Source organism: Nesterenkonia flava (genome assembly GCF_031432335.1).
Lineage (GTDB): Bacteria > Actinomycetota > Actinomycetes > Actinomycetales > Micrococcaceae > Nesterenkonia > Nesterenkonia flava.
In genome coordinates this window covers 54,810-109,701 of the sequence record NZ_JAVKGT010000006.1, presented here as the reverse complement: position 1 = coordinate 109,701, position 54,892 = coordinate 54,810, and the positions used below count along the sequence as shown (strand labels likewise).

At 67.5% G+C, this 54,892-nt stretch carries 42 protein-coding genes, 4 tRNA genes and 2 riboswitches (1 of these 48 running past the window's edge); of the genes, 18 read left to right on the top strand and 28 right to left on the bottom strand.

Annotated features, from left to right (window positions below; all coding sequences use genetic code 11):
• The first annotated feature begins 131 nt into the window (after positions 1 to 131).
• The 3 genes from RH857_RS03725 to RH857_RS03715 all read left to right on the top strand — a co-directional run bounded on the left by RH857_RS03725 (position 132) and on the right by RH857_RS03715 (position 2,941).
• Positions 132 to 503 carry a TM2 domain-containing protein gene (locus tag RH857_RS03725; RefSeq protein WP_310536631.1) on the top strand — a complete coding sequence of 124 codons (372 nt, stop codon included), beginning with the start codon at positions 132 to 134 and terminating at the stop codon, positions 501 to 503.
• 375 nt (positions 504 to 878) lie between these two features.
• Positions 879 to 2,768, top strand: coding sequence for a DEAD/DEAH box helicase (locus RH857_RS03720; protein WP_310536630.1), 1,890 nt, complete (start codon positions 879 to 881; stop codon positions 2,766 to 2,768).
• A 101-nt stretch (positions 2,769 to 2,869) separates the two neighbouring features.
• Positions 2,870 to 2,941, top strand: a tRNA-Thr gene (locus RH857_RS03715).
• 142 nt (positions 2,942 to 3,083) lie between these two features.
• Here the strand turns inward: RH857_RS03715 and selB are convergent.
• The 3 genes from selB to RH857_RS03700 form a co-directional block, all read right to left on the bottom strand.
• Positions 3,084 to 4,871, bottom strand: a complete 1,788-nt coding sequence (gene selB / locus RH857_RS03710; RefSeq protein WP_310536633.1) for a selenocysteine-specific translation elongation factor — start codon at positions 4,869 to 4,871, stop codon at positions 3,084 to 3,086.
• 2 nt (positions 4,872 to 4,873) lie between these two features.
• Positions 4,874 to 6,199: an L-seryl-tRNA(Sec) selenium transferase gene (gene selA / locus RH857_RS03705; RefSeq protein ID WP_310536629.1), complete on the bottom strand. Its 1,326-nt coding sequence runs from the start codon at positions 6,197 to 6,199 to the stop codon at positions 4,874 to 4,876.
• Positions 6,200 to 6,262: 63 nt separating this feature from the next.
• Positions 6,263 to 6,357, bottom strand: a tRNA-Sec gene (locus RH857_RS03700).
• A gap of 69 nt (positions 6,358 to 6,426) precedes the next feature.
• Here RH857_RS03700 and selD point away from each other — a divergent pair.
• Positions 6,427 to 7,449, top strand: coding sequence for a selenide, water dikinase SelD (selD, locus tag RH857_RS03695; protein WP_310536628.1), 1,023 nt, complete (start codon positions 6,427 to 6,429; stop codon positions 7,447 to 7,449).
• 11 nt (positions 7,450 to 7,460) lie between these two features.
• Here selD and nrfD read toward each other — a convergent pair whose 3' ends face one another.
• The 4 genes from nrfD to RH857_RS03675 all read right to left on the bottom strand — a co-directional run bounded on the left by nrfD (position 7,461) and on the right by RH857_RS03675 (position 14,435).
• Entirely contained in the window at positions 7,461 to 8,522 is a 1,062-nt protein-coding gene (nrfD, locus tag RH857_RS03690; protein WP_310536627.1) for an NrfD/PsrC family molybdoenzyme membrane anchor subunit, read from the bottom strand.
• The gene (locus RH857_RS03685; protein WP_310536626.1) at positions 8,519 to 9,523 is read right to left on the bottom strand and encodes a 4Fe-4S dicluster domain-containing protein; all 1,005 of its coding nucleotides are present in this window, start codon (positions 9,521 to 9,523) and stop codon (positions 8,519 to 8,521) included. The genes nrfD and RH857_RS03685 overlap by 4 nt, the downstream gene beginning before the upstream one ends.
• Positions 9,520 to 12,822: a formate dehydrogenase gene (fdh, locus tag RH857_RS03680; protein ID WP_310536625.1), complete on the bottom strand. Its 3,303-nt coding sequence runs from the start codon at positions 12,820 to 12,822 to the stop codon at positions 9,520 to 9,522. Before fdh ends, RH857_RS03685 begins: the two co-directional genes overlap by 4 nt.
• Before the next feature lie 62 nt (positions 12,823 to 12,884).
• Complete coding sequence (locus RH857_RS03675; RefSeq protein WP_310536624.1) at positions 12,885 to 14,435, bottom strand: OFA family MFS transporter; 1,551 nt, start codon at positions 14,433 to 14,435, stop codon at positions 12,885 to 12,887.
• 254 nt (positions 14,436 to 14,689) lie between these two features.
• Here RH857_RS03675 and RH857_RS03670 point away from each other — a divergent pair.
• A tRNA-Met gene (locus tag RH857_RS03670) sits at positions 14,690 to 14,763 on the top strand.
• A 16-nt stretch (positions 14,764 to 14,779) separates the two neighbouring features.
• Here the strand turns inward: RH857_RS03670 and RH857_RS03665 are convergent.
• The 8 genes from RH857_RS03665 to RH857_RS03630 form a co-directional block, all read right to left on the bottom strand.
• On the bottom strand, positions 14,780 to 15,589 hold the full coding sequence (locus tag RH857_RS03665; protein WP_310536623.1) for a YwaF family protein: 810 nt from the start codon (positions 15,587 to 15,589) through the stop codon (positions 14,780 to 14,782).
• Complete coding sequence (locus tag RH857_RS03660; protein ID WP_310536622.1) at positions 15,589 to 17,913, bottom strand: FdhF/YdeP family oxidoreductase; 2,325 nt, start codon at positions 17,911 to 17,913, stop codon at positions 15,589 to 15,591. The genes RH857_RS03665 and RH857_RS03660 overlap by 1 nt, the downstream gene beginning before the upstream one ends.
• A gap of 66 nt (positions 17,914 to 17,979) precedes the next feature.
• Positions 17,980 to 18,822 carry a formate dehydrogenase accessory sulfurtransferase FdhD gene (gene fdhD / locus RH857_RS03655; protein WP_310536621.1) on the bottom strand — a complete coding sequence of 281 codons (843 nt, stop codon included), beginning with the start codon at positions 18,820 to 18,822 and terminating at the stop codon, positions 17,980 to 17,982.
• Positions 18,810 to 20,093, bottom strand: a complete 1,284-nt coding sequence (locus tag RH857_RS03650; RefSeq protein WP_310536620.1) for a molybdopterin molybdotransferase MoeA — start codon at positions 20,091 to 20,093, stop codon at positions 18,810 to 18,812. The genes fdhD and RH857_RS03650 overlap by 13 nt, the downstream gene beginning before the upstream one ends.
• Positions 20,094 to 20,115: 22 nt before the next feature.
• Complete coding sequence (locus tag RH857_RS03645) at positions 20,116 to 20,442, bottom strand: DUF6457 domain-containing protein (protein ID WP_310536619.1); 327 nt, start codon at positions 20,440 to 20,442, stop codon at positions 20,116 to 20,118.
• Between the two features lie 54 nt (positions 20,443 to 20,496).
• Complete coding sequence (locus RH857_RS03640; RefSeq protein ID WP_310536618.1) at positions 20,497 to 21,210, bottom strand: NTP transferase domain-containing protein; 714 nt, start codon at positions 21,208 to 21,210, stop codon at positions 20,497 to 20,499.
• A 14-nt stretch (positions 21,211 to 21,224) separates the two neighbouring features.
• Entirely contained in the window at positions 21,225 to 22,403 is a 1,179-nt protein-coding gene (locus RH857_RS03635; protein WP_310536617.1) for a cystathionine gamma-synthase, read from the bottom strand.
• Positions 22,396 to 23,940, bottom strand: a complete 1,545-nt coding sequence (locus RH857_RS03630) for a pyridoxal-phosphate dependent enzyme (RefSeq protein ID WP_310536616.1) — start codon at positions 23,938 to 23,940, stop codon at positions 22,396 to 22,398. Before RH857_RS03630 ends, RH857_RS03635 begins: the two co-directional genes overlap by 8 nt.
• A gap of 389 nt (positions 23,941 to 24,329) precedes the next feature.
• Here RH857_RS03630 and RH857_RS03625 point away from each other — a divergent pair, with 389 nt between their 5' ends.
• Together RH857_RS03625 and RH857_RS03620 are read left to right on the top strand one after the other, a co-directional pair.
• Positions 24,330 to 25,292 carry a putative endonuclease domain-containing protein gene (locus RH857_RS03625; protein ID WP_310536615.1) on the top strand — a complete coding sequence of 321 codons (963 nt, stop codon included), beginning with the start codon at positions 24,330 to 24,332 and terminating at the stop codon, positions 25,290 to 25,292.
• 213 nt (positions 25,293 to 25,505) lie between these two features.
• Positions 25,506 to 26,564: a DNA-3-methyladenine glycosylase family protein gene (locus RH857_RS03620; protein WP_310536614.1), complete on the top strand. Its 1,059-nt coding sequence runs from the start codon at positions 25,506 to 25,508 to the stop codon at positions 26,562 to 26,564.
• A 13-nt stretch (positions 26,565 to 26,577) separates the two neighbouring features.
• Here RH857_RS03620 and RH857_RS03615 read toward each other — a convergent pair whose 3' ends face one another.
• Together RH857_RS03615 and RH857_RS03610 are read right to left on the bottom strand one after the other, a co-directional pair.
• Positions 26,578 to 26,958: a thioredoxin family protein gene (locus RH857_RS03615; RefSeq protein ID WP_310536613.1), complete on the bottom strand. Its 381-nt coding sequence runs from the start codon at positions 26,956 to 26,958 to the stop codon at positions 26,578 to 26,580.
• A gap of 127 nt (positions 26,959 to 27,085) precedes the next feature.
• Positions 27,086 to 27,167: transfer RNA gene (locus RH857_RS03610), tRNA-Tyr, on the bottom strand.
• A 155-nt stretch (positions 27,168 to 27,322) separates the two neighbouring features.
• On the opposite strand from RH857_RS03610, the gene RH857_RS03605 reads away from it, so the two are divergent.
• Entirely contained in the window at positions 27,323 to 28,681 is a 1,359-nt protein-coding gene (locus RH857_RS03605; RefSeq protein ID WP_310536612.1) for an aminotransferase-like domain-containing protein, read from the top strand.
• Between the two features lie 4 nt (positions 28,682 to 28,685).
• Here RH857_RS03605 and RH857_RS03600 read toward each other — a convergent pair whose 3' ends face one another.
• The 6 genes from RH857_RS03600 to RH857_RS03575 all read right to left on the bottom strand — a co-directional run bounded on the left by RH857_RS03600 (position 28,686) and on the right by RH857_RS03575 (position 35,841).
• Positions 28,686 to 29,672, bottom strand: coding sequence for a nucleoside hydrolase (locus RH857_RS03600; protein ID WP_310536611.1), 987 nt, complete (start codon positions 29,670 to 29,672; stop codon positions 28,686 to 28,688).
• Positions 29,673 to 29,807: 135 nt separating this feature from the next.
• Positions 29,808 to 30,812, bottom strand: coding sequence for a sugar phosphate isomerase/epimerase family protein (locus RH857_RS03595; protein ID WP_310536610.1), 1,005 nt, complete (start codon positions 30,810 to 30,812; stop codon positions 29,808 to 29,810).
• A gap of 5 nt (positions 30,813 to 30,817) precedes the next feature.
• Positions 30,818 to 32,146 (bottom strand): Gfo/Idh/MocA family protein, encoded by a 1,329-nt coding sequence (locus RH857_RS03590; protein ID WP_310536609.1) that lies wholly within the window; start codon positions 32,144 to 32,146, stop codon positions 30,818 to 30,820.
• A gap of 11 nt (positions 32,147 to 32,157) precedes the next feature.
• Entirely contained in the window at positions 32,158 to 33,210 is a 1,053-nt protein-coding gene (locus tag RH857_RS03585; protein WP_310536608.1) for a substrate-binding domain-containing protein, read from the bottom strand.
• Positions 33,211 to 33,277: 67 nt separating this feature from the next.
• Complete coding sequence (locus RH857_RS03580) at positions 33,278 to 34,324, bottom strand: ABC transporter permease (protein ID WP_310536607.1); 1,047 nt, start codon at positions 34,322 to 34,324, stop codon at positions 33,278 to 33,280.
• Positions 34,321 to 35,841, bottom strand: a complete 1,521-nt coding sequence (locus RH857_RS03575; RefSeq protein ID WP_310536606.1) for a sugar ABC transporter ATP-binding protein — start codon at positions 35,839 to 35,841, stop codon at positions 34,321 to 34,323. Before RH857_RS03575 ends, RH857_RS03580 begins: the two co-directional genes overlap by 4 nt.
• Before the next feature lie 107 nt (positions 35,842 to 35,948).
• Between RH857_RS03575 and RH857_RS03570 the strand changes: the two genes are divergently transcribed.
• The 9 genes from RH857_RS03570 to RH857_RS03530 all read left to right on the top strand — a co-directional run bounded on the left by RH857_RS03570 (position 35,949) and on the right by RH857_RS03530 (position 47,744).
• Entirely contained in the window at positions 35,949 to 37,157 is a 1,209-nt protein-coding gene (locus RH857_RS03570) for an ROK family protein (RefSeq protein ID WP_310536605.1), read from the top strand.
• Between the two features lie 45 nt (positions 37,158 to 37,202).
• Entirely contained in the window at positions 37,203 to 38,414 is a 1,212-nt protein-coding gene (locus tag RH857_RS03565) for an LLM class flavin-dependent oxidoreductase (RefSeq protein WP_310536604.1), read from the top strand.
• A gap of 47 nt (positions 38,415 to 38,461) precedes the next feature.
• Positions 38,462 to 38,572: riboswitch (SAM riboswitch) on the top strand.
• Between the two features lie 14 nt (positions 38,573 to 38,586).
• Complete coding sequence (locus RH857_RS03560; protein WP_310536603.1) at positions 38,587 to 39,777, top strand: LLM class flavin-dependent oxidoreductase; 1,191 nt, start codon at positions 38,587 to 38,589, stop codon at positions 39,775 to 39,777.
• Positions 39,774 to 41,156, top strand: coding sequence for an NtaA/DmoA family FMN-dependent monooxygenase (locus RH857_RS03555; protein ID WP_310536602.1), 1,383 nt, complete (start codon positions 39,774 to 39,776; stop codon positions 41,154 to 41,156). The genes RH857_RS03560 and RH857_RS03555 overlap by 4 nt, the downstream gene beginning before the upstream one ends.
• Before the next feature lie 152 nt (positions 41,157 to 41,308).
• Complete coding sequence (locus RH857_RS03550; RefSeq protein ID WP_310536601.1) at positions 41,309 to 42,976, top strand: ABC transporter substrate-binding protein; 1,668 nt, start codon at positions 41,309 to 41,311, stop codon at positions 42,974 to 42,976.
• Entirely contained in the window at positions 42,973 to 43,920 is a 948-nt protein-coding gene (locus tag RH857_RS03545) for an ABC transporter permease (protein WP_310536600.1), read from the top strand. The genes RH857_RS03550 and RH857_RS03545 overlap by 4 nt, the downstream gene beginning before the upstream one ends.
• A 23-nt stretch (positions 43,921 to 43,943) precedes the next feature.
• The gene (locus RH857_RS03540; RefSeq protein ID WP_044493747.1) at positions 43,944 to 44,909 is read left to right on the top strand and encodes an ABC transporter permease; all 966 of its coding nucleotides are present in this window, start codon (positions 43,944 to 43,946) and stop codon (positions 44,907 to 44,909) included.
• Between the two features lies 1 nt (position 44,910).
• Positions 44,911 to 46,575 carry a dipeptide ABC transporter ATP-binding protein gene (locus tag RH857_RS03535; RefSeq protein ID WP_310536599.1) on the top strand — a complete coding sequence of 555 codons (1,665 nt, stop codon included), beginning with the start codon at positions 44,911 to 44,913 and terminating at the stop codon, positions 46,573 to 46,575.
• 122 nt (positions 46,576 to 46,697) lie between these two features.
• Positions 46,698 to 47,744 (top strand): LLM class flavin-dependent oxidoreductase, encoded by a 1,047-nt coding sequence (locus RH857_RS03530; RefSeq protein ID WP_310536598.1) that lies wholly within the window; start codon positions 46,698 to 46,700, stop codon positions 47,742 to 47,744.
• A 70-nt stretch (positions 47,745 to 47,814) separates the two neighbouring features.
• Here the strand turns inward: RH857_RS03530 and RH857_RS03525 are convergent, their stop codons facing one another.
• Positions 47,815 to 49,041, bottom strand: coding sequence for a cystathionine gamma-synthase (locus RH857_RS03525; protein WP_310536597.1), 1,227 nt, complete (start codon positions 49,039 to 49,041; stop codon positions 47,815 to 47,817).
• On the bottom strand, positions 49,041 to 50,504 hold the full coding sequence (locus RH857_RS03520; protein ID WP_310536596.1) for an O-acetylhomoserine aminocarboxypropyltransferase/cysteine synthase family protein: 1,464 nt from the start codon (positions 50,502 to 50,504) through the stop codon (positions 49,041 to 49,043). Before RH857_RS03520 ends, RH857_RS03525 begins: the two co-directional genes overlap by 1 nt.
• 15 nt (positions 50,505 to 50,519) lie before the next feature.
• Positions 50,520 to 50,639, bottom strand: a riboswitch (SAM riboswitch).
• Positions 50,640 to 50,828: 189 nt separating this feature from the next.
• Here RH857_RS03520 and RH857_RS03515 point away from each other — a divergent pair.
• Positions 50,829 to 52,148 (top strand): bifunctional o-acetylhomoserine/o-acetylserine sulfhydrylase, encoded by a 1,320-nt coding sequence (locus RH857_RS03515; protein ID WP_310536595.1) that lies wholly within the window; start codon positions 50,829 to 50,831, stop codon positions 52,146 to 52,148.
• A 12-nt stretch (positions 52,149 to 52,160) separates the two neighbouring features.
• On the opposite strand, the gene RH857_RS03510 is transcribed toward RH857_RS03515, so the two are convergent.
• The 3 genes from RH857_RS03510 to RH857_RS03500 form a co-directional block, all read right to left on the bottom strand.
• The gene (locus RH857_RS03510) at positions 52,161 to 53,693 is read right to left on the bottom strand and encodes a tripartite tricarboxylate transporter permease (RefSeq protein ID WP_310536594.1); all 1,533 of its coding nucleotides are present in this window, start codon (positions 53,691 to 53,693) and stop codon (positions 52,161 to 52,163) included.
• Complete coding sequence (locus tag RH857_RS03505) at positions 53,690 to 54,061, bottom strand: tripartite tricarboxylate transporter TctB family protein (RefSeq protein WP_310536632.1); 372 nt, start codon at positions 54,059 to 54,061, stop codon at positions 53,690 to 53,692. The genes RH857_RS03510 and RH857_RS03505 overlap by 4 nt, the downstream gene beginning before the upstream one ends.
• A gap of 91 nt (positions 54,062 to 54,152) precedes the next feature.
• Positions 54,153 to 54,892 carry the 3' portion of a Bug family tripartite tricarboxylate transporter substrate binding protein gene (locus tag RH857_RS03500; protein WP_310536593.1) on the bottom strand. It continues 232 nt past the right edge of the window, so 740 of the gene's 972 nt are visible here — the last part of the coding sequence; the start codon falls outside the window, past its right edge — the gene reads right to left on this strand; its stop codon occupies positions 54,153 to 54,155.

Genomic DNA, 54,892 nt, shown 5'->3' with positions numbered 1-54,892 from the left:
CTTTTCTATGAGGCACGGCCCCTGGCTACGCGGGGACTTTCTCTGAGTCTCGTCGCGCTCCTGACGCAGGCGCAGCGGCAACGGTACGATTCCCAGTGTCAGCACGTCACCTTGGAACGGAATGAGTGAACATGACTGAGCAGACCCCCTACCCCGGCCAGAACCCCGGCGCCGGTCCGCAGCCTCCGCAGCAGATGCCTCCGCAGGCACAGCAGCAGCCCTATGGCCAGGCCGCCTACGGCGAGCCCCCGCAGGGCTACGCGCAGCAGCCCTACCCCGGCCAGGGCTATCACCCCGGCCCGCCGAAGAGCCACGCCGTGGCCATCATCCTGTCCTTCTTCCTGGGGACCCTGGGCATCGACCGGTTCTACCTGGGCCATGTGGGTCTGGGTATTGCCAAGCTGCTGCTGAGCTGGGCGACCTTCGGCATCTGGCAGCTGATCGATTTCATCATCATCGTCTGCAAGGGCACCCGGGCGCTCAAGCAGATCAACTGGCAGTAGCCTCACACCGGTCTCGCCGCAGCCGCCTCGGTGGTCGGCTGCGGCGGATTAGTGTTCCTGTGATCCATCGCGTAGACTGGATCAGCATTCTCCGGAACATTCCCGTCTTTGTGTGCTGACTCCCAGCGCAGCTGATCTTTTCAGCTGGTAGGCCTGGTTGAGGTTTGTGAAGTTGTCACGGGTTGACTCCGGAGCCGAAATAGCGGCCCATGTCCCCGTGAACGATCATCCCCAGCGATATCACCTGATGCACCCTGCTGTGCCCATGCACCGCGCGGCCCCACCGTGCGGTTCGAGCATCTGCGGTTGACGCATCCTGCGCCTGAGGTGTGCCCGTCACGGGTCTGCGGCCGCCCGACGTGACAAGGAGTCACCATGACCGAGACCGCCGTGGACACCACCACCGCCGAGAACACCGCCGCTGAGACTGCCCCCGAAGGCCCCCGCTTCGCTGAGCTGGGCCTGGATGACCGCGTCCTGGCAGCCATTGAGGCCATGGGCTACGAAACCCCCTCCCCCATCCAGGCCCAGACCATCCCGCTGCTGACCTCCGGTCGCGACGTGGTCGGTCTCGCGCAGACCGGAACCGGCAAGACCGCGGCCTTCGCCCTGCCGGCGCTGACTCATATGGCCCAGGCCTACGACGACGGCGACCTGGGCTCCGTGCCCAACACCCTGGTGCTGGCTCCCACCCGTGAGCTGGCCATCCAGGTCGCCGAGGCCTTCACCACCTACGCAGCCAAGGTCCCCGGGATCTCCGTGCTGCCGATCTACGGCGGAGCGCCCTACGGCCCCCAGCTGCAGGGCCTTCGCCGTGGCGCCAACGTCGTCGTCGGCACCCCCGGACGCGTCATCGACCACATGTCCAAGGGCTCCCTGGACCTCTCCGAGATCAAGCACCTGATCCTGGATGAGGCCGACGAGATGCTGCGCATGGGCTTCGCTGAGGAAGTCGACAAGATCCTCGCCCAGACCCCCGACGACAAGCAGGTGGCCCTCTTCTCGGCGACCATGCCCAAGGCCATCCGCCGGATCTCCGCCGAATACCTCAACGATCCGGTGGAGGTCTCGGTCAAGACGAAGACCACCACCAGCGACAACATTCGCCAGCGCTTCGTCTTCATCAAGCACCACGCCAAGCCCGAGGCGCTGGTGCGCATCATGGAGACCGAGCCGCACGACGCCGCCATCGTGTTCGTGCGCACCCGCTCCGCCACCGAAGAGGTCGCCTCCAAGCTCAACGCCCGAGGATTCCGTGCCTCCGCCATCAACGGTGACATTCCGCAGAACCTGCGCGAGAAGACCGTGGAACAGCTCAAGGACGGTCGCATCGACGTCCTGGTGGCCACCGACGTGGCGGCCCGCGGACTGGACGTGGAGCGCATCAGTCATGTCTTCAACTACGACATCCCGCTGGACACCGAGTCCTACGTGCACCGCATCGGCCGCACCGGCCGCGCCGGTCGTTCCGGTGAGGCCGTGCTGTTCGTGACCCCGCGCGAGCGCCGGATGCTGCGGTCCATCGAGAAGGCCACCCGGCAGACCGTGGAGCAGATGAGCCTGCCCACCATCTCCGATGTGAACGCCTCCCGCCTGGAGCGCTTCTCCGAGCGCATCACCGAGACTCTTTCCAGCCACGACCTCGAGGAGTACCGCGGCCTGGTCTCCTCCTACGTCTCTGAGCACAACACCCCGGCCGAGGACGTCGCCGCCGCCCTGGTGGCTATGGTCCACGACGGGCGTCCGCTGCTCCTGGACGAGAACGGCGAGGACGAGCTCCTGCGCGAGTCCAGCCGTGACTTCTCCGAGGACCGCGGGCGTGACCGGGGAGACCGCCCCGAGCGCTCTCCGCGTGGAGGTCGTGAGCGTGGACCCGCCACCGCCGGTCCCGGCAACGCGATGTACAAGATCTCCGTGGGACGTCGGGACGGTGTGGCCCCCGGTCACATCGTGGGTGCCATTGCCAACGAGGCGGGCCTGAGCGCCCGTGAGATCGGCAGCATCGACATCCGGCCGACCCACTCCCTGGTGGAGCTTCCTGAGAAGCTCTCCTCCGAGCAGTGGGCGGCGCTGGCCAAGACCCGCATCGGTGGTGAGCTCATCAAGATTGAGCGCGACTCCGGTGCACCCTCCGGCGGCGGCTTCCGCCGTCACGACGATGAGGGTGCCCGCGGCGGATTCCGCGGTAAGGGCGGTCCGCGCAAGGGCGGCTTCTCCAAGGGCGACGGCGGCTTCAAGAAGAAGGATCGCAAGCCCCGCTGGTAGACTCATCGAGGCCTGAAAAGGCCGCGAAACGACAGGGCACCAGCCGGTTCTGCACTCGATTTGAGCAAGCAGGAAAACTGGTGATAAAGTGTTCTGTCGTTGCCCCAATAGCTCAGTGGTAGAGCGCAGTCTTGGTAAGACTGAGGTCCCGGGATCGATTCCCGGTTGGGGCTCAGTGAAGGAAGTCGGTTCGGCTCAGGCCGAACCTCCGACCTAAAGACGTAGAAAGTCGGTCTGTTGAGCCGGCCTTCTCGTCCGGAAAGAAAAGCGCAGGAACCTTATGGTTTCTGCGCTTTTCTCGTTTCTTCTCCAGTATTACCGGGCGACCTCACGCAGGGAGGCGTCCACCCGTCGGGTCCAGCCTCGGGAGTCCAGCTCCTCCAGTAGCGGGATCACTACGCGGCGGCTCGTCCCTAAAGCCTTGCGCGCGGCGCTGGCGGTGAAGGGCTGCTCCAGCTGGGCCAGGATGCGCATGGCCTGGGCCGGGGAGCTCGGCAGCAGCACAAGCCCCTCCCCCAGCCGAAGCAGGCGCCCCTGACGCTCCGCCGCCGCTAGTTCGCGTTCCCCCAGACCTCGTGCGGTCAGCTCATCCGCCTCAGGTGCCTGGAATGGCTGGCTGGTTAGCGCCTCCTCCAGATGGGCCACCGCCTCTTCAGCGTCGCCCAGACCTGTGGGGGCCTGTGCACTGCTCAGGTAGCCGCCCTCCCGATCCAGTCCAGCCTCCTCGATGAGCACCGTGAGGAATCCGCGGTCGGGAAGCTCCAGCTGATCGGCCGCGGCCCCTTCGGAGAGCCCCGCCGAGAGCGGGTCGCGCTCCTGGTGCTGCTGTGTCAGGTTCTGCAGCTGCTCAGCCCACTGCCGCAGCTGCTCAGCGTCCACCAGCCACGCACCCAGTCGCCGCAGGGGAGCATTCACCGTGGCCGGCACCCGCAGGCCCATGCGTCGCAGCGCAGCCTCCCGGACGGCGCCCCGGCGCTGCACCTCGTGAATCAGATCACCGGTGACTGGCAGAGCAGCCAGTGTCTGAGCTCGGCGTCGTCCGTCTCCGCGCCGCCCCATGGGAGGCGGATCCACGTCAAGAACATGAACCCCGGCCCGGACGGCCCGGCTGCTGGAGCCCTTCAGCAGGAGCCTTTCCCCGATCCGCAGGGGCAGCGACCGTGCCAAGGTCAGGCGCGCGTGGGCGTCGTCGAACCGGCGGCAGCGAGCCGGCACCGCCGCGGTGCCCACATGGACGGTGAGGCTCTGGGGACCGTCGGCGAAATCCTCCCCCGAGACGTGCCGTACGTCGATCACCCGAGTCAGGTGCCAGGCCTCGGGGGTGAGCAACGCGTCGCCGCGAGCCAGCTGTTCAGTCTGCACCCCACGGAGGTTGACGGCAACGCGGTTCACTCCTTTAAGGGTCTCCACGTCGCGGTGGTGAGACTGGAGTCCACGCACCGTTACGGCGGCACTGACGTGCTCGCCGACCAGCTGCAGCTGCTGGGCCCGCTGCAGCCGGCCTGCCGCGAGGGTGCCGGTCACGACGGTCCCGGCCCCGCGCAGGCTGAAGGCCCGGTCCACCCACAGTCGCACCGGGTCCTCGGCGGCGGGGGCGGGCGAGTCAGCGAGGACAGCATCAAGGGTCTCGCGCAGCTGCACCATTCCCGTGCCCTCCACTGCGGAGACGACAACCGCCGGAGCGTGCGCGAGGCCGGTCCCGGCGAGCTCACTCCTGGCCTGCTGGAGGACCTCGGCCACACGGTCCGGAGCGCGGTCCGCACGGGTGATGACCAGCACCCCGCCCTGGGTGCCAAGCGCCGCCACCGCATCCCGGTGGTCACTGGACTGCGCCTGCCACCCCTGGTCTGCTGCGACAACGAAGCACACCAGGGGCGCCGGCCCGAGTCCGGAGAGCATGTTGCCCAGGAACCGTTCGTGTCCCGGGACGTCCACGAAGGACAGAACCCGTCCCGATGGCAGGGTCATGGAGGCAAATCCGAGGTCGATGGTCAGCCCGCGCCGGCGCTCCTCCTCCCACCGATCGGTCTCCGTGCCGGTGAGTGCACGCACCAGCGTGGACTTGCCGTGATCCACGTGTCCGGCCGTTGCCATCACGTGCATGGTCACGGGCGTCCTCCCTCCTCAGCCGGCAGGGAGGCGAGCACACTGCGGATGGTCTCGGCGACGACGTCGTCCTGCTCCTGAGGGACGCACCGCAGATCCACCAGACAGACCGATCCGGTGGTGCGGGTGAGAATGGCGGGGTCCGCGGCACGCAGCGCAGCCGCCGCAGAATCGGGCAGCTGAACCGCCCACCCCGGAAGGGGCACCTCGGCTCCACCGCCGCCGCCTACTCGCCCCTCATGGGCGACCACCTGGCCCCCCACCTTGGTGGCCAGATCCGCGCTCCGGCTCCTGAGGGCCTCGGGATCAGCGTGCAGCGCCGCCTGCACGGGAGTTTGACCGCCACGCAGCGTGGCCTCCAGGGCGGCGAGGGTCAGTTTGTCCACGCGCATGGCCCGCGCCAGGGGATGTTTCTCCAGGGCCGCAATCATCGACGCGCTGCCCAGCAGGAGACCAGCCTGGGGGCCGCCCAGCAGCTTGTCTCCGCTGGCGATCACCAGGTCCGCCCCGTCGGCCAGCGCGCCTGAGAGGTCCGGCTCATCGGGGAGAAGGGGATCCGGGACCAGCAGCCCGCTGCCGACGTCGACGATGAGCGGGAGCCCGTGCTCCCGGCACAGCGCCGCCAGGTCTGCCACAGGCACGGAGGAGGTGAACCCCCGGATCAGATAGTTGCTGGGATGCACCTTCAGTACGGCGGCAGCCTCTCCTGCCACAGCGCTGTAGTCCGCCAGGTGCGTGCGGTTGGTCGCTCCGACTTCCCGCAGGCGGGCCCCGGTGGCGGCCAGAAGGTCCGGCAGGCGGAACCCCGCGCCGATCTCCACCAGTTCTCCGCGGCTGATCACCACCTCGCCGGTGCCGGCCAGAGCGGCGGTCGCCAGGGCGAGCGCCGCGGCTCCGTTGTTGACCACGAGGGCGTCCTCCGCGTGGGGACAGGCCTCGATGAGTGCCCGTCGGGCCTCTGCCCCTCGCCGGGAGCGCCGTCCCGTGCTCAGATCCATCTCCACGTCCACATACCCGGCGGCCTCCGCCACCGCCTCGCGTGCTGAGTGTGACAGCGGCGCGCGTCCCAGGTTGGTGTGGACGATGACCCCGGTGGCGTTGATGACCGGCTGCAGCGAACTCGCACGGAGGGAGCCCAGCTGCGCGAGCACCTCGGACTGCACCTCCTCGGGTGCTAGCTCCCCGCGCCGGGCACGCTGCTGCGCGCTCCGGATGAGTCCTTTGACCACATGGGGGCTGAGGCGTTGGGCCGCCTGCTGGATGCGCGGGTGGCTCAGTAGGGTGTCGGTCCCCGGGATGAGGCGGCGGGAATCCTTCTCAACCACGTGCGGCCTCCTCAGACATGCTGGCGGTGCCGCACGGTCGCTACCCTGCGGCACCGCTGAAAGTGGCGGAGGTGGACGGGAATCGAACCCGCCAGACCGAGATACTCGGTCTCAACGGTTTTGAAGACCGCGGAGCCCACCAGGACTCAGACACCTCCTCGGCCAAAGTACCACGGAGGGTGATCCGGACCACGACAGGGCTGCAGTGCGCTCCTATACTCGAGACCATGACAGCGACGTCTTCGGCCACCGAGACCACGCCCCTGCGGCTGACCACCTATGCCCACGGCGGAGGCTGCGCCTGCAAGATTCCCCCCGGCGAGCTGGAGAGCGTGATCGCCACACTGCCCACCCCCCATCACGATCAGGTCCTGGTGGGTCTCGACGACGGGGACGACGCCGCCGCGGTGCGTCTTGATGAGCACCGGGCGGTCCTCTCCACCGCCGATTTCTTCACTCCGGTGGTCGATGATGCCTACGACTGGGGGCGCATCGCGGCCGCCAATGCCTTCTCCGATATCTATGCCATGGGAGGCACTCCTACTGTGGCCATCAACTTGGTGGGCTGGCCGCGGGAGAAGCTGCCCATGGAGCTCCTCTCCGAGGTGCTGCGCGGCGGACTCGCGGTGGCCCAGGAGGCCGGATGTCCCCTCATCGGCGGACATACCGTAGACGACCCGGAACCCAAGTACGGCTTGGCGGTGACGGGGCTCGCGCCCTCTGAGAAGCTGCTGCGTAATGACTCCGCCCGGCCGGGACTTCCTCTGACCCTGACCAAGCCGATCGGGCTGGGGCTGCTGAATAATCGACACAAGGCCACCGGGGAGGTCTTTCCCGAGGCGGTGGACACCATGGTCCAGCTCAACCGCGAGGCGTCCCGGGCCGCGGTGCAGGCGGGCGCCCGGGCCGCTACGGACGTGACGGGCTTCGGCCTCCTGGGGCACCTGTACAAAATGTGCCGGGCCTCGGGCGTCAGTGCCCGCATCGAGGCTGCGGCGGTGCCGGTCATCGACGGCGCTCTCGCGGCCCTGCGGGAGGGATACATCTCTGGGGGCACACGGCGAAACCTGGACTGGGTCCGAGACCACCTGCGCCCGGGCGCAGGCATCGGGGAGGATGAGCTGCTGACCCTCGCGGACGCCCAGACCTCGGGCGGACTGCTCGTTGTCGGAGAGGTTCCGGGCTACCCGGTCATCGGACACACCCTGGAGATCCCCGCCGGAGCGGACGCCGTCATCGAGATCGTCTGAGGAGTCGCCCCTCAGGTCGTGATGGAGTCATGCACGACGCCCTGGGCCCGGCGAGCCTCAAGGCGAGCCTTCTGCGGCTCCACCGTGTGCTTCGGGTCCTTCGCGGAGGCCAGCCCGGCACGCAGGAAGCCCACACGGGTCAGCGCCGATGCGCCGAGCATCAGCGCGCCGCTGGCGATCGCTGTGGTCCGCCGGCCTCCCAGGAGCACCGCTCCGGCGGCCCCGGTGACGGCGAGCCGCTCGGCCCACTTCAGCATGGTTCCGGGGGCGCCCTCACGGAGGGGCTCGGCCTCCGCCGGGTGCATGCGCTTCTTCATGAGTTTCATGAAGACCACGTCCCCCACGGCCCCGAATCCGGCCAGCACTCGAGCGGGCTGAGTCTCGGCCACGGGAGTGAGCACCAGCGCTGCTCCCGAGGCTGCCAGGGCGGCCGAGGAGACGAAGACGAAGGGCAGCTCGTCCTTTGCAGCGTTCCACGTGGGGACGGCAGTGTCAGACAGCAGCGCTCCTGTGTAGCTCGCGAGCGGGGCAGCCAGTAGCGCGGTCTGGGCCTCGGCCGGAGCCTCCAGAGCGTGCAGGACTCGGCGCAGCGGCCCCAGGGGCAGGCGCTGGCCGGTCAGCCGATCCACCTCCACTGCGGCAGTGATTCCCGCTCCCGTGCTGAAGACGCTGAGGATCCAGCTGCCCACGCTCATGGGGGAGGTGACTTTGAAGGTGCGCAGCATGTACAGAAAGCGCTCCGGTCGCCCCAGGTCGTGCACCAGGGCAGCCGTTCCCAGCCCGACGGCGCCCAGAGCCGTCAGCCTGGCGTTACGCTGCAGCATGCGCTTGCCCGTGAGCTGCGCTCCCAGGGACACCAGCGAGGAGCCTCCGGCCAGTCCGCCCAGAAAGAGATAGGCGGCAATTTCGTCTCCCCAGGGCGGAGCCTTCACCACGGGCCGGCCGTAGTAGGAGGTGAACTCCGGCTTGTCCACCATGGGCACTTCCCGTGCGCCTTCGTCTGCCCTGCGTCGCTCTTTGCGACTGCGCGGCTGTTGTGGCGGCCGGTGGCTGTCGTGCCGCGAGGTGGTCACCGGCGTCCTCCCAGGGCAAAGGAGGCGCCCACCGCAGCGAGCATGCCCACCGCGGCGAGCGCGGTGCGCTTATACATCCGCGGCAGGTCCTTGGTGGCGACCCGGGGGTCCGGCGGCAGGCCGTAGACCTCCGGTTCATCCAGCAGGAGGAACACGGATCCGGTGCCGCCCACTCCGTCGCGGGGGTTGGCTCCGTAGAGTCGAGCTTCCGTCATGCCCTTCTCGCGCAGCTCGGCCACCCTCTCCCGCGCCTGCGCGACCATGTCCTCATGGTCGCCGAACTTGATCGACGTCGTCGGGCAGGTCTGGGCGCAGGCGGGGGTCTTGTCGTCCACCAGCCGGTCGTAGCAGAAGGTGCACTTGTTAGCGGTGCCCTCGTTGGGGATCTCCTGGGCATACTTGGAGTCACGGCGGTCCGATTTGGGGTTGACCGTACCGTCGTCGCGGCGTTCAATCACACCGAACGGACATCCGGCCACGCATGTGCCGCAGCCGTTGCAGATATCCTCCTGCACCTTCACCGTTCCGAACTCCGTGCGGAACAGGGCCCCGGTGGGGCAGACATCCAGGCAGCCGGCGTTGGTGCAGTGCTTGCAGACGTCGGAGGACATCAGCCAGCGGAATTCGTCGGTATTCGGCGGGGCGGTGTCTCCCGAGGACTGCGCGGCCGGATCTCGGCTCGGCGGAGGACCGATGCTGGGCATGCCCAGGCTTACCAGCTTGCGCCCCGACTCCCGCGCCTGGTCAATGCGCTCTTTGTCCTGCTCCACGAAGGCGACGTGGCGCCATGTATTGGCTCCCAGCTCTCCGGTGTTGTCGTAGGAGGAGCCCAGCACCTCCAGCGTGCCGTCCTGGGGGTTGCGGTTCCACTCCTTGCAGGCCACCTCGCAGGCCTTGCAGCCGATACAGATGGAGGTGTCAGTGAAGAAAGCCTTGCGGGAGCCCGCCCGGTCCTCGTAGGCCTCCTGGCTGCGGCGGGGGTCTTCGGTCAGCGCTTTCATCGTTGCTCCTCACGGGGGTCGTTGTCGGGCGCGTTCCGGGGCACGGTGAGTCGTTGATTGCCGGTGGCGATGGTGAGTCCCGCCTGGCGCCTGAGGTCCTCGACGAGTTCCAGCAGCGCTGGGCCGCGCGGCCGCCTACCCGGCCGCACCGCGCATTGGGCCGCCTTGGACCCTTGGATGTGAACGTTGGGGTCCAGGGAGAGTCCCAGGAGGTCATTGGCCGCGTCGCCCTCGACGACGGCCTCGCTGCCGCGGCCCCAGTGGTAGGGCAGACCCACCTGATGGACCCGGCGGCCGTCGATGGTCAGTGAGGTCATGCGCTCGGTGATGAAGACCTTGGCCTCAATGGCCGAGCGGGGAGAGATGATGGTGGCCCAGCCATAGGGTTCGAGTCCGAGTTCCTCGGCCAGCTCGGGGGAGACCTCGCAGAACATCTCCGGCTGCAGCTCGGAGAGGTAGGGCAGGAACCGGCTCATGCCACCAGCAGTGTGGTGCTCGGTGAGCCGGTAGGTCGTAAACACGTAGGGATAGACTTCGGAACCGGGCTGCGCCGCCGACGGCGCCAGCAGGTTGTCCTTCCGGGGGAAGGTGACCCGGGCGGGATTGCTCTGCTGGCGGTAGAGGGGGTTGTCGATGGGAGACTCCGGCGGTTCGTAGTGGGTCGGCAGCGGACCGTCCACCACGCCATTGGGCGCGAAGAGCCACCCTTTGCCATCCGCCTGCATGATGAACGGATCATCTCCTGCCAGAGCAGCGACGCCGCCGGCGTCGGGGTCCGGACGAGAATCCGGCGCCAGATCCACGGGGAAGTCCGGGACGTCCTTGCCCGTCCAGCGTTGCGTCTCCGCATCCCACCACACATATTTCTTGCGTTCGCTCCAGGGCCTGCCCTCGGGGTCGGCGGAGGCACGGTTATAGAGCACCCGCCGGTTGGCGGGCCATGCCCATGCCCACTCGGCCGCGATCTCGTCTTGCTCCTGGCCCGGTTTGCGCCGTGCCGCCTGGTTCACGCCGTCGGCGTAGATACCGGTATAGATCCAGCAGCCGCCGGCGGTGGAGCCGTCGGAGCGCATCTGGGTGAAGCTGGAGAGCGGCTGTCCCTTCTGCGGGCCTGTGGTGTAGTAGCCGTTGATCTCAGCCAGCACGGCCTCGGCGTCGGGTTCCCCGTGCTCATCGGTGGGATAGTCCCAGGTGAGATCCAGCAGGGGGCGGTCACGCCAGTCCGTGGAGTCCGCCAACCGCTGGCGGATCCTCTTACCCAGCTCGTAGAAGAAGTGCAGCTCACTCTGGGCGTCACCCGGCGGGGTCACGGCCTGGTGCCGCCACTGCACCAGGCGCTGGGTCTGGGTGAAGGACCCGGCCTTCTCCGTGTGGTTAGCCGCGGGCAGGAAGAAGACCTCGGTCTCAATGTCCTCGGTGCGCAGCTCGCCGGTCTCGATCTCCGGGCCGTCCTTCCACCACGTGGCGGATTCGATGAGGCTGAAGTCGCGGACCACCAGCCACTTCAGGTGGGACATGCCCAGGCGCTGCATCTTGCCGTTGGCCGAGCCCACTGCGGGGTTCTGCCCCAGCAGGAAGTAGCCGTCGATCTCGTCTCGCATCATGCGCTCGAGCGTCTGATAGGTGCCGTGGGCACCGGTGAGTCGGGGCATGTAGCCGTAGGCGAAGTCGTTCTCCGGTTGCGCCGCGTCACCCCACCAGGCCTTCAGCAGGCTCACGGTGTAATCAGCGGCGTTGGCCCAGAAGCCCTTCTGCTTGGTGGAGCGAATGGCCTCGATGTAGTCGTCCAGGGTGTTGTGCTCACCGGCCTCCGGCATTGGCAGATAGCCGGGCAGCAGGTTGAACAGGGTGGGAATGTCAGTAGACCCCTGGATGGTGGCGTGGCCGCGCAGGGCGATGATGCCGCCGCCGGGGCGGCCCATGTTGCCCAGCAGCAGCTGCAGGATCGCGGCTGTACGGATGAACTGGGCGCCCTGGGCGTGCTGGGTCCATCCCACCGCGTAGGCGAAGGCGGTGGTGCGCTCGCGACCGGAGTTCTGGGTGATCGATTCGGCGAGGTACTGGAAGTCCTCCGCGGAGATGCCGCACGTGCGCTCCACCATCTCAGGTGTGTACCTGGCATAGTGGCGTCTGAGCACCTGGAAGACGCAGCGGGGGTCCTGAAGGGTCTCGTCGCGGAGGACCTTCGAGTGTTTCAGCGCGGGACCTCCCTCGCCGTACTCGTGGGCCTCGGCAGTGTCGATGTCGGGCTCGTCACCAGGCTCATCGATCTTCTCGTCCGGCCCGGCCGCTTGATAGGCCCAGGAGGAATTGTCGTAGGAACCGTCCTCCGGGTTGTAGCCGGAGAAGACGCCGTCGAGGTCTTCGGGGTCCTGGTAATCCTCGGCCACCAGGGTTGCGGCGTTGGTGTAGGCGCGTACGTACTCCTCGAACCACAGGTCGTTGGTCAGCACATAGTTGATCAGCGCTCCCAGAAGCACGATGTCACTGCCGGCGCGCAGAGCGATGTGGCGGTCGGCCACCGCGCTGGTACGGGTGAAGCGCGGGTCAACGTGGATGATTCGCGCTCCACGCCGCTTGGCTTCGGTCACCCACTGGAACCCGACAGGGTGGCATTCGGCCATGTTGGATCCCTGAATGACGATGCAGTCGGCGTTGGCCAGATCCTGCTGGGGTTGTGTGGCGCCCCCTCGCCCGAACGAGGCTCCCAGACCGGGAACCGTGGAAGAGTGTCAAATACGAGCTTGGTTCTCGATCTGGATGGCCCCGGCCGCTGAGAACAGCTTCTTGATGAGGTAGTTCTCTTCGTTGTCGATCGTGGCACCGCCGAGGCTGGCGATCCCAAGGGTCCGGTGCACGGGGTTGCCGTGCTCGTCGGTGTCCTCCCAGTGCCGGCGTCGTGCCTCGAGGAAGCGGTCGGCAATCATGTCGATCGCGGTGTCGAGGTCCAGCTGCTCCCAGTCACGGGCCCGCGGTGCGCGGTAGAGAACTGTGGTCTGACGACCGGCGGAATTGACGAGCTGCTCGCTGGCGGCCCCCTTGGGGCACAGACGTCCTCGAGAGATGGGGGAATCCGGGTCGCCCTCAATGTGAATGACGCGGTTGTCCTTGGCGTAGATCTTCTGCCCGCACCCGACGGCGCAGTAGGGGCATACGCTCTGGGCGACGGTATCGGCCTCGTCCGTGCGCGGAACGGTGTTGCGTGTCTTCTTCGAGGTGACCGCAGCACCACGGCCGGACTTATCCCGCGAGCGCAGCTGGCGGAGAACCGGCCATTCCAAGGGTGTGATCCTTGTCATAACGCGATGCTAGCACGCGATTCCGGCGCTGACGAGGGGCGATTTGCTCATACGCGTCTCACCTATCCCGTGAAGAGACGCACGGCATTGCTGAACGTCTGCAGCACTCCGTAGGCCAGCGGGATCCCGACAACAACCCACGCGAGCCAGACCGGAACCCGCGGCGCCGATGCCGACTTCACCGACTTCTCAGCGGCGACGGCGTCCGCCTTCTCCTCGGGACCGTCCGACTTCTCGGGGGCACTCTCGACATGGTGCTTCTCATTGACGGCACGCACCAGGATGTTAGCGATCAGACCTATCACGAGCAGGCCGACCATGGTGAACAGCGCCGGCCGGTAATCGGCCGCAGTCAGGGTCCCGGGCTCACCCCGGGCGTCGAGGAAGCCGTTGATGATGAGAGGCCCGGCGATGCCTGCAGCGGACCAGGCCGTCAGGAGGCGACCGTGGATCGCCCCGACCTGAAGCGTTCCGAACAGGTCTCGCAGATAGGCGGGGATCGTGGCGAAACCGCCGCCGTAGAAGCTGAGGATGATCCCCGAGAAGACAATGAACAGCGCCATCGAGAGGCTTCCCCAGGTGGCCAGTGCGAAGTACAGCAGCACGCCGCCGCCCAGGTAGAGCAGATAGATGTTCTTGCGCCCGATGACATCGGAGGTGGAGGACCAGATGAAGCGCCCAGCCATGTTCGTCAGGCTCAGGAAGCCGACGAATCCGGCGGCTGCTGTCGCTGCCACCGTGGAGCTGCCGTCGTCGCCGCGGAAGAAGTCTTGGATCATGGGGGAGGCGTGCTCCAGGATGCCAATTCCGGCGGTGACGTTGCAGAAGAGGATGGTCCACAGCAGCCAGAACTGCGGGGTCGTGATGGCAGTGTTGGCCTTGACGTTGCCGCTGGTGACCAGGGACTTCTTCTTCACCGCGCTCGGGTCGAAGCCCTCGGGCTTCCAGTCTGGGTGCGGCACCCGCACAATGTAGGCGCCGAAGAGCATGACCACCAGATAGATCGCCCCGAGGGTCAGGAAGAGGCTCCCGACGGCCTGTCCGGTGTGAATGTCCCCTTCGGGGACTCCCCCGTCATAGAGGCGCAGCAATGCGGAGGAGAGGGGGCTGGCGATCATCGCACCGCCACCGAATCCCATAATCGCCATGCCCGTGGCGAGTCCGGGGCGGTCCGGGAACCACTTGATCAGGGTGGAGACTGGGGAGATGTAACCGATGCCGAGACCGATACCGCCGATGAAGCCGTAGCCCAGGTAGACCAGCCAGAGCTGGCCCGTGTAGATGCCGACCGCTCCGACGGCGAAGCCGGTCACCCAGCAGGCGGTCGCCGCAAGCATCGCACGGCGGGGGCCGTGGCGGTCGACCCACGTGCCGAAGAGCGCCGCCGAGAGCCCCAGCATGACGATGGCGATGGAGAAGATAATGCCGACGGCGGTCTGACTCGTCTCAAAGTGCGCCACCAGCTCCGTCTTGTACACGCTGGTTGCGTAAGCCTGGCCGATGCAGAAGTGGATCGCGAGGGCCGCCGGCGGAATCAGCCACCTGTTGAAGCCGGGACCTGCGGTGATGCGCTGCATTGAAGCGGATCGGGTCTGTGGTGCAGCAGTTGCCATGCCAGCTCCTCCGTTGTGGAACGTGATATATATCACGACAATCAATAGGTATCAGCCCACACGAAACAAGGCAATAGGCAGAGGGAATTTGCCAGCCTGGCACCAGGCAGCGGACGAGCCGGTGACGCGGCATCCCCTGAGGGGGCCTGGACCGCGGGCGCTGAGTTGAGCGCTACGATCACGGGGTGATAATGTAGGTGGCTGTTGTCGAAGTCTGCGCCGCAGATTCTCGGCCTGAACGAGAAGTCGTTCGTGGCGGTGTAGCTCAGCTGGTTAGAGCGCACGACTCATAATCGTGAGGTCGCGGGATCGAGTCCCGCCACCGCTACTACTTCAGAAGGCCCCTACTCCCCGTGCTCTCGGGATAGTGGGGGCCTTTGTGCGTGCGAACCCCGCTGCGACGCGAGCATCGGCACCGCGGCTCCTGCCGATCCTCGACTCCAGAGCCACGTCATCGCCGCCCACACAACGCCGACCAGCACCGCAAGCCACACCACGTAGACCGGCCACTCCCCCAGCCAGTCCAGCAGGGACGCCCCGTCCGGGTGACGGTTCAGGAATGCATAGTTGGTCCCGAGAAGAGCATTAACGGGCATCACCAGTGCGGCCCACCCCAGGGCAATGCCGTAGGCCCAGAGAAAATCCTTCCACCCCGGGCGATAGCCCACGCCCCACACCAGGGCCAGAGCGGCCAGCAGGACGGCGATATGGAGCACCCAGTAGAAGCCGAAGTGCACCGAGGGCTCCAGCATGCTCGGATGCGGAGTGAGCATGGCCTGGGGGTTCAGCGTAAGCCCCCAGAAGCAGGTGATGGCCACCACCCAGCGGGCGCGCCGAATGAGCGCCAGAGCGGTAACGTAGCGCAGCGCATCGGAATAGTGCAGGGGAAGGGACTGTCCCACTGACCAGTTCCCCGGCAGCAGCAGCCAGCCCGTGTAGAGCACCGAGAGCACCAACATCCCCCAGCCGGCCCCGCTGTAGACCTTGCTCTCAGCTCGGCTGCCCCGCAGCCTGCGGGCACCCCACAGCACCAGGACCGCCAACACCGCCGTAACGCCCAGCAGCAGCATATGCACGGCGCCGAGGGGAGCGGTGTCGAGAGAATCCGTGCTGAGGATCGCGACGCCGGGGTGGAGCGGGGGTGTGAGACTCATCAGGCCGTGGCGAGCACCTCTTTTGCGGGCTCGAAGCGGACCATCATGGCCTTGAATCCGGGAGTGTTGGACTCCCGAGCCACCAAGTCACGATGTACCAGAGCATTGGCCTCCGGATAGTAGGCGGCCGCGCAGCCGCGCGCCGTGGGATAGGAGACCAGACGGAACCGCTCGGCTCGGCGCTCCTCGCCTCTGAAGACCGATACGACGTCGACCAGATCCCTGTCCTGGAACCCCGTTTCCTCCAGGTCCTCGGGATGGATGAGGATCACGCGCCGACCGCCGGAGATCCCGCGGTAGCGGTCATCGAGCCCGTAGAAAGTGGTGTTGTACTGGTCGTGGGACCGCATGGTCTGCAGCACAAGGTGGCCCTTGGGCGGCACCAGGTATTCGAGGTCCCGCACGGTGAACGCCGCCTTGCCCGTGGCAGTCGCGAAGGCCCGGCGGTCCCGCGGCGGATTCGGCAGCACAAAGCCGTACTTGTTCCGGATGCGTTCATTGAAGTTCTCCGTGCCGGGAATCACGCGGGAGGCGTGATCGCGGATCACGTCGTAGTCCTCAGCCATAGCCTTCCAGTCCACCGCGTGGTCGGCTCCCAGGATTGCCTCAGCCATGCGGGCGATGATCACCGGCTCGGCCAGCAGGTGGTCTGAGACCGGCTCCAACCGCCCCTTGGTGGAGCTGACCACCGACATCGAGTTCTCCACGGAGAGGAACTGAGCTCCGCCGGGGTGCTTGTCGTCCCGGTCCGAGCGCCCGAGGGTGGGCAGAATCAGCGAGGTCTTTCCGTGCACCACGTGCGAGCGGTTGGGCTTGGTCGAGATGTGGACGGTGAGCCCCGTCTTCTTCAGTCCCTCCTCCATCACCTCGGTGTCAGAGTTGGCCATGGCCAGATTGCCGCCCAGGGAGACGAAGACGTCCACCTCACCGTCGGCCATGGCATTCATGGCCTCGGTGGAGTCGTAGCCGTGCTCACGCGGGGAGACGATCCCGAACTCCGCGTCGAGCTTCTGAAGGAACCATTCCTTGGGCTTCTCCCAGATGCCGAAGGTCCGGTCGCCCTGGACGTTGGAGTGTCCGCGCACCGGGCAGGCCCCCGCGCCGGGTTTGCCGAAGTTGCCCTGAACGAGCAACAGGTTGATGATCTCCTTGATCGTGTCCACCGAATGCGGCTGCTGGGTGATACCCAGCGCCCAGCAGAAGATCGTGGCCTTCGACGCCGCCAGGAGATCTCCGATGTGTTCGATCTCCTCTCGAGTCAGCCCGGTGGCCAGCTCCACCTCGTCCCAGTCCAGCTGCTGGCGAGCACTCCGGTACTCCTCGAACCCGGTGGTGGAGGAGGCGATGAACTCGGCATCGAGCACCGTGCCGGGGTTCTCCTCCTCCTTCTTCAGCAGCAGGTGCCCCAGAGCCTGGAACAGGGCCTGATCACCGCCGACTTTGATCTGCAGGAACTCGTCGCTGATCCTGTCACCGTCACCGATGAGCCCCTTGGGGGTCTGAGGGTCCTTGAACTTCATGAGTCCGGCCTCGGGCAGAGGATTGACCGCCACCACTTTGCCGCCGTTCTTGCGGCACTCTGCCAGGGCACCGAGCATGCGGGGGTGGTTGGTACCGGGATTCTGGCCCACCACAAAGATCAGTTCGGAGTTCTCCAGATCCTCCAGAGACACGGTACCCTTGCCGATGCCGATGGTGGGGTTCAGAGCGGTGCCGGAGGATTCGTGGCACATGTTGGAGCAGTCCGGCAGGTTGTTGGTGCCCAGACTCCTGGCCAGCAGCTGGTACATGAAGGCCGTCTCGTTGGCGGTGCGGCCCGAGGTGTAGAAGACGCATCTCTGAGGCGTCGTCGCCCGCACATGCTCACCGATGATCTCGAAGGCCTCCTGCCAGGAGATGGGCCGGTAGTGGTCCTCGCCCTCACGGATGATCATGGGGTGGGTGATGCGCCCGGACTGGCCCAGCCAGTACTCAGTGCGCGTCTGCAGCTCAGAGATGGGGTGCTCCGCCCACCACTGTGGAGTGACCACGCGCTGAGTGTTCTCCTCAGCGAGGGCTTTGGCTCCGTTCTCGCAGAATTCGATCTTCTTGCGGTGCCCGGTGGTGGATTCGGGCCAGGCGCAGCCGGGGCAGTCGATGCCGTCGGGCTGGTTGACCCGCAGCATCGAACGCACGGTGCGGGAGACTCCGCCCTGAGTCAGGCCCCGGTCAAAGGAGACCTGGACGGCTTTGAGGCCGGCGGCATAGCTCTTGGGCGCGCTGACGCTCAGCTGGTCCTCATCAATATCGGTGATCTGGGCGACCTTGCCCCGCACGTCTGACATGAGCCCATTGTTTCAGGCCCTTCCGGGGATCGGAAAAGACGTCCCGCTCAGCGGACTCCGGAACCCTCAGGCCACGTCGCTGATGCGGTGCGCATGGGTGTAAATGTTGATCGAACGCCCGCGGGAGAAGCCGGCGAGGGTGATGCCAGCCCGTTCGGCAAGATCGGCCGCCAACGACGACGGCGCCCCCACTGCGCTGAGCAGCTCGACTCCGGCCAGCGCCGCCTTCTGCACCAGCTCGAAGGAGGCGCGGCCTGAGACCTGCAGCGCGGTGCCGCCCAGGGGCAGCTGTCCGTCGAGGAAGGCGCGGCCCACGACTTTGTCCACTGCGTTGTGGCGTCCCACATCCTCCCGGACGCACAGCAGCTCACCCTCACCGCTGAACAGCCCGGCCGCGTGAACGCCCCCGGTCTTGTCGAAGAGCTGCTGCCCCTCGCGCAGACGGTCGGGAAGGTCCAGCAGGGTCTGAGCACTCATCGTCAGCTGAGCTGCGGGCTGATGGGCGGGAAGTGCCTTCTCTACGGCGTCGATGGAGGTGGTGCCACAGATTCCGCATGCCGAGGTGGTCAGCACCTGGCGCCGATCTTTGACGGCCAGTGCGGCAAGGGCCGGGTCGAGGTCGGCATCGATGACGTTGTAGGTCTGGTTGCCCGCCTCATCCGTTCCCGCGCAGTAGCGCAGTCCCAGCAGCTGCTCGGGCGAGCTCAGGATGCCTTCGGAGACCAGGAAGCCCGCGGCCAGCTCAAAGTCATGCCCGGGGGTGCGCATGGTCACCGTGAAGGACTCACCGCGCATGCGCAGCTCAAGGGGCTCCTCGGCGGCCAGCACATCGGCGCGCTCCCGGGTGGCGACACCGGCCTCGGTGCGGGTCACCCGCACTACGCGGCGGCGCTGAGTCAGTCGTCCCATGGGGCTCTCCTGGGGTGAGGGGGCAGGTGGTGGCCGGGCACCGGGTGGCACGTCACAGGCTCCCCGGTCTGGATGCCCCGGGGCGGAATCACGGCGAACGCCTCCGCATAGGCCAGCCCCCGCATCATATGCGGACGGGAGAATCCGGCCGAACGGATGCTGCCTCCGGTTCGCCGCACGGGCAACAGCCGCTGTCCGCGGCGGGCGGGCTCCAGGTCCTCCCCCGCCGAGGCGGTGAAGACCTCGGCACATTCGGGCGCGGGGACGCCCCGGAGGGCACCCAGCAGTGGTCTGCCCAGAAGCGTCAGGGCCGCAAAGCCTGCCAGCGGATTGCCCGGCAGGCCCAGCACGAGCGTCCCGGAGGGCAGCCGCGCCAGCAGCACGGGATGGCCGGGGCGCATATCCACCGAGTCGATGAGAATCTCGGCTCCGCACCGCTGCAGCGCCGGACGCAGGGTGTCGGCACGCGAATGGGCCGTACCGCCCGTGGTGAGGACCAGGTGCGCCGCCGTGGCGGTGAGCTCCTCATGGAGACCGGTGACGTCGTCGTCGAGCCGGGTCACGGTGGTGACGGCCCCTCCCAGGTCGGCGACCATACCTGGCAGGGACAGGGTGAAGGTGTCGCGGACCTGTCCGGGCTCGGGAAGGCCGGCGGAGATGACCTCGGACCCCGTGGTGAGGATCTGGACCCGCGGAACGGGGTGGATCCGCACCGTGTCGTAGCCGGCCACGGCGGCCACCGCGGTCCTTACGGGCGTGAGCGTATCCCCCGCGGCCAGCAGCTCCTGGCCCGCTGGGGCCTCCACCCCGGCGGGGCGGATGTTGCGCCCCGGCTGAAGATCAGGGGTCTCCGGAAGTGCGGTGAGCGTGCCCGTGCTCTCCCTCTCACCTTCTGGGCTGCTGTGCCGCACCGTGTCGGTGGGTTCGAGACGGCTGTGCTCGCTGCGCAGCACGGAGACGGTGCCGGCGGGCACCGGAGAGCCGGTGACCACGCCGATCGCTTCCCCGGCCTCCAGCGCCGGAAGGCGCGTGCCGGGATGCTCAGCCCCCGGCCTGCGGACCTGCCAGCTGAGCCGGCCGCCCACCTCTTGCCGGCGGGGTGCCGCCAGCGCCCAGCCGTCCATGGCCGAGGTGTCGGTATGGGGCAGCGGCAGCCTTGTCCGGACTGGCTCAGCCAGGATCCCGCCCACAGCGTCCTGCAGAGGCGTATCCGCTGCGGGAAGCGCCGGCAGCGCAGCGACGAGCTCCCGGGCTTGCTGCAGCGACTTCATAGCGATGACGGGACGGACCGGCTCAGCCCACAGCGTCGGAGCGCCGGGCCAGCAGCTGTTCGGCCACGCGGGTTGCGGCGCGGAAGGCCTTCTCGAAATCAGCCTGGCCAGACGCTTCGGCCAGTCCGGCCACGTACCCGATGAGGAAGGTGGTCACGGGTGCGGCCGGACGCACCACGGTGTGGGCGGCCTGGCCCGCGATGGCCAGGACCGCGTCAACGTCGAGGACGACGTCGTCGATCTCCAGGTGGTGGGCGAGCTCGGCGACCCAGAGCTCAATCGCCTCTCGGGTCAGAGCCTCCCCGGACTTCTCCGCGGGATTCTCCGGCGCGGCAGGGGTCTCAGACATCGGTCTCCTCCTGATGGCAGCAAATACGTGGCACGTGCTTCGAGAGTTAGCTTCTCACAGCTGGACGCCGAAGCGCCGGGCCTGGTGCGGGTCGTCGATGTCGTGCCCGAGCCCAGCCGGCAGAGGGATGCGCAGCGGCTGCGCCGAGCTCAGCAGCCAGCGCAGAGACTGTCCTTCCTCCTCGCCGGGCGGGATCTCAGCGACTCGCTCACGCAGCCAACGGGCCTCGACGATGCTGGCCAGCCACTGGTCTCGGCCTGCGCCGTCCCGCGGCAGCACCGCCGTGTGCGGATGCGAGCGCGCCGCCTCCAGAAGCCAGTCCAGCAGCGGGGCCGGCTCAGCGATGTCCACGGCGCACAGCATGACCTGCCCGCCGGCAGGATCCGCCGGGGTGGGCAGTGCCCGGACTCCCGCGCAGACCGCGGCGGCAGGACCCGCGAAAGGCGGATCCTCCCGGGTCAGTACCAGGGGTGGGCCCATGCCAGACTCGGCAGCGGGCGGCAGGTGCTCGCCCAGCACCGCGTCCCCGACGACCACCCCGGTGATATCCCGGGCAGCGAGCGCGCTCACCCACTGCTGCAGCAGGGTCGGCCCGGCCGCGGTCGACCTGACTGGTTCAGGGCCGGTCAGTGGCGGCCTGGATGGTGCCGACCCGGCTGATTCCGACGCGGGCGGTGCCGGGGCCAGTTCCGGGGAGCGCCGCAGCAGGGCCTTGTTGACTCCTCCGAGACGGCTTCCCCGCCCCCCGGCCAGCAGAATGATCTGCATGCCTGAGCGGTTTCTCAGAGTCCGCCGAGAGCCTTCTCGAGGTCCTCGATGAGGTCCTCGACGTCTTCGATGCCCACGGAGAGCCGCAGCAGGTTCTCCGGAACGGCCAGCTCGGTGCCGCGCACGGAGGCGTGCGTCATCTCATGGGGATAGTTCATGAGCGACTCCACGCCGCCCAGGGACTCCGCCAGGATGAACAGCTCGGTGCCCTCGGCGACTTTGCGGGCCGCGGGTTCCCCGCCGGCCAGCTGCAGGGAGACCATTCCGCCGAAGTCGCGCATCTGCGTCGCGGCCAGCTCGTGGCCCGGGTGAGATTCGAGCCCCGGGTAGAGCACACGCTCAATGGCGGAGTGCCCCTCAAAGTGCCGGGCGATGGCCATGGCGTTGGAGGAGTGCCGGTCCATGCGCACCCCCAGAGTCTTGATGCCGCGGGTGGTCAGGTAGGCATCCAGCGGCCCGGAGACCGCGCCGACGGCGAACTGCTGGAAGGCGATCTTCTCCGCCAGCGCGTCATCGGAGAGCACCACGGCCCCGCCCACCACATCCGAGTGTCCGCCCAGATACTTGGTGGTCGAATGCACGACGACGTCGGCCCCCAGGCTCAGGGGCTGCTGCAGGTAGGGACTGGCGAAGGTGTTGTCCACCAGCAGCAGTGCTCCGTGCGCATGGGCGATCTCGGCCAGGGCCTTGATGTCCACCACGGTCATCAGGGGATTGGAGGGGGTCTCGACCCAGAGGAGGGTGGCGTCGTCGTGCGCCAGCTCGGCGGCAACCCGGTCGTGGTCATTGAGGTCCAACGGGGTGTTGGCTATCCCCCAGTCCCCGTGGATGCGGCTGATCAGCCGGTAGGAGCCGCCGTAGGCGTCGTTGCCCATGACGATGCGCTGGCCCGGTCGCAGCAGACCTCGGATGACGGCGTCCTCGGCGGCCAGGCCCGAGCCGAAGCTGAAGGCATGCGCGCCGCCCTCCAGCGCTGCCAGCTGCTCCTGCAGCGCGGTGCGCGTGGGATTCCCGGCCCGGCCGTAGTCGTAGCCGCGGCGCAGGTTGCCGATGCCGTCGGGGGCGTAGGTCGTGGAGAAGTGCAGGGGCGGCACCACGGCGCCGAAGACCTCGTCCACGTCCTGTCCGGTGTGGATGGCGTGGGTGGAGAAGCCGCGCGCACGGCCCGCGCCGGCCTGGGGAGTCTCAGTCATCAGTGTTCTCCTTCTCGCTGTCGGCCCCCGAGAGGTGGGCCAGCAGATCGTTGCGGGTCAGGACGCCCACGATGTCGCCGTCCTTGGCCACCAGCAGTGTGGGGTTCTCACGAAGCTTGGTCAGAATCTGCGGGACGGTCTCGGTGATGCCCAGCAGGGGCAGCTCGTCCTTGAGGTGATCGGCGACCAGTTCGTCAGGGCCGGCCTGGCCCACAATGACATCCTCGCTGAGGGAGGCGACGTCCACAATGCCGTAGACCTCGCCGATGCGCGCGACCCGTCCGGGATGGTCGATGACCGGCACGATGTCCACGCCGTAGCGGTTCATCACCGAGACTGCCTCGCGCAGGGTGGTCTGACGGGGAATCGAGATGACCTCCGGGAGTGCGTCGGAGAACATCCCGCGCTTGGCGCTGAGGATGTCTGCCGCCGTCGTCGTGGCGGGGTCCTTGGCCCCCGTTCCTGGGGCCTGCGCCGTGGCGTCAGCACCGATGACCCCTGCCCGCACAGCCGCGGTGAGTTCCTCGGAGGTCTTCACGCTGATTTCGGTGCCGGTGGAGGTGGAGACGACCTCGCCGAAGCCGTGGTCAATCATCCACTGGTCGTTGAAGATCTTGGCCAGGTAGCCTCGGCCAGAGTCAGGCAGCACCGCGACCACGACGTCGTCAGGCCCCAGTTCCTTGGCCACCTTCAGCGCAGCCGCTACGGCCAGACCGGAGGAGCCGCCCACGAGCAGGCCTTCCTCGGTAGCCAGGCGCCGGCACATGGCGAAGGACTCGGCGTCAGTGATGGCGTGCTTCTCGTCCGGGATCGAGGGGTCGTAGTTGGCGACCCAGACGTCCTCGCCCACGCCTTCGACGAAGTAGGGGCGGCCCTCCCCGCCGGAGTAAATGGAGCCGTCAGGGTCGGCCACCACCACGCGCACGGGTCCGGACTCACGCTCTGCGGAGACCTCTTTGAGGTAGCGCCCGGTGCCGGTGACGGTCCCGCCGGTGCCCGCGCCGACCACCAGGTGGGTGATTCTGCCGTCGGTGTCGGCCCAGATCTCGGGGCCGGTGGTCTCGTAGTGGGAGTTGGGCGCTGCTGGGTTGGAGAACTGATCCGGCTTGTAGCCTCCCTCGATCTCGGCGGCCAGCTGGTCAGAGATGCCGTAGTAGCTCAGGGGGCTCTCGGCATCGACCCCTGCCGGGCCCACGACGACGTCGGCGCCGTAGGCCCGCAGCACATCTCGCTTCTCCTGCCCGACTTTGGGGACGGTGACGAAGACGGCGCGGTAGCCCTTCTGCTGAGCCACCAGGGCCAGCCCGACACCCGTGTTGCCGGAGGTGGGCTCGACGACGACCCCGCCGGGCTGCAGCGTGCCGGCGGCTTCGGCATCCTCGATCATCTTCAGCGCGATGCGGTCCTTGATGGATCCGCCCGGGTTCAGATACTCGAGTTTGACCAGAACGGTGGCGGAGATCCCCTCAGTGACGTGGTTGAGCTTCACCAAGGGGGTGCCGCCGATCAGTTCGACGACGGACTGGGCATATTTCACGTTCGTTCGCTTCCCGTCTCACGCTTGCGCTTGAGCCGGGTCCCCGGCTCACTCTCCTACAAGGCTACCGGCGCACCGAGAAGGGCGGTCAGGTCCCTGACTTCTGACGCAATACTGCGCCGGCAGGATGTTGCTTCCGCACTATGAGCCACCGACAGGCCTTCCGTCCCGGTTCACGGACTGATTCTTGACCCCAACTGCGGAAGCACCGCGTGAACAGGCTGCGCGAGAGTACGAGACCCGGTCCCTGCATGGTTTTCCACAATCTCGCTCGCCCCCTGGCGGGCCTCTGCGGTCTTTCCTAGTGTCAGCGGCAGAAGCCGCACTCCAGAGAAACGGGACATCATGACGACGTCTGGACCGCTGACCCCTACCTGCCTGAAGCCCTGATGCCTGCACCGGGTCCCCTGCCTGAGCTGCCGGCAGGTCAGCACACACGCCGCTCCCTGCTGGATCAGGGGGTGACCGTGGCACAGATTCGTCGGTTGGTGAGGAATCAGGTGCTGGTGCAGATTGCGCGCGGCATCTACCTGCACGCTCCGGAGCTAGTGTCCGCCCAGCCTCCGCCCGAGCCGATCCGGGCCGCGGCTCTCCTTCACGGGCTGAGCCGGGACCGCCCCCACGCAGCCTCCCACGCCACGGCCGCCAGCCTCCTGGGACTCTTCGGCCAGCAGCTGCGCCTCCCCGTCCACGTGACCTCCCCTGCCGACAGTGCAGGAATACGCCGAGCCACTGGGGTCATCAGTCACGTGTGCCAGCTCGACCCGCTGGACACGGTCCGCTCCGATCGGGGCATTCTCCTCACCTCCCCGGTGCGAACGTGGGTGGATCTTTCCCTGACGGCCTCACTACGGGACTCGGTGATTTGGGCAGACCAGCTGCTCCGCCCGCCGCGACCCGAGTTCGGCGACAGCAGCCCGCAGCTGGCGGAGCCGGAGGACCTCTGGAACGCCCTCGCCCGGAGGGGTCGGGTGAACGGCCTACGCATGGTTCGTACTGCCGCCGCCCTGGCCAGGGTCGGTGCCGACTCACCCCGGGAGACAGAGCTGAGGCTGGCGCTGCAGGCCGCCGGTCTGCCGGAGGCCGACGTCAATGCCTGGGTCTTCAGCGACGATGGGACACCGCTGTTTCAGCCTGATCTGAGCTACCTCCGGTACAAGGTGTGCGTGCAGTACGAAGGCCGTCACCATTCCGCTCTCCACCAGGTGGAGCGCGACGTCAGCCGAGCCGAGCTTGCTGCCGATCACGGATGGAAAGAGGTGCGGATCACCAACCGGCACCGGGCACGCCAGTGGCAACCGGCGATCACGCGTGTGGCCCAGGCCCTCCGCGAGCGGGGCTGGCACGGGTGATCGGGTCACAACCCTTTGCTTCCGCACGATGAGCCACCGACAGGACTTCTGCCCCGGTCCAGGGACTGATTCTTGACCTCAACTGCGGAAGCAGCGCCACAACCCCAGGAGCACCGCGTGGGCGAGCTGCACGAGAGAACGGGAGGCCGCCTCCGCAGGGCCCGCCGTACCCCGCAGGGGGCACTGTCAGCGAGATGTGCGACGCTGGTGGGGATGACGTTAGCCCCTACTGCCGTGCACGACGAGACCGTTGTGGACCTGGGTTCGCCCTACGACCTGCCCCGATCTCTGGGCGTACTGCAGCGCGGGCACGCCGATCCCTCCATCCGGATCGATCCGGGCGAGTTCCTCGGCGGGGCGCGCGGAACCCCGGGTGCAGGAGCGTGGCTGTGCCTGCGGATCTACACCATGGAGGATGCGACCTCACCGCCGAGCGAGCTGGGGCAGGCCACGCTGCGCCTGGACCAGCTGGATCCCTCCCAGGTGCGCGTACGCGTCGCCGCAAGCAGCGAGTCCGCGGCGCAGGCGGCGATGCACCGCTCGGCGGGGATCCTGGGCTGTGAAGACGACTGGCAGGACCTGGAGTTCCTGCTGGATGCCCTGGGTGACCGCATCTCGCTCACGCTGGCTCAGGTTCGACGTCGCCACCCCGGGGTGCGACTGCCCGCCACCGGAGCCCTGTTCGACGAGCTGGTCACTGCCACTCTTGAGCAGAAGGTCACGCATGACCAGGCGCGGTACGCCTGGCGGAATCTGCTGCGCCGCCACGGGGACCGTCCACCCGGCACCGCAGCACTAACGGCACCGGAGTGGATGCGGCTTCCCCTCACAGCGTCGCAGCTGCGCGCCGTCCCCTCCTGGGAGTGGCACCGGCTCTGGGTCCAGCCGCCCCTCTCGGCAACCGTGCAGCGGATGGCTGCCCGTGCCGCAGCGGTGCACCGCCTCGGCCTGAGCACGCCAGTGGATACCTTCGATGTGCAGGAGCTGGCGGATCAGCTCACCGCCATACCTGGAATCGGTGTATGGACCGTGGCCGAGGCCCTGCAGCGCTCCCACGGCGCGGCTGATCTGCCTGCCGTGGGCGACTACCACCTCAGCGCGTTCGTCGGAGAGGCGCTGACGGGACGGCGCACCGACGACGACGGCATGCTCGCCCTGCTGGAGCCGTTCCGCCCTCACCGCCAGCGGATTGTGCGGCTGCTGAAGCTCTCAGGCTTCCAGCACCAGCGGATGGGACCCAAGCTGGCCCCGGAGGACCACCGCGGCAGGTGATGTCCGCCGGGGTTCAGGCCTGGGGCTGTTCGCCCTGCTGCTCTTCGGCAATCTGCTTGTGGATCTCCTCCATGTCCAGGTCCTTCACGGCCTGCACGACTCCGCCGAGCTGCTCAGCGTTCAGGGCGCCGGGCTGGGCGAAAACCAGGACCTTCTCACGGAAGGCCATCAACGTGGGGATGGAGGTGATGTTGGCCGCGGCTGCGAGCTCCTGCTCGGCCTCGGTGTCGACCTTGCCGAAGACCACGTCGGGGTGCTGCTCGGAGACCTGCTCGTAGACGGGGGCGAACTGCTTGCAGGGTCCGCACCAGTCGGCCCAGAAGTCGATGAGGAGAATGTCGCTCTCATCCAGAGTCTTCTGGAAATCGTCTGCCGTGATGTCTGTAGTAGCCATGAACGCCACGCTACGGGAGCACACGGAAGGATGTCAGGCGCAACGGGCGTTTACGCCGCACGCGAAGCCTGGAATAAAAAGCAGCAGGCCCGGCAAGACGATGCTTGCCGGGCCTGCTGCTGACCGGTGGCGGATGAGGGATTCGAACCCCCGTAGGCAATGCCAGCTGATTTACAGTCAGCCCCCTTTGGCCGCTCGGGTAATCCGCCGAGGCTGTGCCTCCATGCGCAAGGCACCTGACAACTTTACCGAAGACACAGAAAATTCTCGAATCCGGCTCTTTCGCGCGCGGGGAGTAGGCTGTGTGGCGACCTGACCTCCTTGGTCCAGCGCAAGGACCGATGCCCAGAACCGGAGGATCCGTGTGACCAACCTCGACGCGGCCGCGCTCGCCCAGCGCGTCACCCACCGCACCCCCAGCGGGATTGCCGAGCAGATCCGCGATCTCGTGACCGACGGCGCCCTCGCGCCCGGCACCCGCCTGCCCACTGTTCGCGATGTGGCCCAGGAGCTGGGTGTCAGCGTAGGCACCGTGGCCCAGGCCTGGGGGATTCTGCGTGACGAGCAGGTGGTGGAGACTCGGCGGCGCGGAGGCACCCGCGTGGTCGACGCCGCGGCCGCAGGAGCGGCTGGCTTCGAGGGCTTCCACACCATCGACCTGCGCTTCGGCAGCCCGGATCCGGCGCTGCTGCCTCCGCTTGAGGAGGCCTTCGCCTCTGCCCTCAAGCACCCTTCGGTCAACTCGTGGGGGCGCGAGCACATGGTCGAGGAGCTGCGCCGGGCGGTGGCGCCGCTAGTGCCGTTCACCCCTGAGGCGTGGATGAGCGCGGGCGGGGGCGGCGAAGCCCTGTGGCTGACACTGCAGGCCGCGACCGCCGAGCAGCACGCGATGCTGGCCGTCGAGACCCCCGCCTCCCCCGGCGTGCTGGACACTATCCGCCAGCTCGGTGTGGCCACTGTCGCAGTGGAGACCGACGACGACGGCCCCATTCCCTCATCGCTCGCCGAAGCCCTGGGGGCGGGCGCGACGGCATTCATCCACTCCCCCGCCGGAGGCTTCTCCGATCGGCATCTGCTGACCGCCGAGCGCGCACAGCAGCTGGCGGAGGTCCTCTCCGGTACCGAGACGCTGCTCATTGAGGATGAACCTTTGGGGCCGCTGGCCGCGGAGGCCTCCAGCCTGGGCGAGCTTGTGCCCGAGCGAACGGTCCGCGTGCTGACCTTCTGCCGGGCCGTGGGCGTGGATCTGCGCACCGCGGTGCTTGCCGGCCCCCGACGGCTGCTGGAGCGTGCGGCGGCCCTGCGGGCCGGAGGCCTGGGCTCCAACAGCCGCATTCTTCAGCTGGCGCTGGCCGCAGTCCTCAACGAGCCCCGTGCCCAGCACGTGATGCGCCAGGCACAGCGGCAGTACGCGGCGCGCCGCCGCCTGGCCCTGGAGGCGTTCAGCGACGCCGGGCTGAAGGCCACCAGCGGGCCTGGCAGCTGGAGCGTCTGGGTGGAGGTGCCGGAGGAGTCGGCAGCCGCCCTGGCACTCTCGGGCCAGGGCGTGATCGTTGACGTGGCGGCGTCGTCGTACCTTCAGCCGAGCCAGTCCCGGCAGGACTCAGCGGGCAGGCTGCGCCTCACGGTGGCCCAGCTGCCGGAGGACCCCGCGAAGCTGTCCGAACTCGCGGCCCTCATCGCCCAGGCGGGGCAGGGCACTCTGCGGACCAGCCTCGTCTGAATGCTCAGACGCAGAGGGCGGCCAGGAAGAGCTGGCGGAACTCCGCAAAGTTGAAGCCGGTCACCGCGCGGATCTGGGCGCCTTCGGGAGTGCCGGAGGTCACCGGCTGACCGTCGGCGGTGAGGGCCACCCGGGTGGCCAGCCCCTCGCTGAGACGGTGGAAGTCCACGGGCCCGGTCATCGTGGCGGTGACGACGTCGGGGCGGTGCAGGATCACCGCGGCCAGTCCGTCATGGGCCGCAGAGACTCGTCGGCCCCACTTGGACTGGTAGAAGTCATTGTAGGCATCCAGCAGCTCGGCAGAGAGCTGCGGCACGGGACCTGGCAGCGCCCGCAGCTGCGCCAGGGCATCCTCATCGAGGATGGCTCGGTTGGTGACGTTGACCCCCACCATGGTCAGCTTCCCGGCGTTGGGCAGAGTGAAGACGAGCTCGGCGGCGGTGCGGTCATTGGCGGTGTTGGCATCCACCAGCACGGCCTCCCCCGGAGCCGGGTAAGGACCTGCTCCGCCCATGACGACGACGCTGCGGAACTTGGTCAGCAGCTGCGGATCCTGCTGCAAGGCCAGCCCCAGGTTGGTCAGGGGACCCAGAGCGAGCAGGTCGACCTCGTCGGGGTGCTCATTGGCGATCCGCACCAGGTACTCGGCGCCACTCTCCTCCTGCAGCTGCGGCTCAACCCGTTCCAGCCCGCGGTCACCGAGGCCGTCACGTCCATGGACGTACCATCCGATGGAGGCCTCCCCCTGAAGAGGCTCGCCGGCCCCTCCGTAGATCGGAATATGAGGCTGGCCCGCTGCCTTCAGGACCGTGGCGACGTTCTTGGCGGAGTCCTCCACATAGCAGTTGCCGAAAACCGTGGTGATGCCGATGACCTCGACGTCCTGCTGGGCCAGCAGATAGAGGATCGCATGAGCATCATCGAGCCCGGTGTCGGTGTCGATGATGACCCGCTGCTTCTTGGTCTCGGGTGCGGTGTTCTGAGCGTTCATTCGTTGGAGGTCCCCTCGCGACGGCGTACGCAGCCTTGAGGCCACGCACGGTCTTCACAGTGCATTGAACCGAATGGTACATCACACCACTGGGGACCACATCCCCGTGCCCAGCGCGTGCTCCCACCACGAATGCTAGCGGCGGGAGAACGCTGCGTCGAAGGCTGCCGCCGAGGGCGCGAAGGCGTGCGTGCGCACGAACTCCAGCGCCTGGGGCGCCCCGAGGAGCCGGTCCATCCCGGCGTCCTCCCACTCTACGGACAGCGGGCCTCGATAGTCGATGGCATTGAGCATCCGGAAGGCATCCTCCCACGGCACGTCTCCGCGCCCGGTGGAGATGAAGTCCCACCCCCGGCGCGGGTCCGCCCAGGACAGATGCGACGAGAGCCGGCCGTTGCGTCCGTTGACCAGCCGACGCTTCGTGTCCTTGCAGTGCACGTGATAGATCCGGTCCTGAAAATCCCACAGGAAGCCCACCGGGTCGATGTCCTGCCAGACCATGTGGGAAGGATCCCAGTTCAGCCCGAAGGCCTCGCGGTGCCCGATGGCTTCCAGCGCCCGCTGCGTGGTCCAGTAGTCGTAGGCGATCTCGGAGGGGTGCACCTCGTGGGCGAACCGCACACCCACCTCGTCGAAGACGTCGAGGATCGGATTCCACCGGTCGGCGAAGTCCTGGTAGCCGGCGTCGATCAGCTGCTCAGAGACGGGCGGGAACATTGCTACGTACTTCCAGATGGCGGAGCCGGTGAAGCCGGTGACCGTGGTGACCCCCAGGCGCGCAGCGGCCCGCGCGGTCATTTTCATCTCCTCGGCCGCGCGCTGACGCACCCCTTCCGGGCCCCCGTCGCCCCAGATGCGGTCCGGCAGAATGTCACGGTGACGGGCGTCGATGGGGTCATCGCAGACCGCCTGCCCCTTGAGGTGGTTGGAGATCGCGTAGACCTTGAGCCCGTTCCGGGCGAGGATGTCCAGCCTGTTCTGGACGTACTCATCATCATCGGCGGCGCGCCACGGATCCAGATGATCCCCCCAGCAGGCGATCTCCAGGCCGTCATAGCCCCACTCGCCCGCCAGGCGCGCCACCTCCTCGAAGGGCAGGTCAGCCCACTGGCCGGTGAACAGGGTGATGGGTCGGGACATAGTAATCAGCTCCGTTCGGTCGGGGAGTTCTGGCGTGCGTGAGAGGTCCGCGAGTTCTCGCGGACAGACGGTACAGCGCTGTCGCCGTGCAGTGCCTGCCCGGTCGGATCGGGGGCGGGGTCCCCGTCCGTCTCCACGGGCGTCCAGGTGCTGCGTTCAGCGCTGGAGCGTTCGACGGCGTCCAACACGCGTTGGACGTGCAGGCCCTCCTGGAAGGAGGGTGTGGGCTGCTCGCCTGCGGCGACGGCATGAACAAAGTCGACCACCTGATGGGTGAATCCGTGCTCGTAGCCGAGCCCGTGTCCAGGAGGCCACCAGGCCTGAACGTAGGGATGGTCCGGCTCAGTGGCCAGAACCCGCGTAAACCCGGCAGTCCGTCCCGGCTCCCCCGCGTCGTAGACGTGGAGGACGTTCATGTCTTCAAAATCGAAACTGAGGGCGCCCAGGCTGCCGGTGACTTCGATACGCATGGCGTTCTTTCGCCCCCAGGCGAAGCGAGAGGCTTCCAGCACCACAGGGGCCCCCGAGCTCAGGCGACCCATGGCGAGAGCGGCGTCGTCGACGGTCACCGCCCCGTAGCCCTCGCCGGACCGGCCCCCCAGCCCCGTCCCGTTGTGCTCGCTGCCGTCCGCACTCGCTTCCGCCGGCAGGGGCCGTTCGGACACGAAAGTTTCCAGCATTCCGGAGACCCCGGCGAACCGCTCTCCGGTGAGGAAGCAGGTCAGGTCGATGATGTGGGCACCGATATCGCCCAGTGCCCCCGACCCTGCGCGTTCACGCTGGAGTCTCCAGGTCAGCGGTGAGCTCGGATCCGCCAGCCAGTCCTGCAGGTACTGGGCCCTGACCTGGCGCACCTGACCGATGCGCCCCTCGGCGATGAGCTCACGGGCCAGTTGCAGGGCGGGAACCCTCCGGTAGGTGAAGCCGACCATAGAGCGGACGCCGCGGGCGGCTGCATGGTCAGCCGCCCGCGCCATCTGCTCCGCCTCGGCCACCGAGTTAGCCATTGGCTTCTCCACCATGACGTGCTTTCCCGCCTCCAGCGCGGCCAGGGCGATCTCGGCGTGGGAGTCCCCGGGGGTGCAGATGTCGACCACGTCGATATCGTCGCGCTCGATCACCTCGCGCCAGTCCCCTGTGGTCTCTGACCACCCCAGCTGGGCCGCGGCCTGCTGGGTCCGGTCGGGATTCCGGCCCACCAGGAGACTCATTTGCGGGTCCAGGGGCAGATCAAAGAAGCGACCTGCGGTGCGCCACGCCTGGGAATGGGCACGGCCCATGAAGGCGTAGCCGATCATCGCCACCTTCAGCGGCTGGGGGGAGGTGCCGGTCATGGTGCAGTCTCCTAGGACTCGAAGGCGTAGGGCAGGTACTGCTCGACGTTCTCCGCAGTGACCACGGGAGCGTAGAGCTGGATCTCACGGGGAACTTCGACCTGGACGAGATCACCCATCGCCCGTCCCTGGGCCAGCAGGCGGGCCAGTCTGATCCCGTCGGCGGCCTGAGTGGAGGGATAGATCACCGTGGCCTCTACAACGGACTCTCCGGACTGGATCTCGCGCATCATGTTGGCTGAGCCGGCGCCGCCGACCATGAAGAACTCGTCGCGTCCGGCATTCTCGATCGCCGCCAGCACGCCCACGCCCTGATCGTCGTCGTGATTCCAGATGGCGTCGATTTCGGGAGCTGCCTGCAGCAGGTTCGATGCGGCAGACTCGCCGCCCTGGACGGTGAAGTCGGCAGCTACGCGGTTGGAGACCTCCAGCCCGCAGTCCGAGAGCGCATCCTCGAAGCCCTGGCTGCGTTCCTGGGTCAGGGGCAGGGAGTCGATGCCGGCGATCTCCGCGACGACGGCGTCGGGGTTGTCTCCCAGTCGCTCACAGATATAGGTGCCCGCTGAGACGCCCATACCGTAGTTGTCGCCCAGAATGGTGGTGCGGGCGGCGAAGGGGCTGGAGAATTCGCGGTCCACGTTCACCACGGGGATGCCGGCCTCCATCGCCTGCGTCGCGACCTCCGTGAGCGCCGCACCGTCAAAGGGAAGCACGACGATGGCGTCGACGTCGTCGTTGATGAACTGTTCGATCTGGCTGATCTGCAGGTTCACGTCATCCGTGCCCTCGGAGACCCGTAGATCCACATCCTCGAACTGGTCCCCCTGCTCGACGGCGGCCTGGGTGATGGCACCCATCCAGCCGTGGCCGGCGGCCGGTCCGGAGAAGCCGATGACGACGTCCTCTCCCGGTTCAGCATTGTCCCCGGCCGGGGCGGCCTCCGGGGGAGCGTCGGAGTCGGCGCTGGCGGTCTCGGGGTCGTTGGACAGGCAGCCGGTGGCAAGCACGGCAGCTGAGGTGAGCGCGGTGACAGTAAGCCACCAGCGGCGGGTTGAGCGGGACATGATTCCTCCTTGAATCCTTGCGTGGATGGTGCGTGGTGAGGGACGAGCGGACTGCGACGAGCACACCTCAGGTGCGCCGGTCGCGGGCGAAGCGCTGCTGGAGCAGCACGGCGAGGACGATGATGGCGCCCTTGACCAGTGCCTGGACGGACTGATCGAGGTTGTTCTGGATGAAGACGTTGGTCAGCACGGCGAAGACCATCACGCCCAGCACGGTGCCGAAGATGGTGCCGCGCCCGCCGACCAGCAGCGTGCCGCCGATGACCACTGCGGCGATCGCGTCCAGCTCATACAGATAGCCGTGGGTGGAGGAGCCGGCGGTGGTGCGGGAGAGCATCATGACCGCACCGATGCCGGCGCACAGTCCGGCCAGGGCGAAGACAGCGACCAGATGCCGGTCAACACGGATACCGGCCAGGCGAGCTGCCTCGGGATTTCCGCCGATGGCGATGGTGCGGCGTCCGAAGGTGGTGCGGTTCAGCAGGAACCATCCGGCCACCGCCACTAGGGCGAAGATCCACACGATGATGGGAATCCCCAGGACGTCTCCACGCAGCGCGTCGAGGAAGCCCTGAACTCTGACGATCTGCGTCTGGCGACCAGAGATCACCTCGGCGAAGCCTCGCGCAGCCACCAGCATCGCCAGGGTGGCGATGAACGGCACCACCCGCCCATAGGCGATGATGAGCCCGTTGATGATGCCGGCCCCCGCGCCCACCGCGAGTGCGGTGAGCACCATGAGGCTCCAGTGATAGTCGTTGGCCAGCGCTTGGGTGCCCAGCGTGGAGGCCCAGACGGTGGCCAGGCCCATGACCGATCCCACCGAAAGGTCGATTCCTCCGGCCGTGATCACAAAGGTGACTCCGATGCTGATGACGCCGATGACCGCTGCCTGCCGCAGGATGACCATGAGGTTGTCGAGGCTGACGAACCTGTCACCACCGGTGAGCACGCCCAGGGTGATGAGTGCGGCGAGCGCAAGGATCAGGCCGAGGCTGTGCCCGACGCTCAGACGGGTTCGCCGGGGTCCTGCATCCGCGGGCCCCGCGGGACTGAGATCGCGGTCCACGGAGGGCTGCTGCGGTCCGCTCTCGGCGCTGGTATTGGTGCTCATGCCTGGCTTCCTTCCATGACAAGGTCAAGGACTCTGGACTCATCGATCTCGGTGGCGGGCCCCGTGTGGACGACTCGCCCGTCTGCCACGACCAGCACGCGGTCGGCCAGGCCGAGGACCTCCTCGATCTCGCTGGAGACCAGCAGCACCGCAGCGCCTCGGGAGGTCAGTTCGCGTATGAGGGTGTAGATCTCCGCACGGGCGCCGACGTCGACTCCTCGGGTGGGCTCGTCCAGCAGCAGCACCTGGCAGCCGTGGACCAGCCAGCGGGCCAGCATGGCCTTCTGCTGATTTCCGCCTGAGAGGGTGCGAATCCTGCGCTCCACATCCGGTGGCGAGATGCTCAGGGACTCCGCCTGCTCACGGGCTGCGGAACGTTCGGCCGACTCTGAGAGGAGCCCGGCGCGCGCGAACCGGGAGAAGGTTGAAAGAGTGATGTTGCGGTAGACCGGCTCATCCAGCAGCAGCCCCTGGCTCTTGCGCTCTTCCGGCGCCAGACCCACGCCGTGGGAGACTGCATCAGGCACAGATCCCGGCCGGAGACGACGTCCGGCCACGGTGACGACGCCGGAGGTGGGTCGGCGGGCGCCGTAGACGGCTTCGAGGATCTCCGACCTGCCCGCGCCGACCAGCCCCGCGAGCCCGAGGATCTCCCCCGGGCGGACCTGGAAGGACACAGGTTCGAAGACCCCCTCTACCGTGAGCTCCTCCACACTCAGCAGCGGCTCCTGCTCGATCGCCCCGGTGGGCGCGCCGCCGAAGTCCGTGGTGACGTGGCGTCCAGTCATCAGGGAGATGAGTTCCGGCGTCGGAGTCTGGGCCACCTCCAGCCCGGAGGCAACGGTGCAGCCGTCCTTCAGGACGGTGATCCGGTCACCGATTCGGCGTATCTCCTCCAGCCGGTGAGAGATGTAGACGACGGCGACTCCCTGGCGGGTGAGCGAACGGACCACGCGGAAGAGGTTCTCCACCTCTTCGGGGTCCAGGACTGCTGAGGGCTCGTCCATGATGATCAGTCGCGCGTCATAGGAGAGGGCCCGCGCCATAGACACGACCTGCTGCCCCGCAGCGGGAAGTCGCCCACACTCCTGATGAACGGGGATCTCCGGGTGGCCCAGCCGGGCCATGAGCTCCCGGGCGCGGCGGTGACTCTCACGACGGCGAAGCACCCCGCCCGAGGCGAGTTCGTGGCCTAAGAAGATGTTCTCCGCCACGGAGAGCCCTGCCACGATGTCCAGCTCCTGATACATCGTGGCCACTCCCAGGCGCAGAGCAGCCATTGGCGAGGAGAGGGTGACCTGCTCCCCCTGCCAGTGGATCTCGCCGGCGTCGGGCTGGTGCACGCCCGCGAGCACTTTGATGAGGGTGGATTTTCCGGCGCCGTTCTGACCCAGGAGGCAGTGGACTTCGCCCGGCCGGACCATCAGGTCCACACCGTCGAGAGCCTTGGCACCGGGAAAGTGCTTAACGATGCCCTTCATGCGCAGCAGCTCAGGCTGCCGGTCCTCTGTGACCATGATCACAATCTAGGGCTACTTATGACGAGCGTCAAGCAAAAGTTTTTCTGTAGTCGACATATCTGTGCGTTAGACCATGCAGAAGTGCCGGTGGTTTACTGTCATTCATGCCACAGGTCCCGGAGCAGATCGCCTCAGCAGGCACCCTTGAGTCACCGGCCCTGCCCAACAGTGCAGGAAGCCTGTTTCAGCTGTTCCGAGACGGCCAGCCCCATACGCGGGCCTGGCTCGCATCCATGACCGGGCTGGCACGGTCCACGGTCTCCTCGCGCATCGAAGAGCTACTGGCCTCCTCGCTGATCGCCCCCGCGGGTGAGTCCTCCTCAACCGGCGGGCGCCCACCCTCCACCTTCATCCTCAACCCCGGGGCCCGCTGCACAGTCGCCGTTGACCTCGGCGGGACCCACGCACGGCTGGCCGTCACCGACCTGAGCGGGCACATTCTGGCCGAGGAGGACCACGCCCTGGCCATCTCACAGGGACCGGCCGCGGTTCTGGATGCCGTTGCCGACACCGCCGAGCGCCTGCTGGCCCAGGCGGAGCAGTCCCCCTCAGGCGTCCTGGGAGTGGGCATCGGCCTGCCCGGACCCGTGGAGTTCACCACCGGCCGACCGACCAGCCCACCAATCATGCCCGGCTGGGACGGGTTCGACGTTCCCGGTTACGTGCGCGAGCGACTGCCCGTGCCCGTGCTGGTGGACAACGACGTCAACACCATGGCCCTGGGTGAGCACACCATGGTCCACCCGGAGGTGGATCACATGATGTTCGTGAAGATCGCCACAGGCATCGGTTCGGGCATCATCAGCGACGGCCACCTCCAGCACGGCGCTCAAGGAGCCGCCGGAGACCTGGGGCACATCGCAGTACCCGGGGGCGATGATGCCCCGTGCACCTGCGGCAACAGCGGCTGCCTCGAGGCGGTTGCCTCAGGTCCGGCGATCGCCGCACGACTGCGCACATCAGGCCTGGACGTGCCCGACCACGCGGCGCTGCTGGAGCTCGTGCGCGACGGTGAGCCCGAGGCCGTGCGGGCCGTGCGGCAGGCCGGGCGGGACGTCGGCTCCGTGCTGGCCGGCTGCGTCAACCTGCTCAACCCCTCCGTCATCGTCATCGGGGGCGTGGTGGCCACGGCCGGGGAGCACCTGCTGGCGGGCATCCGGGAGACCGTCTACTCCCGCTCCCTGCCGCTCGCCACTCAGCACCTGCGGATCGTGGGTACGCAGACCAGCGGCCGAGCGGGCGTGCTGGGCGCCGCCGCGATGGTGACCCATCACATGCTGGCCGCTCCGCAGGTGAACGCTCTGCTGAGTTAATACGCCGTGTGACACAACGCCGACGCGTGCCGACGGCGTTGGTATATGTTCAGGGAAACGACCGTTTCCAGGAGCATACGCGTGAACACTGTGCTGAACGTATTTGATCTAGTCCCGCGATCAGCCGGCCAGAGACCGGAGGAGGCGATGGCCGCCAGCCTGGAGCTGGCGCGCCGGGCCGAGGACTACGGGTACCACCGCCTGTGGTTCGGCGAGCATCACCTCAATCCCGGGGTAATGGGCTACTCCCCCGCGCTCGTGATGGCCCTGGCCGGAAGTGTGACCACTCGCCTCCGCGTAGGCTCCGGAGCCGTACTGGCCGGAGCCCGCAGCGCGCTGAGCATCGCAGAGGAGTTCTCCCTGCTTCAGGCTGCCCTGCCTGGTCGGATTGATCTGGGCCTGGGGCGCAGTCCGGTGCGACGTCCGCCCCACGGCAAGAGGCCCTCTGCAGGGTCCGCCTCCGCGCACACCCCGCGAGGCAGGCCTCCGACACAGCCGCTTACCCATGCGGCCCGAGACCGCATCAGCACGGAGGGACTACTACTTCCCGCGGCGCCGGACCTGAGTCACCTGCTTGCTTCCGAGCGCTACGCCGCAACGGCCGAGCTGCTTGCCCCGCCCGCGGATAGCCCTCCCTACGCTGAGTTCATTGACCAGGTCCGCAGTTTCTTAGACCACACGGCGCAGGTCAGCGGCTCGCCTCTGCCCGATGCCACCCAGGACACGGACGGCACGCCGCAAGTCTGGGTGCTGGGCAGCTCTGCCGGCGAATCGGCGGAGGCGGCCGGAAGGAGGGGTCTGCGTTTCGGTGCCAACTATCACGTGGCCCCCTCGAACGCCCTCGACGCCGTCGAGCACTACCGCTCCCACTTTGTTCCGCACGAGCACCTGGAGCGCCCCACCGTGATGGTCTCAGCAGAGGTGCTCGTGGCGGATTCTCACACCGAGGCCGAGCGCCTGGCTCACGGCTACGACACATGGGTGCACAGCATCCGCAGCGGCGAAGGCGCCATCCCCTATCCCCGCCCCGGTGAGGCTGCAGCCCTCACCGGGGACCAGCGCCGCCTGGTGGAGGACCGCGTACGGACCAGGTTCGTGGGCACGCCCGGAGAGGTCATCGAGCACCTGCGGGTTCTCCAGCGCGCCACGAGCGCCGATGAACTGCTCATCAGCACCATCACCCACGACCCTGCGGCGCGACTGCGCTCCTATGAGCTGCTGGCCGAGTCATGGGATGCAAAGGCCCCGCGTACATAAACCGAAATATTTATTTTATGTTCACGCCAACGGTGTTAGCGTGACAGTGTCACGAGTTCCGGTGGAAAGCCCTGGCTGGCCGGACAGCAACCCTCTTTCACAGTGGGGTGCTCCAGGTGATGACAAGGCTCCTGCGCACGCAGGAGCAAGTGTGAACACTACGGAGGCCACAATGAGCAGCACATCACTGTCAGACGCCGCCGACGGCGGCTTTCATCTGGGCATCAGCCTGCGGGACACCGGCTGGCATCCCGGTTCCTGGTTCAGGATTGCCGACACGGCGGAGATCTTCACCGCGGAGTACTGGGGCCAGCTCGCCGTGGTCGCAGAACGCGGAGAGGCCGACTTCGTCACCTTTGAGGATTCCTTGGGACTGCACCGCAGGGGTCGGCTCGATACCTCGCTAGTGGCCTCCTGGCTGGGAGCCCGCACCGAACGCATCGGGCTGATTCCCACTCTGACAACTACCCATACCGAGCCGTTTCACGTCTCCAAGAACCTGGCGACCCTCGATCACATCAGCACCGGCCGCGGCGGATGGCAGGTCGAGGTCTCGATCACCGATGTTGAGGCCCAGCTGGTAGGGCGAGGCCACCCCGATCCGCAGCTCCATCCTGAAGGCTCCGCTTCCCGGGCCGCGGCACTCTTTGCCGAATCGGAGGAGGTGGTCGACGTCGTCCGCCGCTTGTGGGACTCCTGGGAGGACGACGCTGAGATCCGCGACGTCTCCTCCGGCCGCTTCATTGACCGCGAGAAGCTGCACTACATCAACTACGAAGGCAGCCGTTTCTCGGTCAAGGCTCCCTCCATCACACCGCGCCCGCCGCAGGGACAGCTTCCCGTGGCCTACAAGGGACAGAGCGAACCGGTGATCAAAGCAGCGGCCACCAGTGCAGACATCCTGTTCCTCCAGCCCGGTTCCCCCGGACGAGCACAACAGCTTCTCGAGGAGGTCCGCACAGTTGAGGCACTCTTCGCCCGAAGGCTTCCCCCGCTGAAGGTCTATGCCGATCTGCCCGTGCTTCTGGAGGACTCGCTGCCGCAGGCCCGAGGGCGCTGGGAGACTCTGGAGAGTCTCGCCGAGTCCGCAGGCGACTTCGATGACGGCGCTCTCGTCACTGACCCGGCAGGCGCTGTGGAGGCCATCAGCACCTACCGGAATCTTGGCTTCAACGGCGTGCGGCTAAAACCCGCCGAGCACCAGGAAGACGTGGCGGCCATCTCTGAGCTTCTGCTTCCGGCCCTGCGCAGCGCCGGCGTTCTGGCAGCCGCTCCGGAAACGCCCCTCACCCTGCGGCAGCGGCTGGGGCTGAACCAGGCCGTCAACCGCTACGCCCCGGCCCTGGCAGGAGGCCAGCAGTGAGCACCAGCACGCGCACCGGCACCTACACTCGTCAGGACGGACCGCCCCAGGTCATCCTGGGCGCCCATTTCCCGGGCGTGAACAACACCACCGTATGGTCCGATCCCGCCTCCGGCAGCCACATCGACTTCGAGTCGTTTCGGACCTTCGCGCAGATCGCTGAAAGCGGCAGGTTCGACTTCCTGTTCCTCGCCGAGGGGCTGCGACTGAGGGAGCAGAAGGGAAAGATCCACGATCTCGACGTCGTCGGGCGCCCCGACACGCTCCCGGTGCTGGCCGGACTGGCAGCGGTCACCAGGCGCCTGGGCCTGGCGGGCACCATCAACGTCACCTTCAACGAGCCCTATGAGGTGGCCCGCCAGTTTGCGACTCTGGACCACCTTTCAGCGGGTCGGGCGGCGTGGAACGTGGTCACCAGCTCCGACGCCTTCACCGGGGAGAACTTCCGCCGCGGCGGCTATCTGCCCCACGATCAGCGCTACGTCCGAGCTGAAGAGTTCGTCCGCGCCGCGGCAGCGATCTGGGACTCCTGGCAGGGGCGGGAGCCTGAGCAGTTCGTCTACCGCAGCAGCCAGTTCGACATCACCGGCCGGCCAGCTGTGCCGAGTCCGCCCCAGGGCCGCCCGGTGATCTTCCAAGCGGGGGACTCGCACCAGGGGCGAGACTTCGCTGCGCGCAATGCTGACGCGATCTTCACCCGTCACAGCACGCCTCAGGCGGGGAGACAGTTCTACTCCGACGTCAAAGCGCGCGCCACCCGGGCGGGCAGGGACCCGGAGAACCTGAAGGTCCTGCCCGGAGTGAGCTTCGTCATCGGTGACACCGATGCCGAAGCCGAGGAGCTCGCCGCCCACGTGCGCAGTCAGCAGGTCAGCGGACAGACCGCGCTGCTGATTCTGGAGCGCCTCTTCAACCGCGACCTCTCGGCCTATGACCCGGACGGGCCGCTGCCGGACATCGAGCCGGACACCGAAGGGCCCTCGCTCTTTGCCGGCCGGGCTCGCGAGCACGACGACGTCCACGCCGAGATCGCTGCGCTGCGCCGCCTGGCTCGTGAGCGGGGACTGAGTCTGCGCGAGACCGTCATTGCCACACAGGCGCGGCAATCGCTCATCGGCAGTCCCTCCACGGTCGCGGACGCCCTGATCGAGGCCGTGAGCACCAACGTCTGTGACGGCTTCATCCTGGTCCCGCACATCACCCCTGCCGGCCTGGCGCCCTTTGTCGAGAAGGTGGTGCCGATCCTGCAGGAGCGCGGTGCTTTGCGCACTGACTACCCCGAGCGCTCCACGCTCCGAGACCTGCTCGGCATTGCGCCGCCGAGCAGGCAGGAGAGCGCCGAGAACGACGCGCCTGTCTTCGCGTCGGCCGGCCTCTGACCTCTCCTGCCCCACGGGGCGGGCTTCGCCGGGATCTGCATGCCAGCCCGGTGAAGCCCGTCTCCCCGCTCACCCTGTGAATCCCATTCACCGTCAGCCCCACCCGCACCCGGTCTGCGCCCCGCACAGGCCGACGCAGAAGGACCCACATCATGACTCTTGCACCACCGCCACACTCTCGCACCCCTCACCGCCCCTTCTCCGGCTCGCGCCTGCGCGCTCTGGGAGCCGGCATTGGAGTGAGCACCCTCCTCGCGCTGACCGCCTGCGGGGGTGCCGGAGCTCAGTCCCCCGCAGCTGATGGCGGCGGAGATCCCGTCTCCGGAGGAACCCTGCGCTTCGCCGTGGGCTCCGACGCCGGCTGCATCGACCCCCAGCAGGTCGGCAGTAATGACTCCATCTACTCCACGCGTCAGCTCGTGGACTCCCTGACCGACCAGGATCCGGAGACCGGAGAGATCGTCCCTTGGCTGGCACAGGAGTGGGAGATCAACGACGACGCCACGGAGTTCACCTTCACCCTGCAGGAGGGGGCGACCTTCTCCGACGGCACCCCCGTAGACTCCGAAGCGGTGGCGGCCAACTTTGACCGTGCTCTGGACCTGGGGGCTCGCGCTGCGCTGATCGGGGGATACCTACAGGGCTACGAGGGCACCGAGATCGTGGACGAGCGGACCTTCACGGTCACCTTCGCCGAACCCAGCGCCCAGTTCCTGCAGGCCACCTCGACTCACACCCTGGGTATTCTGCACCCCGACACCGTCGCCGCCAGAGATGACGTACGCTGCGAGTCCGTCATCGGCTCGGGTCCTTTTGTCCTGGAGAGCTACACGCCCAACGATTCGATCTCCCTGAGCGCGCGCGAAGGGTATGACTGGGGATCCTCCCTGTGGGAGAACCAGTCTGAACCCTATCTGGACGGCATCGAGTTCACAGTGGTGCCGGAGTCCGGTGTCCGCGCGGGCTCCCTGCAGTCCGACCAGGTCGACGTCATCGGCAACATCGCTCCGCAGGATGAGGCTCAGCTGCAGGCGGCCGAAGCCCAGCTGCTGGCGCGCACCAATCCTGGAATTGCCTTCGGACTGCGTCTGAACCACGATCTGGAGGTCTTCGCCGATGAGGAGGTTCGCGAGGCGATCTCGCTGGCCATCAACCGCGAGGAAATCGTCAGCACCGTCTACACCGCGGATACGCCTGCTGCCACGAGCATCCTGTCCTCCACCACTCCCGACCACGCAGACCTCTCCGAGCATCTGGGCCACGACCCGCAGCGCGCCGACCAGCTGATCGCTGAGGCGGGCTACGAACGCACCGACGACGGCGGCTGGGAGCGCGACGGTGAGCCCCTGGAGTTTGAGATTCTCTGGTTCAACAATGCGGCCACCAACGCCCCCACCCTGGAGCTGATCCAGCAGCAGCTGGCCGCCGTCGGCATCGGTGTTAGCCTGCAGGAGGGTCAGGTCGCCGAGTGGCAGACCCACTTGAGCGAGGGGACCTTCGAGACCAACTGGGGCAACATCACCCGGGCGGATCCCGACATTCTGCGCACCACCTATCACACCGATCTCGCCAACAGCTATCGCCTGGAGCCCTCCGCATTGGATGACCTGCTTCTCGAGCAGGCCGCCGCCACGGACCCCCAGGAGCGCGCCGAGCTGGTGGCCCAGGCTCAGGAGCATCTGGTCACTGAATACCTGGAGATTCCCGTGGTGGATCTGACCACGGTGCTTGCCGCCCGCGCCGAGGTGCACGGAGTGCGGTTCGACTCCGGGTCACGCGTGCATCTGAACGACGTGTGGATCGAGGACGCAGAACAATGACCCGCTACATCGTTCTGAGGGTGCTGCTGGCCGCAGGGGTGCTGTGGGCCGCCTACACGGTGACCTTCGCGATTCTCTACATCATTCCCGGAGACCCGGTCTCGGCCATGCTGGCAGGCGGCCTCGACAACGGGGCAGTCTCCGCCGAGCGTCTCGAAGAACTGCGGGAGGCCTACGGTTTCAACGACCCGCTGCCCCTCCAGTACGCCTCCCACCTGTGGGCCGCAGTTCAGGGAGATCTGGGCACCTCGGTCCAGACCGGTCAGCCGGTGAGCACTGCCGTGGGTCAGGTCCTGCTCCCCACCGTGGAGCTCTCCGCAGCGGCACTAGCGATCGCCCTGGTGCTGGGCGGCGGCATTGCCCTGGTGGCCACCTACACGCACTCTGGCTGGTTGCGCGAGGCGCTGCTGGGCATTCCGCCCGTTGCGGTCTCGCTGCCCACCTTCTGGATCGGACTGGTGCTCATTCAGTGGTTCAGCTTCCAGTGGGGCATCTTCCCCGCCATAGGCGATGACGGGATCCGCTCTCTGGTGCTGCCCGCTCTCACCCTGGGACTGCCCATCAGTGCACTGGTGGCCCAGGTGCTGGCCAAGTCCCTGCAGGAAGCCGCCCTCGACCCCTACGTCACCACTGCTCGCGCTAAGGGCATCAGCCGGCTCCATGTTCATCTGGGACACGTGCTGCGCAATGCGACCCTCCCCTCACTGACCATGGTGGGGCTCATCGCGGGAAACCTGCTGGCTGGCTCAGTGATCGTCGAGACCGTCTTCAGCCGCCCTGGCCTGGGGCAGTTGACGGTGCAGGCGGTCACTCTCCAGGACCTGCCCGTGGTTCAGGGGGTGGTGCTCTTCGGCGCCGTAGTCTTCATCGCCGCGAACCTGATTGTTGATCTGCTGCTACCCCTGGCCGACCCCCGCGTCACCGTAGGGCGCTCCTACGCCTAGGGCCACGCCTTAAGGAATCCACCATGACCCAGATCGCTGCTCCCTCCGCCCTCAAGCCCGAGCTGCCGGGCACTGATCCCTCAGAACCCCGACCCGAGCCCGCGACCCTTCAGACCGTCCCCGGCAGACCGGACCGTGGCGGGCGCGAACGTTCCCCCGCTCAGGGCCAAGCGGGGCGCACCCGCCGCTGGCTGCGCAGGCCCGGGCTTCTCCTCAGCGCCCTGTTCCTGCTGCTGGTGCTCACCGCGGCTTTCGCGCCGGGAGTGCTCGCCCCGGGAGACCCCTACACCGGTGACAGCTCGCAGGCGCTGCAGCCTCCGGGCACCGCCCACTGGTTCGGCACCGATCACCTCGGCCGGGACCTCTATACCCGGGTGGTGCACGGGACCTCACTATCGCTGCGGACGGCACTGATCGCCGTCGTCATCGCTTTGATCTCGGGGGGAATATTCGGCGTCGCGGCCGGTTTTCTGGGCGGGTGGATCGATCAGGCCATCATGCGGGTCGTGGACGTGCTGCTGGCCATCCCCTCGCTGCTGCTGTCGCTGGCACTGATCTCCGCCCTGGGCTTCGGTTCCACCAATGTGGCGATCGCGGTAGCCCTCGGCTCGGTCGCGACCTTCGCGCGCATCGCCCGCTCCCAGAGTCTGCGCGTGTGCCAGTCCACTTTTGTGGAGGCCTCCCGGTCCCTGGGCTCGCGCTGGCACACCACCCTGCGCAGACATGTGCTGCCCAACGCCGCCGGCCCCATTCTTGCCCTGGCCGTGCTGGAATTCGGCATGGCGATCCTGGCGGTCTCGGCCCTGAGCTTCCTCGGCTACGGCGCGCCCCGGCCTGCCCCGGAATGGGGCTCACTGGTTTCCGAAGGCCGTAACTATATGGCTGCCGCCGGGTGGCTGACCACCCTGCCCGGTCTGGTCATCGCAGCCACAGTCCTATCCATCAACCGTCTCGCCCACGCTCTGGGCGGCGAGCGCAGGAGGTTCTGAGATGACCGAGCAGCTCAACCCGAGCACCTCGCGACGTCTCCTGGAAGTCCGCGGTCTCTGTTCCGAGTACCTCACCGCCGTCGGCGCAGTCCCCGCCCTGCGTAGCGCCGACCTGCACATTGGTCCCGGGGAGAAAGTCGCCCTCGTGGGCGAGTCCGGATCGGGCAAGTCCACCCTCTCCCACGCACTGATTGGTCTGCTGCCGGAGAACGCCCGTCTCACCGGCGGCACCATCCGTTACGGGGGTGAGGACATCACCCGCTGGAGCGACCACCAGTTCCGCAGTCTGCGGGGTGCGCGCATCGGGCTGATTCCGCAGGACCCCACCGTGAGCCTGAACCCGGTGCGCACCATTGGCCATCAGGTGATGGAGGCCATACGCGCCCACCGCAGGATCTCGAAGGCCGCGGCGCGGCAGCAGGCCCAGCAGCTGCTGGACCAGGCCGGCATCGATCGTCCCGCGGTGCGCCTGCGCCAGTATCCTCACCAGCTCTCGGGCGGCATGCGTCAGCGGGTGCTGATCGCGATCGCGATCGCCGGGGATCCGGACCTGCTCATCGCCGATGAGCCCACCTCTGCCCTCGACGCCACCGTGCAGCGGCGCATTCTGGACCATCTGGACGATCTCGCCGCCGCCCGCGGCACCGCGGTGCTGCTGGTGACCCACGACCTAGGGGTCGCCGCCGACCGCGCGGACCGCATCCTGGTGATGAGCCGCGGGCAGATCGTGGAGTCTGGCACCGCCGCTGAGGTGCTCACCTCTCCGCAGGATGCCTATACCCGTCGGCTCGTGGCCAACGCCCCCGGTCTCACCGAACCAGCGTGGGCCCCTGCACCCCTGCCGGAGGAGCCTGAGGTGCTGCTGCGTGCCGAGGGACTGTGCCGCAGCTTCACTCTGCCGGCCCGCCGCGGCGAGCCGCGTCAGAGCATCCGGGCAGTTGACGGCGTGAGTTTCTCCCTGGCCCGGGGCGAGACTCTGGCCCTGGTAGGCGAGTCCGGTTCAGGAAAGTCCACGACCGCCAAGCTCGCGCTGGGCTTGGAGAAGCCCGACGCCGGCACACTCCTCTTCGACGGGCAGGACATCACCGCCCTGCGGCACGGGGACTGGCGTCAGCTGCGACGGCGCGCGCAGCTGATCTACCAGAACCCCTATGCCTCTCTGGACCCTCGGTTCTCCATCGAGCAGATCATCACTGAGCCGCTGGACGCCTTCGCGGTGGGAACCAGAGCTCAGCGGCGGGAGACTGCCGCGCATCTGCTGGACCGAGTGGCGCTTCCGTCTCATGCTTTGGGCCGCAAGCCCGTCGAGCTCTCCGGCGGGCAGCGTCAGCGGGTCGCCATCGCGCGTGCCCTGGCCCTGTCACCGGATCTGGTGGTGTGCGATGAACCGGTCTCCGCCCTCGACGTCTCTGTCCAGGCCCAGGTGCTGGAGCTCATGGCAGAGCTGCAGCAGGATCAGGGCCTGACCTATCTGTTCATCACCCACGATCTAGCCGTGGTGCGGCACCTGGCCCATCGCGTGGCTGTCATGCGCGCTGGCCGGATCGTAGAGGAAGGACCCACCGCCGCGCTCTTCGAGCACCCGCAACATTCCTATACGCAGGAGCTGCTGGGAGCGATCTCTGGCAGGCAGGCTCCCCTCCACATCGCGGAGGTCACGGCATGAGAGCGCTGCTGCGCTGGTGGGTCGGGCAGTATTGGCTCAACAGCTGGGACTCCCTCAGCACCTGGAGTTCCACCCCTTCCGAAAACCCCGTCATCACACATCCCATTCTCAAGTGAGGTTCCATGCCTGCACCCGGTGCACCCCTGAAGAAGCTCGGCTTCCTCACCATCGGCCTCTTCGACCGGGATCGCCCGGTCGAAGGACACACCTCCACCCTGGAGATCATTGAGCTCGGCGAGCGCTTAGGCTTCGACTCGGCGTGGCTGAGGCACCGCCACCTGCAGTACGGCATCTCCTCGCCCATCGCTGTGATGGCCGCGGCTTCCCAGCGCACCAGCCGCATCGAACTGGGAACAGCGGTGACTCCCCTGGCGTGGGAGAACCCGCTGCGGCTGGCTGAGGATCTGGCCACCGTGGATCTGCTCTCCGGTGGCCGCATCAATCCCGGGATCAGCGTGGGCGAGCCCATGCGCTGGGAGAGCGTCCGCTCCAGCCTTTACCCCGACACTTCGGACGCTGAGGACTTCAGCTATACCCGAGCCGAACGTCTCATCCGGCTCATCAGCGGGGAACCCGCCTGGGGTTTCTCCGGAAAAGACGGCATCGTCGAAGAGTTCTCCGAGCGTGTGGAGCCCCACTCCCCCGGTCTGCGGGAGCGCCTCTGGTACGGCGCCGGGAGCCTTCGCTCCGCCCAGTGGGCGGGATCGGCGGGGTTGAACCTCCTGACCTCCTCCGTGGTGCTGGTGCCCCCGGAGCAGAGACACGAGGGAGAGGCTCCCGACTTCGCGCAGATTCAGGCCGAGCAGATCCGGGCTTTCCTCGCCCAGCACCCGCTGGGCGAGCGGGCCCGGGTCTCCCAGGGACTCGTGGTCATCCCCACTGATTCGGCGACTGACGCACAGCGAGAGAAGTACCGGCGCTATGTAGAGGAGCGGACACCGCGCACCCTCACCCCTCAGGGGCCCCGGGGCTTCCTGCCGGCCAAGGATCTTCTGGGCACCAGTGAGCAGATTGCCGCCGCGCTCTATGCCCACGCAGGGTTCCGGGAGGTCGAGGAGGTCGCGTTCGCGCTGCCCTTCAGTTTCTCCCACGAGGACTACGTGCAGATCCTCACCGACATTGCCGAGCACCTGGGCCCTGCTCTGGGCTGGCATCCTCGCCGCGCCTAGCGAGCGCCTCGCCCTCATGGAGCCGGACCACCGGGCCATCGGGGCAGGCTCCTCACTCGGGACAGGCAGGTCAGGCGCGCAGGGCGCGGTCAAGGTCATCCACCAGATGCTCGACGTCTTCAATGCCCACAGAAACGCGCACGGCGTCGGCGGGCGGTGCCTGGGGTGTTCCCCGTGTGGAACCGTGCGTCATGGTGGCAGGGTGGGAGATCAGGGATTCCACCCCGCCGAGACTGACAGAGAGCCCGAACAGCTCGGTGGACTCGGCGGTGCGCCGGGCGGCAGCCTCGCCCCCGGAGACCCGGAAGGTGATGAGTCCTCCGTAGCCTGACATCTGCGCGGCGGCCAGCTCATGGGTGGGATGCTGGGGCAGCCCTGGATAGAGCACCTCCTGTACCCGCGGATGGCCCGTGAGCCACTCGGCGAGGATTCCGGCGTTCTCGCAGTGCTGGCGCATCCGTACTCCCAGCGTCTTCAGCCCGCGGGCTGCGAGGAAGGAATCCTGCGGGCCGGCCACCGCGCCTGCGGCGAACTGCTGGAACCGCACGAGCTCCTCCAGGGCCGTGCCCTCCCACTGCGCCCCGCCGACGACGACGGCTCCACCCAGGACGTCTGAGTGACCTCCGATGTATTTGGTGGTGGAGTGAATGACCGCGTCAGCACCATGGGCCAACGGGGTCTGCAGTGCCGGGGAAGCAAAGGTGTTGTCCACCGCCACCAGGGCCCCGTGGGCATGGGCGATGCGCGACCACGCAGCGATGTCCACCACGGTCAGCAGGGGGTTGGTGGGGGTCTCCAACCAGAGCAGGCGCACCGTGGGGTCGGAGTCCAGCTCGCGCTCCAGATCCCGGGGACTGCTCGGATCCACGAACACCGTGCGCACACCCCAGCGGGCGTAGATCTGGGTCAGCAGCCGGTGGGTGCCGCCGTAGGTCTCCGCCGCAGCAATCACCGTGTCTCCCGGACGCAGGACCGCACGCAGGAAGGCATCCTCGGCGGCGATTCCCGAGGCAAAGGCGAACGCGGCTCCTCCGCCCTCCAGGGCGGCCAACTGCGCTTCGAAGCCGTTGCGGGTGGGGTTGCCGCCGCGGGAGTACTCGTACCCGTTCTTCAGCGTCTCGACACCGTGCTGAGTGAAGGTCGAGGTCTGGTAGATCGGAGGAATGACCGCGCCGGTGAGCGGATCAGGGTCCTGACCGGCATGCACGGCTTCGGTGGCGAAGCCCGGCCGGAGCCGCATCGACGGCCGCGGCGCAGCCGGGACGGAGCGGGTGGGGGTCTCAGGAATCAGCGTCATCAGCGGCTCACCTCTTTCAGTGCCTCTGCGGCGCCGTCCTGCGTGGTCAGATGGTGGTTCTGCGTTTCGGTCAGTCCGGCGCGGTCGAAGGCCTGGCGGAGGTCGCGCCACAGGTCCTCTACGTCCTCGCGCCCCACGGAGAGGCGGATGGTCTGTTCAGTGATGGCGCCGGCCTCACGCAGCGCTTCGGAGAGCCTGCAGTGGGTCATCGACGCCGGATGGGCGACCATGGTGCGGCTGTCACCGATGTTCGCGGCCAGTTTGATGAGCTGCAGAGAATCGATGAAGCGCTCCACCTCTGAGGGGCCGGCGGCGAGTTCAAAGGACAGCACCGCGCCGGTGCCTCGGGGGAAGTCGCGAGCCGCCACTGCGGCATTGGGGTCCTGCGGCAGGCTGGGGTGCCGGACTCGCGCCACACCCGGATGGTCCTGCAGGCGTCGAGCTAGCTCTTCGGCTACTCGACAGTGGCGATCCATCCTCACATCCAGTGTCTCGATCCCCTCGAGGGTCTGCTGGGCATTCCAGGGAGCGGCGCAGGGTCCCAGGTCGTGCAGATACTTGGCGCGAATCAGGTGTAGCACCGCCCCGTCACCGTAGCGCTGGGTCAGCGGCACCCCGCCGAATCGCGGCAGTCCGGCGGTGAACTGGGGCCAGCGGGCAGGGTCAGCCTCGGGACGGAATCGCCCGGTGTCCACCACCGCCCCGCCCAGAGCTGTGCCGTTGCCGGTGAGGTACTTGGTGGTGGAGTGCACCACGAAGTCCGCTCCGTGCTCTCCCGGCCGGAAGAGGTACGGCGTTGCCAGGGTGTTGTCCACCACGAGCGGTATGCCGCCGCGGCGGGCGAGGCCGGCGAGCGCCGCCAGATCCGGAAGGTCGCCGTGCGGGTTGCCGATGGACTCCACCAGCAGCGCCCGTGTGCGCCCATCCACCGCGCGCTCCCATTCGTCCGGGGCGTGCGGGTCCGCCCAGGTGACGGTGATACCCGCTTCGGCCAGCGAGTCGTTGAGCAGATCCGCGGTTCCGCCGTAGATCCGGGAGGAGGCCACCACGTGCCCGGCGGGCACCCCTGGATGGGGCAGGCCGTCTGCGCTCTGCCCCGAGCGCCCCGCCAGAGCCAGAAGCGTCAGCGCGATCGCGGCTTGCCCCGAGGCGGTGGCCACGGCGCCGGTACCACCCTCCAGGGCTGCGAGGCGCTGCTCCAGGAGAGCCACGGTGGGGCTTCCGGTACGTGCGTAGGTGAATCCCGGCTCCCGCTGAGCAAAGGCTTCTCTAGCGTCACGCAGACTGGTGAATTCATAGGCGGCCGCCAGGTGCACCGGGGGCACTACGCCCACCGCCGGGGTCGCTGTGGAGTCCGCGGCACCGGCGCGCGATCCCTGTCCGTGATGGATCTGCCGGGTGCTGAAACAGGAAGGCTCCTGCCGTGAGTGGCTGGAGGGTCTGGGGTGTGCTGTCGCAGACATGCTGCGCTCCTTTGTGAGCCGTGCTTGCCCTCAGGCGGTCTGCCTGCGGCCGGATCGTCATCTGGGGCACCCCATCACCGCGGAAGGGTTGCCGACCGGTCAGCCAGAGCCTTAAGTGAACCGGTACTCGTGATCGCTGTGAACATATTACGGCATGCACGCGATTTATTCACCCCAACATCAGGGCTTCTTCCCCTTCCCCGTCGAATGCCAGTCGTATGTATGAACATTACGCCCCTCTACCGGAATCCCCTCCGAAGGCATAGCATCGGCGTCGTCACCGGTGAAACGAGACGGCGACCACAGACACCCCAAGGAGCATCCATGAGCGATTCCACCCCCGCCTGGCAGTTTGAGACGCAGCAGATTCACGCCGGCGTCGCCCCGGATCCGGTCAGCGGCGCCCGCGCCCTGCCGATCCAGCAGACCACCTCGTTCGTCTTTCCGGACACCGACGCCGCCGCCAAGCGCTTCGGGCTGCAGGAGGTGGCGCCGATCTACAGCCGCATCGGAAACCCCACCGTCGAGGCGGTGGAGAACAAGATTGCCGCGCTGGAGGGCGGCGTCGGGGCTCTGGCCGTGGGCTCGGGGCAGGCTGCCACGACCCTGGCGATCCTCAACGTGGCCGAGGCCGGGGACCACATCGTGGCCTCCCCCTCGCTCTATGGCGGCACCCAGAACCTCTTCAAGCACACCCTTCCCAAGCTGGGTGTGCAGGTCAGCTTCGTCGAGGACCCCGACAGTCCAGAGTCCTGGCGGGCCGCGATCCGCGAGAACACCAAGGCGTTCTTCGCCGAGAGTGTGGCCAACCCCCGTGGGGATGTCCTGGACTTCGAGAATGTCTCGGCCATCGCCCGCGAATACGGGGCACCCCTGATCGTGGACAACACGCTGCCCACCCCGTACCTGCTGCGTCCCATCGAGCACGGTGCCGACGTCGTCGTGCACTCGGCGACCAAGTTTCTCGGGGGCCACGGCACCGCGATCGCCGGGGTCATCGTGGACTCCGGCCGCTTCGACTACACCGCCTACCCGGAGCGCTTCCCCGGCTTCAACCAGCCGGATGAGAGCTATCACGGGCTCGTCTTCGGCCACGACCTGGGTGAGGGTGGCGCTTTCGGCGTGAACCTCTCCTACATCCTCAAAGCACGCGTGCAGCTGCTGCGCGATGTAGGCCCCTCGCTCTCCCCGCACAACGCCTTCGAGATCAACCTCGGCCTGGAGACGCTCTCACTGCGAGTTGAACGCCATGTCTTCAACGCTCAGAAGGTCGCCGAGTTCCTCGAGGCCCACGACGCCGTCATCTCAGTCTCCTACCCCGGACTGGCCTCCAGCCCCTGGCACGAGCGCGCGCAGAGGTACCTGCCCAAGGGTGTGGGATCGGTGCTGGCGTTCGAGGTCGACGGCGGAGCAAGCGCCGGGCAGGCGGTCGTGGATGCTCTGCAGCTGCACTCCCTGGTGGCCAACGTCGGCGATGTGCGGTCCCTGGCCATCCACCCGGCTTCCACCACGCACCGGCAGCTGGCGGAGTCCGAACAGCGCGCTGCGGGCGTCACCCCCGGCCTGGTGCGGCTGTCGGTCGGCATCGAGCACATCGATGACATCCTTGCGGACCTGGATCAGGCGCTCAGCCACGCTCTGTGACCCGCATCAGGGCTAGGCGGCGGCGTCGGACTCCGGCTGCCGCCGCCGCCCGGCAAAGAAACGCAGCAGCGGCAAGCCGATCACTAGCAGAGCCACCACTGCCCAGATGCCGGCAGCGATCGGCTGGGTGACGAAGTAGCTCAGCTCGCCGTTGGCAGCGGTCAGGCCCTGACGGAAGTGCCGCTCCACGAGAGGTCCGATGAGCGCGCCCAGCAGCACCGGCACGATCTGGAAGTTGAAGCGGATCATGCAGAAGCCCAGCACCGCCAGCACCGCGGCTGCGGCGAGGTCGAACCAGCTCAGACGGAAGCTATAAATGCCAGCCCAGCACAGGGCCACCACGCTCGGCAGCAGGATCCAGTTGGGCACGCGCAGCATCGCCACCCAGACCCGGATGAAGTTGATGTTGAGCACCAGGAGCATGACGTTGCCGATCAGCAGCGAGGCGATGAGGCCCCAGAACAGGTCCGGGTGGGAGCTCACCAGCTGCGGGCCGGGCTGGATTCCGTGAACCTGCATGGCCACCAGCATCACCGCGAGGGTTGCAGAGAACGGAAGTCCCAGGGCCAGCAGCGGGATCATGGATGAGGTGGCGGCAGCGTTGTTGGCCGCCTCCGGTCCTGCCAGCCCGGAGATCGCCCCCTTGCCGAACTTCTTCCGGTCCCGGCCCACCAGGGACTCCACCCGGTAGCTGAGCAGCGTGGCGAGAGAGATGCTGGGACCGGGAAGCAGGCCCATGCCGAAGCCGATGCCTCCCCCGCGCAGCCACGGACCAGCGGAGTTGCGCAGGTCATCACGAGTGGGGATCAGGCTGCGCCAGCGCAGCGACCCCACCTTCGGCACCTCTCCGCGGTGGACCAGCAGGCGCAGAATCTCAGCCAGGCCGAACAGACCCACCGCCAGCGCCACGATGCTTACGCCCTGGGAGACCTCGCGCACGCCGAAGGTGTAGCGGGCCGCTCCGCTGATGGCGTCTTCACCCAGGATGCCGAGGAAGAGACCGAAAGCCAGGGGCAGCAGACCCGCGGCGAGCGATCCCCCCATCACCCGAGAGAGCACAATGAGTCCCCCGAGAGTCAGGGCAAAGTACTCCGCGGAGCCGAAGATGACTGCAGCCTGCGCCACGGGGGCCGCTACCGCGGAGAGCAGAATGACACTGCCGGTACCGGCGATGAAGGAGGCGATGGCGATCACGCCTAGCGCCGGCCCTGCCCTGCCCTGCTGAGCCAACGGGTAGCCTTCGAAGGCCGCAACCACTGAGGGGGCCTCGCCCGGCATGTTCAGCAGCACCGAAGTGGTGGAACCGCCGTACATGATGCCGTAGAACATTCCGGCGATCACGATCATGCCGGTCAGCGGATCAAAGACATAGGTCAGCGGCAGCAGGATTGCCGCGCCGGAGACCGGGCCGATGCCGGGCACCAGCCCCATGATGGTGCCCAGCAGCGCACCCACCAGCGCAGCCAGAAGGTGCTCGGGCGTCAGGGCCACCGCGAGGCCGTGGAGCAGCCCCTCCCAGGGACTCATCGCCAGGGGAAGCATCATGGCAGGCGGATTCCCAGCAGTTGCTCGAACAGCAGCCAGATGGCGACGCTCATCAGTGCCATCACCGGCAGGATTCGCCAGCGGAATCGGCCCTCTGCGAGCACGGCGATGATCACCCCGCCGAGGAAGGCGACCGGCAGGAAGCCGGCACTCGGCAGCAGGGCTGCTCCGCCGAGAACGGCAGCCAGAGCCCATAGCAGACGCTTCCAGAGGATCGGCTCACCGGTGTAGGTCGCAGACCGCGCCTCGAGCAGGGCGAGGATCGACGCCACCGCGAGCAAAGCGGCCACCAGCTGAGGGAAGAATCCCGGCCCCGGCCGGTCAAGGGTCCCCAGGGAGTAGTTGGTGAACCCTACCCACGACGTCAGTCCGGCCAGGGCCAGACCGGCGAGACCGGCGACCGCCCAGGGGATGGTCGCCGGTCTCGCCTGCGGCTCGGCCTCGTCTGTGGGAGTCAGCTTAGGGCTCCAGCAGCTCGTACTGGGAGATCAGGTCCTCGATCTCCTCCTGGGCACCCTCGTAGTCAAGGACTGCATCGGGCAGGCCGATCTCCTCGAGATACTCCTGCCACTCCTGCGAAGTGACAATCTCCTCCAGGGCAGAAGCCATCTCCTCGCGCAGCTGCTCATCGATCTCATCGGAGGCGATGATGTAGAAGGTCGTGCCCATCGGAATCTCGAGACCGAACTCATCCAGGGTGGGGGCCTCGGGATTGTGGGGCTCAGTCTCCTCGGCCAGGATGCTCAGGATCTCCACGTCACCGGAGTCGATCTGGCCCTGCACACCCGCGGTCGTGCTGATCTGGGCGTCCACCTCGCCGCGCAGCACGGCAAGGATCCCCTCGCCGGCGCCGTCGGTGTAGGGCACGCTGCGCAGGTTCCAGCCGTTCTGCTCGTTGAGCAGCTGCACCGTCAGGTCGGTCTGAGCGCCCTCACCGGTCACGGCCACGGAGAGCTCCTCACCGGCCTCGGCGCGCTCGATGAAGTCCTCCATGGTCTCGAACTCACCGTCGGCGGCAACCATCAGGGAGAACGCTGACTCTCCGACCTTGGCCAGCGCCTCATATCCGTCGGTCTGGGTGTACTCCAGACCTTCTTCCACCAGGGGCTGCCACAGCAGCACATTGGAGGTCGCGAGCGCCAGGGTGGTGCCGTCCGCCTCGGCGGAGAGCGCCTCATTCAGGGCAATGGTGCTGGCGC

Bases quoted from the DNA above. Each gene is read 5' to 3' on its own strand.
- RH857_RS03725 (WP_310536631.1), top strand. From the start codon at position 132: ATGACTGAGCAGACCCCCTACCCCGGCCAGAACCCCGGCGCCGGTCCG.
- RH857_RS03720 (WP_310536630.1), top strand. From the start codon at position 879: ATGACCGAGACCGCCGTGGACACCACCACCGCCGAGAACACCGCCGCT.
- selB (WP_310536633.1), bottom strand. From the start codon at position 4,871: ATGCACGTGATGGCAACGGCCGGACACGTGGATCACGGCAAGTCCACG.
- selD (WP_310536628.1), top strand. From the start codon at position 6,427: ATGACAGCGACGTCTTCGGCCACCGAGACCACGCCCCTGCGGCTGACC.
- RH857_RS03685 (WP_310536626.1), bottom strand. From the start codon at position 9,523: ATGAAAGCGCTGACCGAAGACCCCCGCCGCAGCCAGGAGGCCTACGAG.
- RH857_RS03675 (WP_310536624.1), bottom strand. From the start codon at position 14,435: ATGGCAACTGCTGCACCACAGACCCGATCCGCTTCAATGCAGCGCATC.
- RH857_RS03665 (WP_310536623.1), bottom strand. From the start codon at position 15,589: ATGAGTCTCACACCCCCGCTCCACCCCGGCGTCGCGATCCTCAGCACG.
- RH857_RS03660 (WP_310536622.1), bottom strand. From the start codon at position 17,913: ATGTCAGACGTGCGGGGCAAGGTCGCCCAGATCACCGATATTGATGAG.
- fdhD (WP_310536621.1), bottom strand. From the start codon at position 18,822: ATGGGACGACTGACTCAGCGCCGCCGCGTAGTGCGGGTGACCCGCACC.
- RH857_RS03650 (WP_310536620.1), bottom strand. From the start codon at position 20,093: ATGAAGTCGCTGCAGCAAGCCCGGGAGCTCGTCGCTGCGCTGCCGGCG.
- RH857_RS03645 (WP_310536619.1), bottom strand. From the start codon at position 20,442: ATGTCTGAGACCCCTGCCGCGCCGGAGAATCCCGCGGAGAAGTCCGGG.
- RH857_RS03640 (WP_310536618.1), bottom strand. From the start codon at position 21,210: ATGCAGATCATTCTGCTGGCCGGGGGGCGGGGAAGCCGTCTCGGAGGA.
- RH857_RS03635 (WP_310536617.1), bottom strand. From the start codon at position 22,403: ATGACTGAGACTCCCCAGGCCGGCGCGGGCCGTGCGCGCGGCTTCTCC.
- RH857_RS03625 (WP_310536615.1), top strand. From the start codon at position 24,330: ATGCCTGCACCGGGTCCCCTGCCTGAGCTGCCGGCAGGTCAGCACACA.
- RH857_RS03620 (WP_310536614.1), top strand. From the start codon at position 25,506: ATGACGTTAGCCCCTACTGCCGTGCACGACGAGACCGTTGTGGACCTG.
- RH857_RS03615 (WP_310536613.1), bottom strand. From the start codon at position 26,958: ATGGCTACTACAGACATCACGGCAGACGATTTCCAGAAGACTCTGGAT.
- RH857_RS03600 (WP_310536611.1), bottom strand. From the start codon at position 29,672: ATGAACGCTCAGAACACCGCACCCGAGACCAAGAAGCAGCGGGTCATC.
- RH857_RS03595 (WP_310536610.1), bottom strand. From the start codon at position 30,812: ATGTCCCGACCCATCACCCTGTTCACCGGCCAGTGGGCTGACCTGCCC.
- RH857_RS03590 (WP_310536609.1), bottom strand. From the start codon at position 32,146: ATGACCGGCACCTCCCCCCAGCCGCTGAAGGTGGCGATGATCGGCTAC.
- RH857_RS03585 (WP_310536608.1), bottom strand. From the start codon at position 33,210: ATGTCCCGCTCAACCCGCCGCTGGTGGCTTACTGTCACCGCGCTCACC.
- RH857_RS03580 (WP_310536607.1), bottom strand. From the start codon at position 34,324: ATGAGCACCAATACCAGCGCCGAGAGCGGACCGCAGCAGCCCTCCGTG.
- RH857_RS03575 (WP_310536606.1), bottom strand. From the start codon at position 35,841: ATGGTCACAGAGGACCGGCAGCCTGAGCTGCTGCGCATGAAGGGCATC.
- RH857_RS03570 (WP_310536605.1), top strand. From the start codon at position 35,949: ATGCCACAGGTCCCGGAGCAGATCGCCTCAGCAGGCACCCTTGAGTCA.
- RH857_RS03565 (WP_310536604.1), top strand. From the start codon at position 37,203: ATGTTCAGGGAAACGACCGTTTCCAGGAGCATACGCGTGAACACTGTG.
- RH857_RS03560 (WP_310536603.1), top strand. From the start codon at position 38,587: ATGAGCAGCACATCACTGTCAGACGCCGCCGACGGCGGCTTTCATCTG.
- RH857_RS03550 (WP_310536601.1), top strand. From the start codon at position 41,309: ATGACTCTTGCACCACCGCCACACTCTCGCACCCCTCACCGCCCCTTC.
- RH857_RS03545 (WP_310536600.1), top strand. From the start codon at position 42,973: ATGACCCGCTACATCGTTCTGAGGGTGCTGCTGGCCGCAGGGGTGCTG.
- RH857_RS03540 (WP_044493747.1), top strand. From the start codon at position 43,944: ATGACCCAGATCGCTGCTCCCTCCGCCCTCAAGCCCGAGCTGCCGGGC.
- RH857_RS03535 (WP_310536599.1), top strand. From the start codon at position 44,911: ATGACCGAGCAGCTCAACCCGAGCACCTCGCGACGTCTCCTGGAAGTC.
- RH857_RS03530 (WP_310536598.1), top strand. From the start codon at position 46,698: ATGCCTGCACCCGGTGCACCCCTGAAGAAGCTCGGCTTCCTCACCATC.
- RH857_RS03525 (WP_310536597.1), bottom strand. From the start codon at position 49,041: ATGACGCTGATTCCTGAGACCCCCACCCGCTCCGTCCCGGCTGCGCCG.
- RH857_RS03520 (WP_310536596.1), bottom strand. From the start codon at position 50,504: ATGTCTGCGACAGCACACCCCAGACCCTCCAGCCACTCACGGCAGGAG.
- RH857_RS03515 (WP_310536595.1), top strand. From the start codon at position 50,829: ATGAGCGATTCCACCCCCGCCTGGCAGTTTGAGACGCAGCAGATTCAC.
- RH857_RS03510 (WP_310536594.1), bottom strand. From the start codon at position 53,693: ATGATGCTTCCCCTGGCGATGAGTCCCTGGGAGGGGCTGCTCCACGGC.